Below are 55,711 nucleotides of genomic sequence, written 5' to 3' on the forward strand. Positions count from 1 at the left end.
CTCCCGCCGCGGTGGTGGGGGCGCGTTTATTTTAATACCAACACCCCCCTCTTTTTTTTGTGACCTCCCTCGCTCGCCTCGAAAAATTTCCCCCCCCCCCCCCCCCCCCCCCCCCCCCGCTCCTACAGATCCAATTCGAGGATTGATTGATGGACGAAAAACAACGCTACGAAGCCGGCATGCAGGTACGCCGCGCGGTGCTCGGTGATGCCCATGTCGACCGCAGCCTGGAGAAGCTCACGCCGTTCAACAGTGAGTTCCAGGAGATGATCACCCGTCACGCCTGGGGCGATATCTGGACGCGCCCAGGCCTGCCGCGCCATACCCGCAGCCTGATCACCATCGCCATGTTGATCGGCATGAACCGCGAGGGTGAGTTGATCTTGCACCTGCGTGCAGCGAAGAACAACGGTGTGAGCCGCGAAGAGATCAAGGAAGTGATCATGCAGAGCGCCATCTACTGCGGCATCCCGGCGGCCAACGCCACTTTCCACCTCGCCGAAGCGGTGTGGGACGAGCTGGGCGTCGAATCGCTGGAAGACTGATTCCTACGAGCAATGGAGCGCTGCCCGGACCACGCATCCGGGTGGCGCTTTTTTATGCCTGCCATCCGTGGCTAGTGAGTCTCAGATCGTGGCCGCGTGGCGTCCGGCGATGTAGCCGAAGGTCAGCGCCGGCCCAATGTTGATGCCGCCTGAGGGGTAGTGTCCGCCCAGGGGGCTGGCCATATCGGTGCCTGCCGCGTAGAGCCCCGGTATCGGTTGGCCACCAGCGTCCAGCACCCGCGCCTGCCCATCGGTGCGTAGACCGGCGAAGGTGCCGAAGCAGCCCGGCTGTACCTTCACCGCATAGAACGGCCCTTGCTCGATGGGCGCCACGCAGGGGTTAGGGCCGTCATGCTGGGCGTCGCCGCTGCGGCGGTTGAACGGCGTGCTGCCGCGGCCGAATTGCGGGTCTTCGCCTTGACGCGCGTGGTGGTTGAAGTCTTTGACGGTGGCGACCAGACCAAGCGGGTCGATGCCACAGGCAACAGCCAGTTCTTCCAGGCTCGCGCCGCGCTTGAGGTAGCCATTGCGTATATGTGGCCACAGCGGCACCGGAGCCGGGCGGGCGAAGCCCAGGCCATAACGGCGTTGAAAGCGGTGGTCGCAGATCAGCCAGGAGCAGGCTTCCTGATCCTCGGGAATGGCCTTGAGCATGGCGTCGACGTAATCGTAGTAACCGCCAGCCTCGTTGACGAAGCGTTGGCCGTTTTGCAGCACGCCGATGATGCCGGGTTTGCCGCGGTCGATGATGTGCGGGAAATGGCCGACGCTGCCGTCGGGGTAGGGCACCTTCGACACCGGAGCCCAAGCCACTGGCGAGCGCAGGTCGTCGGCCACGCGTCCGCCAGCGGATTCGCCTAGGCGCAGACCATCGCCGGAGCAACTGGCAGGCGGCAGGGCGAGGTTGTCGTGGCCGCTGGCATCGCGCGGGAACATCGCCTGACGCCGCTTCGGGTCGTTGGGAAAACCGCCAGCCGCCAGCACCACCGCTTTGGCGCGGATAGTCACTTCTTCGCCGGCATGCAGCACCATGGCGCCGCATACGCTGCCGTTTTCGACGATCAGGCGCTGCGCGGGTGTGGACTCCAGCATCTTCACGCCCAGGTCCTGCGCCGAACGGGCCAGGCGGGCGACCAGCGCCACTCCGTTGACCAGGTGCATGGCCCGACCATAGCGGGCCAGATGATAGAGGTGGCTGGTGAAGCGGCGGATCACGTGTAGCAGCGCCTTGGGCGAGCGGGTCATGTTGAGGAAGGCGGCCAGGTCAGCGCCGGCCATGATCGGCATGCCCATGAAGGAGGTCTCGCGCATGGTCTTGCGCAGGCGTGGCATCAGGTCGAGCACCTCGCGGCCATCGTAGGGCGCGGCGATTACCTGATGACCGCCGGTGGCAGCGCCCGGCGTGTCGCCGTGCATATCGGGGATACCGTTGCCATCGACGAACTGCAACGCGGTGTGCTGCTCGAAGAAGGCCACCATGTCCGGGCAGTTCTGCAGAAAGGCGTCCACCAGCTCGGGGCGGTAATGCTCGCCCAGCTCGTTGCGCAGGTAGGTGCGCGGCTGCTCGATGTCTTCGACGATGCCGGCGCGCTGGGCCAGCGGGTTGCGCGGCGCCCACAGCCAGCCGCCGGACCAGGCGGTCGCGCCGCCCAGCACCGCGTCCTTCTCCACCAGGATCACCCGTTTGCCCAGGTGCGCGGCGCTGACTGCAGCAGCCAGCCCGGCCGCGCCGGAGCCGACCACCAGCAGGTCGCAGTCGAGTGGGGCATTGGGCATGGCAGATCTCCGCATTTGTTATTTATTGGAACTTGGTTCCGGATTTTATGTGGTGACTGTCGAGGCGCCAAGCACCGTCGGATGATTCACCCGGGAAGTCGTGCGGTTAGCGGTCAATTCTTGACGGTGTCGCGCGGATGCAATCCGCGAAAGGCCAGTGATTGCGCCTTGCTCATGGGCCGAGATGGTGGACAAGCTGCGCGTTGTCCACCCTACGGCTGGGATGACCAGGGCCAGGCCTCAGGTACGAAAGCGACCGATGCGCAGCTGCAACTCGCCACCCAGCCTGGCCAGCTCGGCGCTGGACAGTGCCGTTTGTTCGGTCGCGTTGGCGCTTTGTTCGCCGATGCTGCGCACGTTGTCCAGGCTACGGTTGATTTCCATCGCCACCGCACTCTGCTGCTCGGCGGCACTGGCGATCTGCTGGTTCATCTGCTCGATCAGCGCAACGGCCTGATTGATCTGCGTGAGACTCTGGCCGGCCCGCTCGACGCTGCTCACTGCATCCTGGCTGAGGCTCTGACTGGCCTGCGTCTGAGCGACGGCCTGTTGCACGCGATGCTGCAGGCTGGCAATCAGCGCTTCGATCTCGCTAGTCGAGTCCTGGGTGCGGCGCGCCAGGGCGCGTACTTCATCGGCGACCACGGCGAAGCCGCGGCCTTGCTCACCGGCGCGCGCTGCTTCGATGGCGGCGTTGAGCGCGAGCAGGTTGGTCTGCTCGGCGATGGACTTGATCACATCCAGCACGCTGCCGATGCGTTGGCTCTCGCCTTGCACCTGGCCGACGGTCTGCCCGGTGTGCGCCACTTCAGCGGCCAGGCGCTCGATCTGCTCGACGACCTGGCGCACCTGGCGATCACCGTCGCGGGTTTGCGCTTCGGCCTGTTGCGCGGCTTGCGAGGCGTGCTCGGCGTCACCCGCCACCTGCTGCACGCTGGCGACCATTTGCTGCATGGCGCTGGCGGTCTGGCCGGACTCCTCACTCTGTTCGAGCACCCCCGCACGGGTCTGTTCGCTGACGGCCGATAGCTGTTCTGCCGCCGCGGCAATCTGCGTTGCGCTGCCGCCGATCTGCTCGATCAGTTCGCGCAGGTGGTCGCGCATGCTCTGCAGCGCCCCGAGAAGCTGGCCGACCTCGTCACGCCGGATGGCGCTGCGAACACCACTGAGGTCGCCGGCTGCAACCTGTTGCGCCAGCAGCAGGCAGTGCTGCAACGGCCCGACGATCAGGCGGCGAATCAGCCAACTGGCGAGCAGCGCCAGCAGCAAGGCGGCGACGGTAAGCAGGGCAAGAGCCTGCAGCGACGTGCGATTGCCTTCATGCATGACGCGTTGCTGGTGCTGCTGCAGATCGCTGCCTTGCTGCAGCATGCCCTGTGCCAGGTCGGTCAGTTGGCTGCGGCGCTGCTGCTCGGCCTCGCGACTCTGGCGGTAGTGCTCGAAGGATTCGCGGTAGCTGTCGAGCGCGCGCAGCGCTTCGTCCAGGGAGGCCTGCTGCAGGGCTGCCAATTGCGTGCGCAGTTGCTGCGCCGCCTCGGTCATGGTCACGAAACGTGCCTGCCAGAGGTCGGCATCGGCGTTGTTAGCACTGCGGATGAACTGCCCCTCTGCCAGGCGCAGTAGCAACAGCATATGGCTCAGGCGGGCTGCCGCCTCGGCCTGGTCGAGACTGTTCTGTGCGCCGGTTTCGCCGTCGAGCAGTTGGTCGCGGATTAGGTTGAACTGGTCCTGAGTGACCATCTCGAACTGGATCAGCGCCTCATCGGCGCGTATCGCCATCCCGGTCTGCGCAGTGCCGGCTTGAGACTGGGTGGCACGCAATTGGGTGAATTGCTGCAGGTAGGTGTCGTTGCCTCGTTGCAGTCGTTGGAATTGCTCGGTATCGCTGGCGATGTCCGTCAGGTCTGCGGCGATACGTGCGTGCTGCTCGGTGATTGCCACCTCATGGCCAGCCAGCGGCGCCAGCAGGTAGTCCTTTTCCAGCAGGCGTAGTTGCAGGATCTGCTGCTTGAGGTCCGCGACCTGCAGCGATTGCCCGGCATGCCCGAGAATCTCGCTGGCGGTGCGCCAGCCACCCAGAGCCACAGCCAGGGTCAGCAGCATGACCAGCGAGAAACCCAGCAGGAGTTTGTGGCCGACCTTGAGGTCGGCACTGCGTTCGATAATCCAGCGCATGGTGGTACTTCCTCGAACAGGTGCACATCAAAAAAAGCCCGTCACGAGGACGGGCTGAACGTGCCGTAACACTAGGAGTCACTTGTGCAGCGATGCCGCGTGATGCTTACAGGAGCGAAAGCGGGTAGTTGATGATCAGGCGGTTCTCGTGGATGTCCTGAGCAGTGCCATCACGGCGTACGTCAGAGTTGCGCCAGCGGATGCTCAGATTCTTGAGGTTGCCTTCCTGGATGGTGTAGGCCAGCTCGGATTCACGGCCCCACTCTTCGGAATTTTCACGGCCATTGATGGTGGCGTTATCGCCGCTGACGTAACGGTTCATCAGGGTCAGGCCCGGAATGCCGAGGCCGGCGAAGTTGTAGTCGTGGCGGATCTGCCAGGAACGTTCTTCCGGATTGTCGTAGCTGTTGGTGAAGCCGTCGTTGACCAGCGTGCCGCCGCTGGCGCCGTCGATACGCATGAACTTGGTATCGCCGCTCAGGCGCTGATAAGCCAGGGTGAAGGTGTTGTTGCCGGTCTTGGCAGTGAACGCGCCCTGGTAGACCTTGTTGTCCAGCTTACCGGCCTTGGCCGCGCCTTCTTCCTTGCCGGTGACATAGCCCAGATTGGCACCTAGTACCCAGTCGCCGACCGGCTGGCTGTGGGTCAGTTGCACGTAGCTCTGCTTGTAGACGTCTTCCAGGCGCGCATGCCAGACGCCGACCATGGTGTTGTTACCGTTGAAACGGTACTCACCACCACCGAAGTTGAAGTCGTCGCCCTCGACCCCACCGAAAGACATCTCTTCACGACTAGCATCGTGACGCTGGCTGTTCTTCCAGAACTGGCCGCCGTACAGGGTCAGGCCGTCGATCTCGCTGGAAGTCAGCTGGGCACCCTGGAAGGTTTGCGGCAGAGAACGACCGTCGTCAGCGCGCAGGATCGGCAGCACGGCGAACCACTCGCCGACCTTCAGTTCGGTCTTGGAAAGCTTGGCCTTGGCGGCCACGGCGGTACGGCCAAACTGGTCAGCAGCCTGGCCGTCGTCGTGAATTGGCATCAGGTTGGTGTTGGCGGCGCCGCGGTTGCCGTCCAGCTTGATGCTGTACAGACCGAGCACATCCAGGCCGAAACCGACGGTGCCTTCGGTGAAGCCGGAACGGGCATCGAGAATGAAACTCTGAGTCCAGCCTTCGGCCTGGCCCTGGCGCTCGCGATTAGTTGCCGGGCCGATCATCGGATCGGTGCCGTTCAGGTAGTTGCGGTTGAAGTAGTAATTGCGCAGGCCGAGGGTGACCTTGGCGTCTTCGACAAAGCCGGCGGCCTGGACTCCGACCGAGAGGCTGGAGGCCATGATGGCAACGGCAATTGCACTTGGAGCGAGGTACAGAGCTTTTTTCATTGTTATCGTTTCCTTTTTCAAGGTTGAAAGCTCCCCTCCGCAGCGGCGGATACGCTTCTACATCGGGGAGAGTGGTGGCAGTTATTCGGGGTTCAGCGAGGTTCGCCTGAATGCATTACGGGTCCTCTGTCAGGTCAGCCAGCGCACGAGGCACAGGGTGATCGATGGGAAGAGCACGAGGATGACCACGCGCACGATGTCTGAAATCAGGAACGGCACGATGCCCCTGAAGGCGTCACGCATGGGGATGTCACGCGCCATGCCGGCAATCACGTACACGTTCATGCCCAGAGGCGGGGTAACCATGCCGATCTCCACCACCATCAGGGCCAGGATGCCGAACCATATGGCCTTCTCAGTCTGGTCCAGACCATAGAAGTCCAGCCCCATGATCACCGGGAAGAAAATCGGGATGGTCAGCAGGATCATCGACATGGTGTCCATCACGCAGCCGAGGATCAGGTACAGGATGAGTATCCCGGCCAGCACCAGGAAGGGCGGCAGACCTGCACCGCTGATCGCTTCGGCGATGAAGTTGGGCAGCTGCGAGATGGCCAGGAAAGCGTTCATCACATCGGCGCCCAGCAGGATCATGAAGATCATCGCGGTGGTGATGCCGGTACCCAGTAGCACTTCCTTGAGTTCGGCCAGGCGCATCTTACCCAGCGTGAATGCGAAGAAACCGGTGCCCACGGTGCCGATGGCTGCTGCCTCGGTAGGGGTGAACCAACCGCCGTAGATGCCACCGAGTACGATCAGGAACATCAGCAGTACCGGCCACACACCCCGCTGCGCCTGCAGCCGCTGTTTCCAGCTCGAACGCTCCTGCGCTGGCCCGGAGTCCGGGAACAGGCGCACATAGATGGCGATGGCGATCATGTAGCCGATGACGGCGAGAATGCCTGGTACGAAGGCGGCCATGAACAGCGTGGAGATGTTCTGCTGGGCGAGGATGGCGTAGATCACCAGCACCACCGAGGGCGGGATGAGAATGCCCAGGGTGCCGCCGGCCGCCAGGCAGCCGACTGCCAGCGAGTTGGAGTACTTGTAGCGACGCAGCTCCGGCAGGGCCACCTGACCCATGGTCGCCGCAGTCGCCACCGATGAGCCACAGACCGCGCCGAAGGCTGCGCAGGAACCGATAGCAGAGATCGCCAAGCCACCGCGCCAGTGCCCGACCATGGCGGCAGCGGCACGGAACAGGCCGGTAGCCAGGCCGCCACGCGAGGCGAACTGACCCATCAGCAGAAACAGTGGGATCACCGACAGGTCGTACACGGTGTAACGCGCGTAGGCCACCGTCTTCAGGTAGTTGAGCAATGGGTCCCAGCCGCTGATCGAGACGTAACCGGCGATACCGGTCAGCAGCATGGCGATGGCGATCGGAATGCGGATGGCCAGCAGAACCAGGAGGAAGGCGAGGAAGAGTCCGCCCAATGCGACGCTGCTCATTGCTGGCCTCCCTCACCACGCTGGTCGAGCCAGGCGGTGTACAGGGAAACGATGGCGAGCAGGGCGAAAGACGGCGCGAAAGGCGTCATCGACCACCACATCGGGATGCCCATGATGATCGACTCTTCACCGTTGCGATAAGTGTCCAGCGTGCCGATTACCGAGCGCCAGGCCAGCAGTGCCGCGCAGGCGGCCATCAGCAGACAGCCGAGCGTGTCGAGATAACGCCGGGTGGTAGCCGAGGCGCGCAAGGTGAAGGCATCGACGATGACATTGTTACGACGCAGCTGACACAGCGGCAGGAAGCTCACCACGGCTATGCCACAGCCCATCTGCACCAGTTCGACATCGCCGAGCAGTGGTGCGTCGAACAGGCTGCGCATGGTGATGCTGTAGGCCGACAGCAGAGTGATAGCGACTAGCACCAGACCACCAGCCAGGGCCAGCCAGCGTGCTAGGACATCGAGCAGCTGGCCGAGTGGGCGCGTGCGCTGGGGCTGCCCAGGCAAGGCAGGGTTTTCGATCATGAGACGACTCCGCAAGGCCGGCATGTGAGATGCCGGCCAGGACAACGAGGGTTAGCGATCAGTTCGGCAGCTTGGCGTTGTAGCTCTCGATCAGGTCACGCACTTCTTGCAACAGTGCGGCGCCGTTCTCGTTGCCTTTGCTCTCGACTTCCTTGATCCAGTCGTTGTCCAGCTTGCGGCCGATGGCCATCCACTTGGCCTGCTCTTCTGCAGGCAGCACGTAGATCTCGTTGCCACGCGCCTCGGCCAGCTTGTGCCCGGTCTCGATCACGTTGGTGTCCCAGATATGGCCGGCCTGACGCGAAATTTCGCGGCCGCTGTTGTCGTCGATGATCTTGCGCAAATCATCAGGCAGGCTGGCGTACTTGGCCGGGTTCATCGCCAGCACCAGGGCGGTGTGCATCAATGCCGGCTGACCCGGGGCCATTTCGGTGTGGTACTTGACCAGCTCCTGCAGTTTAAGCGCCGGGACCACGTCCCAAGGCAGCACGGCACCATCGACCACACCCTTGGACAGTGCTTCTGGAACCTGCGGCACCGGCATAGCCACCGGGGTGGCGCCGAGCATGGAGATCAGCTTGGTGGAAATGCGGTTGGCCGAGCGCAGTTTCAGGCCACGGAAGTCGGCCAGGCTGCGCACCGGCTTTTTCGCCGTGTGCAGCAGTGCACCATCGGTCAGGTGAGTCGCGAGCAAATGCACATCGGCGAACTCCTTCTGCCCGTGAGCTTCGAGGAAATCCCACATGGCCTGGCTGCTGGCTTCGGAAGAGCGGCTCATGAACGGCATTTCGAATGCCGATGCCAGAGGGAAGCGGCCGCTGGTGTAACCAGGTAGGGTCCAGACGATATCGGCGACGCCATCACGCGCCTGGTCGATCAATTGCGGCGGGGTGCCACCCAACTGCATGGAAGGGTAGAACTGAAACTGGATCCGACCATTGGACTCGGCCGTGATCTTCTCTGCCCAGGGCTTGAGAAAATCGGCTTGGGTCACCGAGTGAGCCGGCAGAAAGTGGTGAACCTTGAGGGTGACCTCGGCCTCGTCGGCGTTGGCCCAGGTCATGACGCTGGTGGCAAGCAGCGTCAGCAAAGCCTTGGAAAGCTTGTGCATCGCAAATGTCCTTTCTTATTCATTGTTAGTAGGCGACTCAGGTACAGCCAAACTCGGCTGCAATACTGCTGCCGCTAGGATTCGCTGTTCGCATGGTGCGAGTTAGCGAGGGGCTATTCAATTCGATTAACGACTTAGTGTGCGATAAACGAACGAATTGCGTGTGCCCAGAGCCTCCTTGGAAGGCCTCGGGCGAATGTCGCTCATCACTCCTGTTCGATGGGCTCGTAGGGCAGGCCGACGTAGTTCTCGGCGATGGTTCTGCGGCCGGCTTCGGAACTGACGAAGTAGTCCAGTTCGGTCTCCTGCATGCGGCGGCTGAAGGCATCGGTATCGGGGAAACGATGCAGCATCGAGGTCATCCACCAGGAGAAACGTTCGGCTTTCCAGATACGCTTCAGGCAGATCGCCGAGTAGCGTTCGAGCAGATCAGTGCGGCCTTCCCGATAGACCTTGAGCAAAATGCGATAGAGGGTGCTGACGTCGCTCGCTGCAAGATTGAGCCCCTTGGCGCCGGTTGGCGGCACGATGTGCGCGGCATCGCCGAGCAGAAACAAGCGGCCATACTGCATCGGTTCGACCACGAAGCTGCGCAGTGGCGCGATGCTCTTCTCGATCGAAGGACCGGTGATCAGCTGACTGGCAATCTGGTCTGGCAGGCGACGCTTGAGTTCGCTCCAGAAGCGCTCGTCGGACCAGTCCTCGACCTTCTCTTCGGCGGCGACCTGCACGTAATAGCGAGTGCGTGTCGGTGAACGCATGCTGCACAGGGCGAAGCCGCGCTCATGGTTGGCGTAGATCAGTTCTTCATGCGCCGGGGGTGTGTCGGCCAGAATGCCCAGCCAGCCGAACGGGTACACCCGCTCGAATTCCTTGAGCACACCAGCCGGTATTGATTGCCGCGATACGCCATGGAAGCCGTCGCAGCCTGCGATGTAATCGCACTCCAGACGCTGGGAGCGGCCTTCGTGCTCAAAGGTCAGATAAGGGCGTTCGCCCTTGAGTTCGTGCAGTTGTACCTGGCTGGTGTTGTACAGGGTGATTGCGCCACTGGCCTGGCGAGCCTCCATCAGGTCGCGGGTGACTTCGGTCTGGCCGTAGACCATCACGCCTTTGCCACCGGTCAGGGCTTTGAGATCGATGCGTTCGCAGCGACCATCGAAGGCCAGCTGGAAGCCGTCGTGCGGCAGGCCTTCACGATCCATGCGTGCGGCAACGTCGGCTTCGCGCAATAGATCGACCATGCCCTGCTCGAGTACGCCAGCGCGGATACGACCGAGTACATAGTCCGGGCTCTGGCGTTCGAGAATGATGTTGTCGATGCCGGCGTTGTGCAGCAGTTGGCCGAGAAGCAGGCCGGAAGGGCCTGCGCCGATGATGGCGACCTGAGTGTTCATTATTGTTCTCCAGTAGGTCATCGGCTTTACGCCGATGACAGGCTCAGGTCTGTATTTTTTGTGGATGCACCTTGGGTTAGAAGGCAATATCGGAAAATATTCTTGGACTTTTCGATGATTTAAGCGCCGCCATGATCGCTTCGAAAGCTTCCCCGGTACCGGTATTCAAACTGTACGGTGAGACGGCTGCATGGCCGACACCTGACCTCATTCACTGCGAATCGATTCCCGAGCGCAGCCAGCTGCACGGCTGGGAGATCAAACCGCATCGCCATGGCGATCTGCTGCAGTTGCTCTATGTGCAGGCGGGTGAAGCGGAGCTGGAAATCGAAGGGCAAGTACGCCAGGTAGACCGCGCTTCGTTGCAGGTCGTGCCGGCGCTGTGCGTCCACGGTTTTCGCTTTTCCTGCGATGTTCAAGGCTACGTACTGAGCCTGGCGCAGCCGCTGGTCGAGCAACTGGCTCAGCCATTGGGCCTGCAGTGGTTGCAGGCGCCGGTGTGCTTTGAGGTGGACGAGCAACGGCGTTATCTGGATGCGCTGTTCGAGTCGATCAGTCAGGAGTACGGCCGTCTGCAACCTGCGCGAGAACTGATGCTGCAGTCGCTGATCAGCGTCTTGCTGGTTGCTGTCGCGCGACGCCAGCTGGCACGAAGCGAGGCGCAGGAACCGGCGGATGGGCGAGGGCGTGAGCATGTGCAGGCATTCGTGCAATTGCTCGAAACGCACTTTCGCGAGCATCTGCCCATCGAGCATTACGCGTCGCGCCTGGGCATCAGCACTGCGCATCTAAATGCCTTATGCCGGCGCTTGGCCGGACAGTCCGCGCTGCAGCTGATCAATCAGCGTCTGCTGCTCGAGGCCAAGCGCTGTCTGGTCTACACCACCATGACCGTAAGCCAGGTCTCGGACAGTCTGGGCTTTTCCGAGCCGGGCTATTTTTCGCGCTTTTTCAAACGAGGCACCGGGCTGGCGCCGAAGGCATTTCGCCTGCATCGCTGAGTAGCGATGCAGGCGAAAGGAAGGCGGGCGCCGAAGGCACCCGTAGGCGGGAATCAGGGCTTGGCGATGCCGACCGAGTCCGGGGAGATCTCGATGGCCTTGGCCTTGTACATCGACCAGGTGGTGACCGACTGCCAGCGCTTGAGGAACTCCTCGGCTTCGGCGCCGTTGAGGTTCAGGCTCTGTGCACCGAAGTTCTTCAGGAAGCCCTGGAACTCGGGATTGGCCACGGCCTTGGCGTAGGCATCGACCAGCTTCTGCTTGACGTCATCCGGGGTGTCCTTGCGTACGAAGGCGCCCCAGAACGGACCCCACGGCAGGTACTCTGCGATGGCCGGCAGCGACTTGGTGATCGGCTCCACGCCCGGCAGCTCCGGGGTTTCCTCGGTGGCGAACACGGCCAGGGCCTTGAGCTTGCCGCTGCGTACCAGCTCGCGCGCGGCGGCCAGGCTCAGCGGCATGAAGTCGATATGATTGCCCATCAGTGCGGTGATGCCGGGGCCGTCGCCGCCGAAGGTCACTTCACGCACTTTCAGCTCGTCCACAGCGTTGATCATCGCGCTGACGGTGCTCGGCAAGCCGCCGGCACCAGTGGAGCCCATGCGCAGGGTGTCCGGGTTGGCCTTGGCGGCAGCCATCAGCTCAGCCATGTTGTTGAACGGCGCGTCGGCGTTGGCGGCGATCACCACCACGTTCTGGCCAATGATGCTCACCGGGTAGAAGTCGGCGTAGTCGAAGTCGGCCAGTTTCAGCACTTTGTACAGCTGCGGGTTCTCTGCGCCGAGCAGGACGGTGTAACCGTCAGGACGCTGGGTCTTGACGAAGGTGCTGCCGATCACGGCGGTGCCGCCCGGACGGTTGTTGAGGATGAACTTGCCGCCCAGTTCTTTTTCCACGTAGGGCGTCAGGCTGCGCATGACGTTGTCGGTAGCACCGCCGGCGCCCCAGGGAATGACCGCCTGGATGCTGCGCTCGGGGTATTCGGCATGGGCCGGCAGAGCCATAGTCAGGGCGCTGAGGCCGAGGGCGGCGCCGGTCAGAAGGGATTTGAACATCGGGACTCTCCATCGCTTGTTGTTGTGAGCCCCAGTCAAGGTCGGGGCACACCTGTTGGTGCTCGTGTGTCAGCCGCGCGCGGAGGCGGGGCTGAACTTGCTCTTGAGTTTCTTCAGTAGCGGGGTGTTGCCCAGCAGAATCAGCACTACCGCACTGGTCAGGATCAGCGACAGCGGGCTGGTGACCAGACCCTGCAGTAGCTCCCCCGGGTGATCGCCGGCCGAGGACATCGCCTGGCGATACGAGGTGTCCATCAGCGGGCCGAGGATGGCGCCGAGGATGATCGGGCCCATCTGGAAGCCGAAGATCTTCAGCAGATAGCCGAGCACACCGAAGCCGAGCATCCAGTACACCTCGGTCATGCTGCTGTTGATCGAGTAGGTACCGACCACGCAGAGCACCAGGATCAGCGGAATCAGCACGGCCTTGGGCATTTCGACGAACTTGGCGAACAGCTTGATGCCCATCAGGCCGAAGATCATCAGAAACACGTTGGCCAGCAGCAGGTTGCCGACGGTGAAGTAGAAAATGTGCGGGTTCTCTACCATGAGCATCGGGCCGGGGTTCAGACCATGCACGACCAGGGCGCCGATGATCACCGCCGTAACCGCGTCGCCAGGCATGCCCAGAGTCAGCATCGGCACGTAGGCGCCACCGACCGCTGCGCTGTTGGCGGTTTCCGGGGCGACCAGGCCTTCGTAGGCTCCCTTGCCGAATGGTTTGGACGGATTTTTCACGGTGCGCTTGGCATGGTCGTAGGCCATCAGTGCAGCGATGTCACCGCCGACGCCCGGCAACACGCCGACCACCACGCCGATGATCGAGGTGCGGATCGACAGCGGCAGGAATTTCAGGACCATGGCGAAGGACGGCAGGATCTTGTCGACCTTCTGCCGAATCACCGGGCTGTCCAGGTTATGCAATTGATAGAAGGCCTCGGCGACGCCGAACAGGCCGATCATCAGCACCACGTAGTGGATGCCGCCCATCAGTTCGACCTGGCCGAGCGTGAAGCGCCCTTCGGCGGTGACCGGGTCCATGCCTACCAGACCGATGATCGCACCCAGTGCTGCAGCGAAGATGCCCTTGGCCAGTGAGCCTTCAGATAGGCTGCCTACCAGCAGCAGGCCGATGGTCGCCACCAGAAAGTAGTCGCGCGGAGCGAACCGCAGAGCCAGATCGCCGATCAGCGGTGCGGCACTGGCGAGCATGATGGTGCCGACGATGCCGCCGACCACCGACATTACGGTGCTCAGGCCGATGGCGCGTCCGGCTTCGCCCTGTTGTGCCAGTGGGTAACCATCGAAGGCCGTGGCCACTGAGGAGGGCGCGCCGGGGATGTTCAGCAGGATGGCGCTGCGCGAGCCACCGTAAACGCCGCCAATGAAGATGCCGACGATCAGCGCCAGGGCGTCGTTGACGTCCCAGGAGAAGGTGAAGGACACCAGGATGGACACTGCCATGGTCACCGACAGGCCTGGGATGGCGCCGATATAAATGCCGGCAAAGGTGCCCAGCGCAGTCAGCATCAGCAGCTGCGGATCACTCCAGGCCATCAGCAGGTAGGAAAAGGTATCGCTCATCTCGGGTGCCTCGTTATGGCAGGTAAACGCTGAAGGCCAGGCTGAACAGCAGATAGATCAGCACCAGCAACACAGCTGCGATCAGGATGGCGTTGAGAACGCGGCCATTGCGCAGGTAGACGATCGACAGCACCAGGAAAAGGAAGGTGCTGACGTAGAAGCTGACCCACTGAATAGCCGCCAGGTACGTCACGGCCAGCAGGCCAAAGATCAGCACAGCTCTGGGGAAATGCTGGCTACGGAACTGCTGGAAGGCATCGAGCCAGCCACTGCAGTCGGGGCGTGCCTTGCCAACCAGTTCGAAGGCAATCTTCACCGCCGACAGGATCATTACCAGCGCCACGCCGATAGGAAAGGCGCCTGGAGAGTTGGCCGAGGAGAAGCCGGAAATCTGGTAGGCCAGGTAGAAGATCACCAGGCTGAACACCAGCAGCAGAGCGCAGAACGTGCGCTCGCCGACCAGCATCTTGTCTGTCTTGTTCATGCTATCGCTCCGACAGAATGGGGGAGGGTAAGGGGCTGAGTCAGGCTTTGCGCGCAGGTAGCAGTCTGGCAAGCAGCGAGCTGATCAGGCGCGGCCGGAAGCTCCTGTGCATGCCATGACAGGCAGGGGCGAGGACGGGCATGGCTAGCGTCGATAGGGATGACCAGTCGTCGAGCAACGAGCTGGTGGCCGGGCAAGGAGTGGCCCTGGCTGTGGCATGGGAGGCCGGGGCACGCAGGTGCATAGGCTGTGACATGACAATTGACCTTCTTATATTTATTGGCTGCTGAAAGATTCGAAGCGTGATGCACCAGGCAGAAGATCGCTTCGTTTTCAGGCGTGGTCGGAATAGTGAGCCGACCAGGCTGGCCATTTCAATTCGCTAAACGGGGTTCTGTTCGATAACCGAACAAGAACGAACCAGTTAGTACATTACGCGTCGCGTCGGCAGTATCGCGCGTCCGCGCCCCTGCATCCAGAGGCAGGCGTGCGTCTGGCTCGCATCGGCGGGCGCTTGTCTCTTAGAATCGGCGCAAATTTTCCAGGACTCTCTCATGGCCGGCAGTCAGATCGAACGCGCGCTCAGCCTTCTCGAAAGCCTCACTCGCGACGCCCGTGGCGTGCAGATGCAGGCGCTGGCCGATGAGCTGGATATTCCCAAGAGCGCCACGCATCGCATGCTCGCCGAGCTGATTCGCCTGGGTTACGTACGCCAGGATGCGCTCACCAGTCGCTATCGGCTTTCCACCAAACTGGTGGCGCTGGGCTTTCGCTATCTGACCAACAGCGGCGCTGATGTGGTGCAGCCGATTCTCGATGGCCTGGCCGAAACCAGCGGCGAGCTGGTACGCCTTGGCGTGATAGAGGGCGAGCGCCAAACCTGGATTGCCAAGAGCCAGGGCGCCCGTTCCGGCCTGCGCTACGACCCTGACATGGGGCGTGACGCGCCGCTGTTCTACACCGCATCCGGGCACGCCTGGCTGGCCAGCATGAACGATGCAGAAGCGTTGGCGTTGGTGGCGCGGCAGGGTATCGCCGACCCTGCCGACGTCGGCCCAAATGCGCCACGCAACGAACAGGAGTTGCTGCAGCGTCTGGCCCTGGCGCGTCAGCAGGGTTATGCCTGGGTCATGGAAAGTTCGTCGATCGGCACCGCAGCGCTGGCTGCTGTGGTGCGTGACCCGCGTGATGGTCGGGTGATCGGTGTGCTCAGCATCGCCGGCCCGAGCGCACGTTTGCCGCTTGCGCGCATGCACGAGCTGGCCGCAGATCTGCTGGCTGCTGCCGACGAGTTGTCCGCTGCCAGCCCTGCCTCCGAGTTGTTCGCCTGATCGGCTAGAAACGGCACGCCCGCACCCACGTCATTGTAGGAGCGGCTTCAGCCGCGAAGCACGGTGATTCGCTGCAGAGGCCGCTGCTACGGCCTGTCGAGTCCGATTCCTTTGCCGGTTTCGGTGCGCACGGCACACCCTACGACGTTTCCGTACCGCGCAAAGCTCCTCTGTATTTTCGTCTTGCGTAAATTTTGGAACTGAGTTCTAAATATTAAAGGGTCTGCGCCTGATGCATGGGGTGCGCCTGCGTGAGAACGACAACAAGAGGATCGCCGCGTGACTTCCCCTTTGCGTATTGCCCTGATCGGCGCCGGTGTCATGGGCCGTCAGCACTACCAACACTTGCAGGCTCTGACCGAGGCGCAACTTTGTGCCATCGCCGATCCAGGCCCGCAAGCGGCTGACTTCGCGGCTGAATGCGGCGTGCCGTATTTCGCCGATCACTTGCAGATGCTGGAGCAGGCGCGACCCGAGGCGGTGATCGTCGCCAACCCTAACGCACTGCACGTCAGCACGGCGCTCGATTGCATCGCCGCTGGCGTACCGGTGCTCCTGGAGAAACCGGTGGGCGTGCATCTGGACGAGGTGCGTGAGTTGGTCGCTGCCAGCGAGCGTTCAGGTGTGCCGGTACTGGTTGGCCACCATCGTCGACATAATCCATTGATCGCCCGCGCCCGCGAGCTGATCGAGCAGGGCAGTCTCGGTCGACTGACCACGGTGACCGCGTTGTGGCAGGTGCAAAAGCCCGATAGCTACTACGACATTGCCTGGCGCCGCGAAGCCGGGGCCGGCATGTTGCTGACCAATCTGATTCATGACCTCGACCTGCTGCGCCATCTATGCGGCGAAGTGCGCCAGGTGCAAGCCATCACCAGCAATGGCGTACGCGGCTTTGCCAATGAAGACAGCGCGGCGGTGCTGCTGCAATTCGAAGGTGGTGCGCTGGGCAGCCTGACTGGTTCCGACGCCGTTGCCGCGCCCTGGAGCTGGGAGCTGGATTCCGGCGAGAACCCGGTCTACCCGCGCCAGGCCGACCAGCCCTGCTACCTGCTCGCCGGTACGCGCGGTGCCCTGAGCATTCCGCAGCTCAAGCGCTGGCATTACGCCGAGGACGGCGCCGGCTGGCACCAGCAGTTGTTGCAGGTGCAGGAAGGTTTCGATGCCGGCGAAGCCTTGCGCCGTCAGCTGCTGCATTTCATCGCAGTTGCCCGAGGCCAGGCTCAGCCGCTGATCAGCGCCGCCGATGCCGGTCGTACCTTGGCGCTGGTCGAGGCTATCCGCCAGGCGGCGGAGAGTGGGCAGGCCTGTAACCCTGAAACCATCTGAGAGGGCGCCTACAAATTGCTGCGCTCGGTCATGCTGCGTTGAAAACAGTCTCAAAATGCTCATGTACTACTCGTACACTCCGCTTTTTCGACTGCTTTCGCCTTGCTTGACCTTCGCTCGCTGCTTTGTAAACACCCTCTAAACACGAGAGTCATCATGAGCGAACGTATTCTGTCCCTGGCTGCCCTCACCGTCCTCGAAGTTTCACCGCCGGAAATGGTCGATATCGCCGCGCGCACTGGCTACAGTCATGTGGGCCTGCGCCTGGTGCCGGCCACGGCCGAGGAGCATCACTTTCCGTTGATGGCTGATGCCGGATTACGCGCACAGACGCTCAAGCGCCTGCGCGATACCGGGATCAAGGTGGCGGATATCGAGATTCTGCGTCTGAAGCCCGATACCCGGGTCAGCGACTTCGAGGCCATCTTCGACGTGGGCGCCGAGTTTGGCGCTACAGACGTGCTGGTCGCTGGCAACGACCCGGACGAAGCGCGTCTGACCGACAATTTCGCCGCCGTCTGTGACCTGGCCGCGCCATTTGGTTTGTTCCCGCATTTGGAGTTCATGCCCTGGACCAATGCGCGCGACCTGACCCAGGCCAAGCGCATCGTCGATGCGGCCAACCGGCCCAACGGCTGCATCCTGGTCGATGCCTTCCACTTTGATCGCTCGGGCTCAAGCCTGACGGACCTGGCGCAGGTGCCGGCCGCACGCATGCGTTACGCGCAACTGTGCGACGTCAACGGCCCGCGCCCGGACGACATGGACGAGATCTTGCGCCAGGCGCGCAACGAACGGCGTTTCCCCGGTGATGGCGACAGCGACTTGCTCGGTCTGCTGCGTGCGCTGCCGCCGAGTATTGCCCTGAGCCTGGAAATACCTACACGGCAACTACTCGAACAGGGCGTCAGCGCGCTGGAGCGGGCGCAGATGGCCATGGACAAGACCCTGCGACTGCTGGAGCGCTTGTAGCGCCTCGATGCCGTCCGTCACCCGCGGGTCGAATACTGTCACGCGGGTCATAGGCGGCAGGATAGGGCGGTCTGTATAGTTAGCTACCTATCTATGGTTGCGCGGCTTGCCGCATCCCGAGTACCCCATGAGCTCCAAACCGCTATCCGGCGTCAATCATCCACTCAAGGGCATTGCGCTGATGGTGCTGGCGACCTTTCTGTTCGCCAGTCACGATGCGATTTCCAAGTACCTGTCCGGTTTCTACCCGATCGTCCTGATCGTCTGGGCGCGCTACGTCGTGCATACCCTGTTGATGGCCGGCATCTTCCTGCCACAATCAGGCTTGCGCGTTCTGCGCACCAAACGTCCAGGTTTGCAGGTGTTGCGGGCGCTCAGCCTGCTTAGCGTCAGCCTGCTGTTCACCACGGGCCTGATGTTCATGCCGTTGGCTGAAGCAACGTCGGTGATCTTCCTCGCGCCTTTGCTGGTGACTGCCCTGTCGGTGCCGCTGCTGGGCGAGAAGGTCAGCCGCGGGCAGTGGGTCGCGGTGATCGTTGGCTTTGTCGGCGTGATGATCATCGTCCATCCCGGTGGCGATCTGTTCACCCCGGCGGTGTTGTTACCGCTGAGCGCTGCACTGTGCTTCAGTCTCTATCAGATACTGACTCGGCGCCTTAGTACCGTGGACAGCGCCACCACCAGCAACTTCTTCGCCGGGCTGGTCAACACCCTGGTGATGAGCCTGCTGGTGCCGTTCTTCTGGCAGATCCCCAGCGTCACGCATGGGCTGATGATGCTGGCGTTGGGGGGCTGTGGCATGGCCGCACACTTGCTGCTGACGCATTCCTTCCGTTACGCGGCGCCGGCGATGCTGGCTCCGTTCGGCTACGGGCAGATCATCTTCGCCGGGCTGCTGGGTTTGTTGGTGTTCCAGCATCAACCGGACAGCACCGCGCTGGTCGGTATTCTCATCATCTGCCTCAGTGGTCTGGCGGCGGCCTGGCAGAATGGGCGAGGGCGTCAGAAATCATAGTTGTTCGATAATCGAACAGAAAACTAACCAGTTCGTTCATTTTGAATTGCCGATATTCCCGCCCCTGCCAATAATCCAGGCTACGAACAATCCATGAGCGCCGACCAACCGGCCGAGTGAGGGCTCATGAGCGCGTCTTGCCTCCCTCACTTTGCCCGCCACGGCGCCGCCTTAGCCCGGAGCCGTCTATGCAGCGTTCAATTGCCACCGTTTCCCTCAGCGGTACCCTGCCAGAGAAACTCGAAGCCATCGCCGCGGCCGGTTTCGACGGTGTGGAAATCTTCGAGAACGACCTCCTCTATTACGACGGCAGCCCTACCGAGATTCGCAAGCGCTGCGCCGACCTTGGCATCGCCATTACCCTGTTCCAGCCATTTCGCGACTTCGAAGGCTGCCGCCGTGATCGTCTGCAGCGCAACATCGACCGCGCCGAGCGCAAGTTCGACCTGATGCAGGAACTGGGCACCGACCTGGTGCTGGTGTGCAGTAACGTCGCCGCCGATTCGCTGGGCGACGAAGAAATCCTTGTCGACGACCTGCGTTTGCTGGGTGAGCGCGCCGGTGCACGCGGCCTGCGTATCGGCTATGAAGCGCTGGCCTGGGGGCGTCACGTAAACACCTATCAGCAAGTGTGGAACCTGGTGCGCCAGGCCGATCACTCGGCCGTCGGGATGATCCTCGACAGCTTCCATACCCTGTCGCTCAAGGGCGACCCGAGCGCCATCGCCGAGATTCCCGGGGACAAGATTTTCTTCGTACAAATGGCTGACGCGCCGATCCTGGCGATGGACGTGTTGGAGTGGAGCCGCCATTTTCGCTGCTTCCCGGGGCAGGGCGAGTTCGACCTGGCCGGTTTCCTCGCGCCGATCCTGCGTGCTGGCTATCGCGGCCCGCTGTCGCTGGAGATCTTCAACGATGGCTTCCGCGCCGCACCACCGCGGCAGAACGCGGCCGATGGCTTGCGCTCATTGCTCTACCTCGAGGAAAAGACCCACAAGCGTCTCGAGAAAGAGGGGCATCAGATCGAGCCGGGCGTGCTGTTCACTCCGCCGGCGGCCCATCCCTACGCTGGCATCGAGTTCCTCGAGTTCGCCGTCGATGAGGCGGTGGGGGCACGCCTGGCCGGTTGGCTGGAACGTCTGGGTTTCGCTCACGCCGGTCAGCACCGTTCCAAGGATGTCAGCCTGCTGCGTCAGGGCGATATCAATATCGTGCTCAACGCCGAGCCTTACTCTTTCGCGCACAACTTCTTCGCATCCCACGGCCCTTCATTGTGCGCCACGGCATTGCGGGTCAAAGATGGTGCCGATGCACTGCAGCGTGCCTGCGATTATCGCGGCCAGCCCTATCGAGGCCTGGTCGGCCCGAACGAGCGCGAGGTGCCGGCTGTACGCGCTCCGGATGGCAGCCTGATTTATCTGGTGGAGCAGGCTGGTGAAGGCCAGACCATCTACGACACCGACTTCAGCCTGAACCCGGCCGCCACGGCTACGGGCAGCCTGCAACGTATCGACCACATGGCCCTGGCATTGCCGGCCGATTCGCTGGACAGCTGGGTGCTGTTCTACAAGAGCCTGCTGGACTTCGAGGCTGACGACGAAGTGGTCCTGCCCGACCCCTACGGCCTGGTGAAAAGCCGCGCGATTCGCAGTCGCTGCAGCTCGATTCGACTGCCGCTGAACATTTCGGAGAACCGCAACACGGCGATCGCCCATGCGCTGTCCAGCTACCAGGGCTCCGGTGTGCACCACATCGCGTTCTCCTGCGAGGACATCTTCGCCGAGGTGGCGCGGGCCAAGGAAGCGGGTGTGCCGCTGCTGGAAATTCCGCTGAACTACTATGACGACCTGGCCGCGCGCTTCGATTTCGACGACGAGTTCCTGAGCGAGCTGGCTTACTACAACGTGCTCTATGATCGTGATGCTCAGGGCGGCGAGCTGTTTCATGTCTACACCGAGCCGTTCGAGGAGCGCTTCTTCTTCGAGATCATTCAGCGCAAGGGCGGTTATGTCGGCTATGGCGCGGCCAACGTCGCGGTACGCCTGGCGGCCATGGCCAAGGCGCGCAGCGGTGCGGTGAAGAAACCGAGGCTTTGATTCTGGTCTGACGGTGACCCTGAGGGGCGCCGCTGCCCAGCATCTGTGCGGCCTGCCATAATCCGTACACCAATACCTATAAAAAAGACCATTGCCGTATGACAGAAGCCGTTGCCAACCTGACCCCGCCACCGACCGAGGTGGTGCGCAAGGTACGTAAGAACAACCCTGAGAAAACCCGTGAGAGCATCCTCCAGGCTGCCATCACGGAGTTCGTCCAGCAGGGGCTATCCGGGGCGCGGGTGGATGCCATCGCCGAGCGCACCGCCACTTCCAAGCGGATGATCTACTACTATTTCGGCAGCAAGGAGCAGCTCTACCTCGAGGTGCTGGTCAAACTCTACGGCGACATCCGCGGTACCGAGAGTCGCCTCGACCTGGCGTCCTTGCCGCCGGTCCTGGCGATTCGTCGGCTGGTGGAATTCACCTTCGATCATCATGACCGCAACGTCGACTTCGTGCGCATCGTCAGCATCGAGAACATCCACTACGGCGAATACGTCAAGCAGTCGCCGGTCATTCGTCAGATGAGCAACGTGGTGCTCGATACCCTCGGCAAGACCCTGCGTCGCGGCGAGGAAGAGGGCGTGTTCCGCACAGGCATCGATGTGTTGGACGTACACCTGCTGATGAGCTCGTTCTGTTTTTACCGCGTATCGAACCGGCATACTTTTGGCGAGATCTTCCAGATCGATCTGCCTGACGAACAGGTCAAGCAACGCCACAAGGCAATGATCTGCGAGGCGGTGCTGCGCTACATCCAGGGCTAGGACGGAACAAAAAAGAGGCCCTGGCCGCGCTGTGCGCGACCGGGGCCTCTTTGCATGTGGCTCAGCTGAAACTGGCGAAGTGCGCCTGCATGCGTTCGGCATCGGCCGGGCGGCCGCTGAATAGTTCGAATGCCTTGACCGCCTGGAACACCGCCATGGTGCCGCCATCCAACGTGCGGCAACCCAGGGCGCGGGCGTGGCGCAGCAGTTCGGTTTCCAGCGGGAAGTAGATGATCTCGGCGACCCACAACCCGCTGTGCAGCAACTCAACCGGCAGTGGTGTGCCGGGCAGTTTGGCCATGCCCACCGGCGTGGTGTTGACCAGGCCGTCGGCTGCTGCCACTTCGGCAGCCAGGTCGGTGCCTACCACGGCACGCTCGCTGCCGAAGTGTGCGTTGAGATTGTCCGCCAGAGCCTGGGCGCGGCCTGGCTCAACTTCGAATATGCACAGGCGTTCAACGCCTTCGGCGAGCAGGGCATGAGCCACGGCTGCGCCGGCCCCCCCAGCGCCCATCTGTACCACGCGACGGCGGGCCACGTTGGGCAGGCCGCGGCGCAAGCCTTCGGCGAAGCCCAGGCAGTCGGTGTTGTGGCCGACGCGTTTGCCGTCCTTGAGCACCACGGTGTTCACCGCGCCAATGCCACGCGCCTCGCTCGACAGTTCATCGAGCAGCGGGATGATCGCCTGCTTGGCCGGAAAGGTGATGTTTAGGCCGGTAAAGCCCATGTGCTGCGCCGCATCGAGCAGGCTCGGCAGCGCATCGAGGTCGAGGCCCAGTTGGTCGAGGTCGATCAAACGATAGAGGTAGCGCAACCCCTGTGCATCGCCTTCGCGTTCGTGCATGGCTGGCGTGCGGGAGGCCTGAATACCTTTGCCGATGAGGCCGGCGAGAATGCCGCTGTTGACGCTAGACATGACCTTACCCCTTGAGCGATTGAGCGAAGTACTGCAGGCCGAGTTGATAACCCTGGCTGCCGAGCCCACAGATGACACCGACGGCGATCGGCGAGACGAACGAGTGATGACGGAATGGCTCGCGCTTGTGCACGTTGGATAGGTGCACTTCGATCACCGGCAGTTCGCTGGCCACCAGCGCATCGCGAATGGCTACCGAGGTGTGGGTCCAGGCTGCCGGATTGATCAGAATGCCGGCGCAGCGCCCGCGTGCGGCATGAATCCAGTCGAGCAGCTCGCCCTCGTGGTTGGTCTGGCGAAACTCGATCTTCAAACCGTGTTCGGCGGCGGTATCGGCGCAAAGCTGGGAAATGTCGGCGAGGGTTTCATGGCCATAGGTGGCCGGTTCACGGGTTCCAAGCAGGTTCAGGTTGGGGCCATTGAGTACAAGAATGCAGGGCGTCATGGGGTGTCTCTTGTTGTTGTGACGTGACTGCGGGAAAAATGTACTAACTGGTTAATTCAGTCAATTCAGTGACGGCCAAGCGGGTGTGTAAAAAAATGCCTGCTGCCCCCGGGTAGGGCGGCAGGCATCAGTAGATGCGCGGGTTACGACGAATCTCGGCAGAGCCGAAGAGGGTCAGGAAAGTGGGCGATTACCGCCCGTCGAGCGGGCTCAGTGGTTTTCGCCTGCCTGCGCCACCTGATTGCGGCCGCTGTGCTTGGCCAGGTACAGGCCTTCATCGGCCTTAATCACCAGGCTCAGTGGATCGCGCTCGGGGGAGGGCCTGACGGTGGCAATTCCGATGCTCACACTGATTGGCGAGCCGGGTTTGGGCAGGTTGTGGGGAATACCTAGCGCTTCGACCGCGCGGCGGATTTTTTCTGCCTGCAGGCGCGCACCGCCGGCTGCGGTGCCAGGCATGATCACGGCAAATTCCTCGCCACCGTAGCGGGCCGCCAGGTCGGTGGCGCGTGTGCAACTGCCGCGCAGCGACTCGCCAACGCGGCGCAACACTTCATCGCCAGCGACGTGGCCGTGCTGGTCGTTGTAGGCCTTGAAATAGTCGACGTCGATCATCAGTAGCGACAGTTCGCTCTGGTCGCGCAGGGCGCGCTTCCACTCGATCTCCAGGTATTCGTCGAAATGGCGGCGGTTGGCCAGGCCGGTGAGACCGTCGGACTTGATCAGGCGCTGCAGCACCAGGTTGGTATTGAGCAACTGCTGCTGACTCTCGCGTAGTGCACGGTAGGCTTCGTCGCGCTGCAGCATGGTCAGGTAGGAGCGCGAGTGGTAGCGAATGCGTGCGAGCAGCTCGATCACGTCCGGCAGTTTGACCAGGTAATCGTTGGCTCCGGCGGTGAAGGCGGCGCTCTTGACCTTGGGGTCTTCCTTGGTCGACAGCACGATGATCGGCACATCACTCAGGCCGGGCGCCGCGCGGTATTGGGCGAGCAGCTCGAGGCCGTCGACACCGGGCATGATCAGGTCCTGAAGGATCACCGTCGGCTTGATCTGCTGGGCCACGCTCAGCGCCTGGTGCGGGTCGGAGCAGAAGTGGAAGTCGATGTCGCTCTCTTCACTCAGGGCACGTCGCACGGCTTCGCCGATCATGGCCTGGTCGTCGACCAGCAGCACCATCATCGAATAGTCGGGCAAGCCGTTATGATGGTTGGAGTTATCTTGAGGCCGTTGCATAAGCGCGTCTCCGCCTTTTTTCGTAGGTTACGCGGCTGCTTTGGCCGCGGTTGGCGTTTTTAGCCCAGGCGCTCGATCAGGCGCGTGGGAATTCTGTCCAGGGCTAGCACTTCTGCTGCGGCGCCTAGTGCCACGGCGGCCTTGGGCATGCCGTAGACGGCGCTGCTGGCCTGGTCCTGGGCGATGGTATGAAAGCCGCGTTCGCGCATCAGCTTCAGGCCCCTGGCACCATCGCTGCCCATGCCCGTCAGCAACACGCCGATAGCATCACCTCGCCAGTAGGTGGCCACACTTTCGAAGAATACATCGATAGAGGGCCGGTAGACCTGATCGGCAGGTTCGCGTCGATAGACCAGGCGCCCCTCGGGCGCCAGGTAGAGGTGGTTGTTGGTGCCGGCCAGCAGCACGGTCGCCGGTTGCAACCCTTCGCCTTCCCGCGCCAGGCGCACGGGTATGTGCGATTCACTGCCGAGCCACTGGGCCATGCCGGCGGCGAAGACTTCGTCGACATGCTGCACCAGCACGATGCTGGCAGGAAAATCCGCCGGGATCTGCCGCAGCAGCTCCACCAGCGAGGCTGGGCCGCCCGCCGATGCACCGATGGCCACCAGGCTCTTGCTGCGGCCTTCAGTGCTGCGCATGGGGGGCGGTTTGACCGAGCGCGAGGTCTTGTGGCCGATCATCCAGGCGATGTTGTGGATCTTGCGCCGCACGGTCGCGGCGTCGAGCACCTGCTGCGGGCCAAGCGACGGCGCGGCAACCACATCCAGCGCACCGGCGCCCATGGCGTCGAACACCCGTGACATGTTGCGCTCGACATCCGAGGTGACGATGAGAATGGCGCAGGGGGTGTCGTGCATGATCCGTCGGGTCGCTTCCACGCCGTCCATGCCGGGCATGAGCATGTCCATCAGCAGCAGGTCGGGTAGGTCGTCGCGGCAGCGGCTGACTGCTTCCTCGCCGTTGCCGGCGACCCAGATCAACTGGTATTCGGGTTCTGCCGCCAGCGCACGGCGCAGGGCTTCGCCCGCCAGGGGCATGTCGTTGGCAATGGCGATCCTCATTCGCGGGCCTCACCGATCAGGGTTTGTACGGCATCCAGCAGCGCTTCGTCGTGGAAGCTGGCCTTGGCCAGGTAATAATCGGCGCCGGCCTCCAGGCCGCGGCGGCGATCTTCCTCGCGATCCTTGTACGACACCACCATCACTGGCAGCGAGCGCAGGCGTGGGTCCTGGCGCACCAGGGTGACCAGCTCGATACCGTCCATGCGCGGCATGTCGATATCGGTGATCAGCAGGTCGAAGGTCTCGGCACGCAGGGCGTTCCAGCCATCCATGCCGTCGACGGCGACCGATACCTGATAACCGCGGCTGAGCAGCAGTTTGCGCTCCAGTTCGCGCACGGTGAGCGAGTCATCCACCACCAGCACGCGCTTGCTGACAGTCTGGCGCGCATGGCTGGCATGGTCGACACGCTCCAGGTGACCGGTGCCAAGCAATTTACTCACCGAGTTGAGCAGGTCGTCGACGTCGAGGATCAGCACCGGCGTGCCGTCGTGCAGCAGTGCGCCGGCCGCGACGTCGCGCACCTTGCCCAGGCGTCCATCGAGGGGCATCAGCACCAGGGTGAACTCGCCGAGGAAGGCTTCGACCGCCAGACCGTGGTATTGCTCGCGGTCGCGAATCAGCACGATGGGGATGCTGTCATCATCGCCCTGTTTCTCATTGCATTGCAGCAGCTGTGCGGCGGAGATCAGGCCGACGTGCTCGTCTTCCAGCCAGAAGTGCTGGCGCCCCTCGAGCTGGACGATGGCGCTGCGTGGCAGGCGCAGCATGCGTTCGATCTGTGCCAGCGGGAAGGCATAGGCCTCGCCGCCGATGGTCACTACCAGGGCGCGCACCACCGAGAGCGTCAATGGCAGTTCGAGGTGGAACAGGCAGCCCTGGTCGGGGTTCTGCAGCAGCCGCACGTTGCCGCGCATGCGGCGAATCTCGTGTTGCACCACGTCGAGGCCGACACCGCGCCCGGAGACTTCGGTGACCTGCTGGCTCATGCTGAAACCGGGCAGGAAGAGGAAGGCCAGCAGCTCTTCCTCGGTCATCTGCTCGACCTGCTCGGCGGTGGCGAAACGGCGTTTGATCACCGCCTGGGCAACGCGCTCGAGGTCGATGCCAGCGCCGTCGTCGCTGACCTCCAGTACCAGCATGCCGGCGTGATGACGCGCGCGCAGTTGCACCACACCTTCTTCCGGCTTGCCCTTGCGAGCGCGTAGCGCCGGCGGCTCGATGCCGTGATCGACAGCGTTGCGCAGCAGGTGCGTCAGGGGGGCTTCCAGGCGCTCCAGTACGTCGCGGTCGACCTGGGTGTTTTCTCCCTCGATTTCCAGGCGCACCTGCTTGCCCAGCGAGCGGCCCAGGTCACGCAGCATACGTGTCTGCCCGGTGAGCACGTCGGCGAAGGGACGCATGCGTGAAGCCAGGGCCAGGTCGTAGAGTTGCTGCGTGCGTTGCCCGCCGTACCAGACGAAGTCGTCGAACAGTTCCTGATGGGCTTGCAGCTGTTGCTGGCATTCGATCAGCAGGTTGCGGCTCTCGGCGAACAGCGCATGGGCGGAGGCGTCCAGGTCCGTGCCGAGCAGGTGCTCGCGCAGGCTCTCCAGGGTACGTCGTGCCGACTCCTGCTGGCGCTTGAGGCGATGCAGCGAATCGTTCAGCGGCTTGGTGCGCTGGAACTCCACCAGCGATTTACCGGACAGGTCGATCAGGTGATCGAAGCGTTCGGCCGACACCCGCAATACCCGACTGATGCGTTCGTCGGCGACCGGCTCGGCTGCTTGTGGCGCAGTTGTCGGGAGTGGTTCGGGTTTGTTGGGGGCTGCCGTTTCGGCGACAAACGCGGCGCTTTCACCTGGCTGCACGCGCAGCGCCGGCACGGCGTTGCCAAGCAGCACCTGCAGGCGCGTGGTGACGGTTTCCACCCGCGCTTCCAGCTCGGCGTCCTGTTGCGCCTGGCCGATGCGCAGGAGCAGGTCGGAACCTTGCAGCAGGGCGTCGATGTGGTCGGGCAGCAGGCGCAGCAGGCCTTCCTGGGCGGCGACCAGCAAGTCTTCCATGGCGTGGGCGACCTGCACGCCATTGTCCAGGCCGACGATGCGCGCTGCACCCTTGAGCGAGTGCGCGGCGCGCATGCAGGCTTCCAGCTGGCTGGCGTTGGTCGGGTCACGCTCGAGAATCAGCAGGCCGGTATCGAGCACCTGCTTCTGTGCCTCGGCCTCCAGCCGGAACAGGTCGAGTAGCGATGCATCCCTCATCTGGTCCGGTGTCACGCGAGGCTCCCGATCATGGTTTGCAGCAATTGTTCGTCGTCGAGCAGGGTAATGCTCTGTTCCTGCCATTGCAGGACGCCGGCGGTGAAGCGGCTGATGGCGCGCTTGTCGTCGTGTTTGGTGCTACTGATGCGCGCCACTGGGATTCGCTGGATGCCGCTGACTTCATCCACCGGTATCACTAGCGGGCCACTGCCGCTTTCCAGAATCAGCATGCGCGGTATCACCCGGCGTTCGCTGCGGCGCGCATCCTGCTGCGTGTCGAGGTCGAGCAGCTCGGCCAGCGACAAGCAGGCGACCAGGGTGCCGCGCACGTTGGTTACACCTAGCAGGCCACGGCTGTTGCGGTGCGGCAGCACGTGAATCGGCGACACCGGCATGACCTCGGCCAGGCAGCGCGTGGCGATGGCCAGCCATTGCTCGCCAAGGCGGAAAATCAGCAGCGAGCGCTGTTCGCCCTGCGCCTCTTGAGTTTCGCCCTGGCCGTAGTCGTCATCGCCACGCTCCAGCGTGCTGCCGTAACGGTCGAGCAGGGCGATGGCCGCCGCGCCGTAAACCTCGCAGTTGCGGCAATGGATATGCCGCTCCAGCTGCGGGCAACTCTTGTCGCCAAAAACGCCGATGCGATTCCAGCAGTCGTCGACGGCGGGTTGGCTGTATAGCAGGTCCTGATCAGTCACCTTCGCCTACCCCGGGGTTCTGCGCTCGTCGATACAGGCGCTGGGCGCCGCTCTGGTCGCCTTGCGCTTCCAGGTGTGCGGCCAGATGAGTGAGCGCCTCGCGGTGCTGTGGTTCGAGATAGATCGCCTTGCGGTAGTAGGCGCAGGCCTGATCGCCCTGGCCTGCCGCGTCGCAGAGCAGGCCCAGCCAGTAATAGGCTGTAGCGCTGGGGCCGTTCTGCTGCAAGTGCTGCTCAGTGCGCTGGCGCGCCTCGTCGGTGCGGCCGGCGTTGGCCAGGCTGGCGACGTCGGCCCAGGTATCCGTTACGACCGTTGCCGGCACCGCTGCGCTGAGTGTTCTACCCAGCGGTCGTGGTCGGCTTGGCGGGACAGGGCGCGGTACTGTAACCACCGCCAGGCGCGTACGCGGGGCAGGCGCTCGTGGCGCTGCGCTGATGGGCGTCTGGGCCGGGGCCAAGCGAAAGGCGAAGGTCTGCTGCCGACCCAGCGCCTGCAAACCGTTCTGGCTGGCCAGGCTGGCCTCGGCCGGGCCGATGAACAGCGTGCCGCCTTCTTGCAGTTGGCGCTTGAGCAGCTCCAGCACGCGCACCTGGGTTGGGCGGTCGAAGTAGATCAGCAGGTTGCGGCAGAAGATGAAGTCGTAGCTGGGCTCGCCAGCGAACAGGCTGGGATCGAGCAGGTTACCGGTGCGCAGCCTGACGCACGTGCGCACCCGTTCGTCGAGGAGAAAACTTCCGGCGTCCTGCTCGTGAAAGAAACGATCACGAAAGGTCAGGGCATCACCGCGGAACGAGTTGCGCCCGTAGAGGCCCTTGCGAGCCTGCTCCAGCACCTTGTCGCTGACGTCCAGCGCGTCGATCTGGAACTGCTCGGCGGAAAAACCGGCATCGAGCAGGGTCATGGCGATGGAGTAGGGCTCTTCACCGCTGGAGCTTGGCAGGCTGATCAGGCGCAGCGGCCGGCCGCCATGCAACTGCGCATGACGCTCCTGAGCCAAGCTGGCCAGCGCATTGAACGACTCCGGGTAGCGGAAGAACCAGGTTTCCGGCACCACCACTGCTTCCACCAGCGCCTGCTGTTCGCGCGTCGAGCCGCCAAGGGTGGTCCAGTAGCCTTCCAGGTTCTGCTGGCCGAGGGCGCTCATGCGTTGGCGCACGGCGCGTTCGATCACCGTGCGGCCGACCGATTCGGCTTCCAGGCCGATACGGCTTTTCAGCAGGCGCTCGATATGCTCGATCATGCCGTCAGCCCTGGTCCGCAGGTTGGAACAGCAGGGCGCGTACCTCGTCGTCGAGCAACCCGGCGACCTCGATGCGCTGGATCATGCCACGGGCATCACGCTGCAGCGGCCCCAGGTAGTCCGCCTGGCCCGCTTCCAGGCCGCTGGCCTTGAACGCCTCCCTGGGCAGGCGCAGGGTGTCGGTGGCCTGCTCCAGAATCAGCCCTAGCACTGGCGACTGCTCACCCAACTGCAGGTCGAAGCGCACCAGCACCACGCGTGTGCTGCTGCGGGATTGGGCGGCGCGCCCCAGCACGCGATGGCTGAGATCGATCACTGGGGTCACTCGACCGCGATGCTCGAACAACCCGGCTACCCACAGCGGCGCTTCGGGCACCTGTTTCAGACGGCGTAGCGGCAGCACTTCGACCACCTGACTGGCGGGAAGGGCGTAGCGATCATCACCGAGCGTGAACTGCAGGTGCAGTTCACCCGCTGCTGCTTTGCTGGGGGCTGGCATGTTCAGACCTTGAAGCGGCTGACGCCAACGCGCAGGTTGTTGGCCACCTGGTTGAGTTCATCGATGGCGGCGCCAGCCTGACGCAGCGAATCGACGGTCTGGCTGCTGGCTTCACCGAGCTGCACCAATGCCTGGTTGATCTGTTCGGCGCCGGTGGACTGCGCCTGCATGCCTTCGTTGACCATCTGGATACGCGGCGCCAGGGCCTGCACCTGCTGAATGATCTGGCTGAGCTGGTCACCCATCTGCGCCATCTCGCCGATGCCGCGGCGCACCTCTTCGGAGAACTTATCCATGCCCATCACGCCGGCCGATACAGCGGACTGGATCTCGCGCACCATCTGCTCGATGTCGTAGGTGGCCACGGCGGTCTGGTCGGCCAGGCGACGCACTTCCACGGCCACTACGGCAAAACCCTTGCCGTACTCGCCGGCCTTTTCCGCCTCGATGGCGGCGTTGAGCGACAGCAGGTTGGTCTGGTCGGCCACCTTGACGATGGTGGTGACCACCTGGGTGATGTTGCCGGCCTTCTCGTTGAGGATCGACAGCTTGCCGTTGACCACATCGGCCGCGCCCATCACCTGGTGCATGATCTCTTCCATGCGGGCCAGGCCCAACTGGCCGGTGCCGGCGAGAATCGAGGTCTGCTCGGCGTTGTCGGAGACTTCACCCATGGTGCGGACCAGATCGCGCGAAGTGGCCGCGATCTCCCGTGAAGTTGCGCCTATTTCAGTGGTGGTGGCAGCGGTTTCGGTGGCCGTGGCCTGCTGCTGACGCGAGGTGGCGGCGATCTCGGTGACCGAGGTGGTCATCTGCACTGCAGAGCGCTGGGCGTTGCCGACCAGGTTCTTGAGCTCGCCGACCATGCTGTTGAAGCCCAGCTCGATGGCGTTGAATTCGTCGCGGCGGTGCATGTCGAGTTTCGCCGACAGGTCGCCGCTTTCCAGGGATTTGAGGATGCTGACGATGCGGTTCACGGGGGTGGTGATGGCGCTCATCAGCAGCCAGCCGCAGACGGCGGAGACGAGGATGGCCAGCAGGATGGCGATCAGCAACCCCGCCTCCATGATCCGCACTGCGCTGCGAATCTCACGCGCGGCGGCATCGGCCTGGCCGCGATTCATTTCGATCAGCTCGCTCAGTAGGCTTTCACCTTTTTCCCACTCGGGAAACACGCGTTCGGCGCTGAATTGGCGAGCCTGTTTGGGTGCAAGGCTCGGCAGGCTGTCGAGCAATTGTCCGTGCCGGTTCAGATACTGGTGCTGCACCTGACGGAACTGTTCGGCCAGCGCCAGCTCCTGCTCGTCTGCCGTGGCACTCTGGTAGCGGCCGAACTCCTCGTCGAGCGCCTGCATCTGCGTGGCGAATTGGTCGCGGTAGTTGTCCAGCAGGGTGGCAACGTCTTCATCGACGGCGCGCAACAGCAAGCGGCGAGTGCCAAGCATGTGACGGGACCAGAGGTCTTGTGCCTTGCTCGGGTAATACAGGCCCGGGATCGACTCGTTGCGGATGCCATTGGCCTCGTTCTCGATCTTGACCAGGCGCATGTAGGAGACGCCGGCCAGCAGGAACAGAATGGCGATGATCAGCAGGAAGCTGACGATGATTCGATTGCGTACGGTCAGGTTCATCATATCCACGTGCCTTGGCTGATCAATTTACCCATCAACTACAGCATACCGGCACATTGCCGTTTTGCCTGGGTGTAACGAATTTGTACAGGTTGCCTGGTGAAAGGCAATAAAAAAGCCGGCTTGTGGCCGGCTTTTAGGAGGTGGTCAGGGCTTATTTTTGGTAAGCCGCGACTGCCTTGTTGATCAGGCCGCGGGCTTCTTCAGCGCCGCCCCAGCCTTCTACCTTGACCCACTTGCCCTTCTCCAGATCCTTGTAGTTCTCGAAGAAGTGCTTGATCTGCTCGATCAGCAGCGCGGGCAGGTCGGTGTATTCCTGAACGTCTTTGTACAGAACGGTCAGTTTGTCGTGCGGAACGGCAACCAGCTTGGCGTCGCCGCCGGCTTCGTCGCTCATGTGCAGTACGCCGACCGGACGAGCGCGGATCACCGAACCCGGCGCTACCGGATAAGGGGTCACGACCAGCACGTCGAGGGGGTCGCCGTCGTCAGCCAGGGTGTGCGGGATGAAACCGTAGTTGGCCGGGTAGAACATCGGGGTGGCCATGAAGCGATCGACCATCAGGCAATCGGTGTCGTGGTCGATTTCGTATTTGATCGGCGCGTGGTTGGCCGGGATTTCGATGGCAACGTAGATGTCGTTCGGCAGGTCTTTACCAGCCGGGATCTTGCTGTAGCTCATGGGGGAAACTCCCAGGGAGGGCCAAAAAAGTGGGGCGCATTATAGGCGTATTCGCAATGCGTTACTACGGCGGCCTACTCAGCCATTGGTCGCGTTTTCGACCGTCCTGTAGTCGGGGTGTTCCGCTTGCAGCCGTCGCAATCGCGCCAGGCTGTCCTGGCGGTAGAACTGCGCCAGCTGCCGGTAGACCTCGGGAAAGGCTTCAGCCAGCAGGTCCGGTGCGCTGAAGAAGTATTCGCTGGTGACCGCGAAGAACTCGGCGGGGTCTTCGGCGGCGTAGGGGTCGATAGCCGTTTCGGCCTCGGGATTGGCGTCCAACTCGGCGTTCAGCGCGTCATAGGCGCTCTGCATGGCGTTGGCCCAGTCCTGTACGCGCATATCGCGGTGCAGCGGTGGCAGGCCATTGGCACCGCCTTCGAGCATGTCCAGCTTGTGCGCCAGTTCGTGGATCACCAGGTTGTAGCCTTCCCAGCCGCCGCTGCTTTCGACGCCCGGCCAGGCGAGGATCACCGGGCCTTGTTGCCAGGCCTCGCCGCTGCGCGCGTCGTCCCATTCGTGTTCGATACCGCTGGCGTCGCGGTGGCGCTGCGGGCTCACGAAGTCATCCGGGTATAGGACGATTTCGTGAAACCCCCGGTACCAGTCCAGATCGCCCAGGTGCAGTAGCGGCAATTGCGCCTGGGCTGCTAGCAGCAGGTACTCGACCGGGCCGAGCTGCAGGCCCGGCAGGGCGGTCAGGTGCTTGTCATGCAGAAACAGCACGGCGCGTTCGCGTAATTGCTGCTCTTCACGCTCGTCGAGGCCATCGAGGATCGGCAGGCGTCTGCGTACTTCGGCCCAGTGTGCGGGATCGACAGGGTTGTTTTCGAGGGTGCGACGGCGGCGCCAGGCCTTGAAGGACCACATGCATGCGGGCTCGTTGGGAGGACCCGGCCACCATAAGGGCGCCAAGCGCTCGCTACAAGTCGGCATAAAGGCTGCAACGCCTCTTGCAGCTTCGCTGCAGCAGGAGGGCTGAGCATGGCGCTACAACTGCTGGAACATCCGGGAATCAAGCTGGCGAGAGGCACCGGGCTGGACTTGCCGCACCAGGCCGCGCGGGCTCGGGCGATGTGGCTGGCCGGTCGCCAGCAGCGTCCGCCGTTGCTGCTGGTCGTGCTGCTTTGGGCGCGCCACTGCCCCGATGTGGTGCAAAGCCTGGAGCGTCATCTGGACGCCCTGTTCGCCGATTTTCGCTGTACGCCTGAGGGCTGGAGTGAAACCCAGGCGGCGCGACAGGTGCTGGCCGCGCTGAACCTACAGCTGTTCAGGCGGCAGCAGGCCGGACGGGGCGCCGCCGACTTGCATGCCGGTGTGTTGCTGATGCAGGGCGATGAGTTGCAGTTTCTGCAGGCGGGTAGTGTCGGTCTGGCGCGTGCGCACAAAGGTGTCTTGCAAGTCCTGGCAGGGCGTGAGGGGCAGGCTCTCGGTGCTCAGGCCGAGTTGGCGTTGGTTCAGCACAGTCTGTTGCCGAGCCGCGGCGAGCATCTGTTGCTGGCGCCGCAACCGCTACTCGATGTGAGTGATCTGCAAGGGCTATGTATCCAGGCGGAGGGTAGCTTGGGCGAGCGGCTGAAGCCGCTGTTGCAGGCTCCCGGCGCTGCAGTTCTGCTGCGTCTGGGGGAAACCCAGTGTCTGGCGCCGGCACCGTCCGCTGTGGCGTGTCCGGCGCTGATGCAGATCGCCTGCGGCCAGCAGCTCGATGGCTGGACGCTGTTGCGCCAATGTCCTTATGGTCCGCCTGGACGGGTATATCTCGGGCGTGATGAATCCGGGCGGGAAGCCGTGCTCTGGTTCGCCGAAGACGAGGCAGGCGAAGCCTTCTGGCAGCACGAGTGGGCTCTGCGACGCAGTACGCAGCAGGCGTTGCCGCAGGTACTGTCGCCGCATCAGGCGCGCAGCCACGCATACCTGGTGCTGGCCAAACCGCCTCGCGGCATGCGCAACCTGTTCGATTGGGTGGCTGCTCATGGGGCGCCGGATACGCAGACGCTGATAGGGATAGTGACGCAACTGATCGCCGCCGTGCGTTCGCTGCAGCGCCGTGGCATGCAGGGGCTTTGGTTGAGCCCGAGGCAGATCCTGCTCGGTGATGACGGGCGCGTGCTGTTTCTGCCTGGTGCAGCTGCGATCCTGCCCGGTGTGGCGCGTCAGTCTTTGCCTGAACAGGCTGTACCGCTGGCGCCGGAACTGCGCAGCGGGCGAGCACTGGATGGTCGTGCCGATCAGTTCGCCCTGGCGGCGCTGATCTACTGGCTGATGTCGGGGCAATGGCCAGAGGCGGCGCGCGGCGACGTCAGGCCTGAACACTGTTATGTGCCCTTGGCGACCTTTACCGTGCATGTCCCGCAAGGCTGGGATGGCGTGCTGGCCCGCGCCCTGGCGCCGCAGCCACAGGCACGTTTCGAGGCGCTGTCGGAGTTTCAGCTGGCATTGCAGCAGCCCTTGCAGGCGCGTCGCAGTCAAGCGATGCGGCGCGTGCCAATGCAGCCGGCACGCCTGGCTGCGTTGGGTCTGGTCACGTTGCCATTGCTATTGGGGCTGCTGCTCAGCCTCGGCGGCTGACGGGCAGACGCTACACCTGCGAGTCGATCAATCGGAGTTGATCGGTAGTACGTAGTTCTTGAACTGCTCGTCCTCGACGAAACCGATGGACTCGTAGACCTTCTGCGCCACCTCGTTGTCGCGGCTGGTGGCCACGCGCATACGCACGGCGTTGGTTTCCTTGGCCATCTGCTTGGCGGTGTGCAGCAGGCGGTCGGCTACCAGTTGGCGGCGAGCATCCTCGGCGACATAGATGTCGTTGAGAATCCACACGCGCTTGAGCGACAGAGAGGAGTAGCTGGGATAGAGCTGGCAGAAGCCGAGCAGCTTGTCTTCGTCGTCGGCCAGAGCCAGATAAATCACCGATTCCTTGCGGCGCAGGCGCTTCTCGAGGAACTTGCGTGACGACTCGGGGTAGGGCAGCTCGTTGTAGAACTCGCGGTATTTGACGAACAGCGGGGTCAACAGGTCCAGGTGCTCCAGGGTGGCTTGGACGATGCGCATGGTGGGCCTCGGCTTTTCTCTATGGTGGGGCAGCAGTGGCGATGCAGCTGTTGTGCCAGCGGGTCAGCCGATGCTGCCTCAAAGCCAGTTGAAAGCGCAATCCAAGCAAGCGTTTGATTTTCCCGAGGCCGAGCAACTTGGTATTGGTGCATCTGTCTGAACTGGGCGCAGCAGCCGCCTGGCGGGCGCTGTGCTAACCTGCCGCCATCGCTTTAAGCCCTACGAGTAGGGCGTGTTCAGAGGACATCCATGCACATTCATATTCTCGGCATCTGCGGCACCTTCATGGGCTCGCTCGCGGTGCTGGCCAAGGAGCTCGGCCATCGCGTCACTGGGTCCGATGCCAATGTTTACCCGCCCATGAGCACTCAGCTGGAGGCTCAGGGCATCGAGCTGATGCAGGGCTTTGATCCGGCGCACCTGCAGCCGGCGCCCGATCTGGTGGTGGTGGGTAATGCCATGAGCCGTGGCAACCCGGCGGTGGAATACGTGCTGAACAAGGGTCTGCCTTATGTGTCCGGCCCGCAGTGGCTGGCTGATCACGTGCTGCAGGGGCGCTGGGTGATGGCGGTGGCCGGCACCCATGGCAAGACCAGCAGTTCGAGCATGCTGGCCTGGGTGCTGGAGCACGCAGGCATGGCGCCGGGCTTTCTGATTGGCGGCGTGCCGCAAAATTTCGGGATTTCCGCGCGCCTGGGCGATACGCCGTTCTTCGTGGTCGAGGCCGACGAGTACGACAGCGCCTTCTTCGACAAGCGCAGCAAGTTCGTCCACTACCGCCCGCGCACGGCGATCCTCAATAACCTGGAATTCGATCACGCTGACATCTTCCCGGATCTGGCGGCTATCGAGCGGCAGTTCCACCATCTGGTACGGATCATTCCCAGCGAAGGCCTGGTCATCCACCCGGCCAGCGAAACCGCGCTGGCGCGGGTGATCGAGATGGGCTGCTGGACGCCCGTGCAGACCACCGGCGAAGGCGGCCAGTGGCAGGCACGTTTGCTCAGTGCGGATGGCTCGCGCTTTGAGGTGAGCTTCGACGGCAAGGTCGAGGGTACCGTGGAGTGGAACCTGACCGGCCAACACAACGTCGCCAACGCCCTGGCCGTACTCGCTGCAGCGCGCCATGTCGGCGTGGTGCCGGCGCTGGGCATCGAGGCACTGGGCCAGTTCATCAATGCCAAGCGGCGTATGGAGAAAGTCGCCGAGGTAGGCGGAGTGACCATTTTCGACGACTTCGCCCATCACCCCACGGCCATCGCGACCACACTCGATGGCCTGCGCAAGCGTGTTGGTGACGATACTCAGGTGATCGCGGTGATCGAGCCGCGCTCCAATTCGATGAAACTCGGCGCCCATCGTGACGGCCTGGCCGAGTCCGCCGAACAGGCCGATGCGGTGTTCTGGTACGCGCCGCCGAATCTTGGCTGGGACCTGGCCGCCACCGTGGCGCAGGCGCGCAACCCGACGCGGGTGTGCGACTCGCTGGAGTCGATCATCGATGGTGTGAAGGCCCTGGCGCGCCCCGGTACCCAAGTGGTGGTCATGAGCAACGGTGGCTTCGGCGGTTTGCACGGCAAGCTGGCAGCAGCTCTGGAGGGATAAATGTCTGGCCCTGAGAGAATAACCCTGGCCATGACCGGCGCCTCGGGCGCGCAATACGGCCTGCGCCTGCTCGACTGCCTGGTGCAGGAAGAGCGCGAAGTGCACTTCCTGATCTCCAAGGCTGCGCAGTTGGTGATGGCCACCGAGACCGACGTGGCGCTACCGGCCAAGCCGCAGTCCATGGCCCAGTTCCTGACCGAGTACACCGGTGCGGCGCCAGGGCAGATCCGCGTCTACGGCAAGGAGGACTGGATGGCCCCGGCCGCCTCCGGCTCCGGCGCGCCCACTGCCATGGTGGTGGTGCCGTGCAGCACCGGCACCTTGTCGGCCATCGCTGCCGGTGCCTGCAACAACCTGATCGAGCGCGCCGCCGATGTGGCGCTGAAGGAGCGCCGCCAGCTGATCCTGGTGCCGCGTGAGGCGCCGTATTCGAGCATCCATCTGGAGAACATGCTCAAGCTGTCGAATCTGGGTGTGACCATCCTGCCGGCATCACCGGGGTTCTATCACCAGCCGCAAACGCTGGATGATCTGGTGGATTTCGTCGTGGCGCGCATCCTCAATTGCCTGAATATCCCCCAGGACATGCTGCCGCGCTGGGGCGAGCATCATTTGGTATCAGATGACTAAGGAGAGTGCTGATGTCCATTGCGAGTCGCTGTGTGTTGGGAAGCGTCTTCACGTTGTCGTTGCTGCCGGTTGCAGAGGCCTCCATGCGCTGCGGTACCGCCCTGGTTTACGAGGGCGAGCGTAGCGTCGAGGTACTGCGCAAATGCGGTGAACCCGATCAGCGTGAGGTGACACCACCCAGCAGTCCGCAGGGTGGCGGCGTGACAGTCGAGCAATGGGTGTATGGGCCTCGCAATGGCGTCTATCGCTACCTGCGTTTTCTCGATGGCAAGCTGGTGGAAATAAGGACCGAACGCGGATGAGACGGTCTGTAACGCTCACCCTGTTGCTGGCGCTGAATCTGAGCGGCTGTGCCACCGTGCGCACGCTGGACGCGGCCAAGTCAGGTGCGCCGGTGGTCTACGCCGGCACACGGCTGGATTGGTACACGATCAATGGCGGGTGCTGCCCGCTGGACCGTTTCGGCGCCGAAGCGCCGAGCTATCCCAGGCTTGATCTGCCGGGCAGTGCGCTGCTCGATACCTTGTTGCTGCCCCTGTCACTGGCCACTGCGCTGGGCGTGAGCCTGGGCATCAGCGGCGGGCTGTAACTCGGTGCGGAGAAGGCGCTGGCGCAGCCTATGGGGGGGGCGTTGCTGGCGTCGTTCAGCAGGTTTCCGTTTCCACTTCCTGGCACACGTCGATCCATTCGGCATCGACCAGTTCGGCCATGCGCTGCGGAGCGATGCGTACGGCGCTGTGGGTGGCGCCGGCCGCCGGTAGGACTTCATCGAAGGCCAGCAACGAGCGGTCGCAGTAGACACTGAGCGGTGTAGCCAGGCCGAATGGGCAGACGCCGCCCACCGGGTGGCTGGTCAGCTCGATCACCGTTTGCGCATCGAGCATGCGCGACTTGGCGCCGAAGCATTCCTTCATCTTGCGGTTGTCGATGCGTGCGTCGCCACGGGCGACGATCAGCACGTCGCGTTCGGCGATGCGAAAGGCCAGGGTCTTGGCGATCTGTCCCGGCGATACGCCATGCGCCTCGGCAGCCAGCGCCACGGTGGCGGTGCTGGACTGCAGTTCGATGATCGCGATGTCGGGCGCCTTGGCGGCGAAGAAGGCGCGTACAGAGGCCAGGCTCATGAAGCGGTTCCCCAGGTCTGTCGAGGTGAGCACGACGCGGTGCCAGTCTGTGCTGGTCAGGCACAGCCCCGTCCTGGCGCTGGCGTGGTCGTGAGCACGGCGAAAAAACAAGCGGCCATGCTCGCGCCGCATGGCCAGCACGTCAAGGCCTGATGGCGTCAGTTTGCCAGCAGATGTGCTGCTTTCGCCGCCTCATCGAGCCCGTAGCGACCTTTTTCATCTCGCGTCACCCGCCCCATCGCTACATCCGGGTCGTGGGTGAACACTAGTCGGCCGCCCCGGGAAAACAGATCGCTGAGCAGTGCTTCCTTTTCCTCGATAAGGCCTTCGGGGAAGCGGTCGTAACCCATGGTGATCGGCAGGTGCACCCAGGGCGCTCCGGGGATCAGGTCTCCGGGAAACACCACCGGCCCACCCGGCATGACCACCTCCGGCAGCAACTGGCCCGGTGTGTGGCCGTCGCTCCAGTGCAGGCGCCAGTCTGGACCGAGTAGCTCGCAACTGTCGGTTTCGTCGATCAGTTGCAGGCGGCCGCTGGCTTCCAGCAGAGCCAGCAGCTCCGGGATATAAGAGGCTTTATCGCGGGCGTGTGGATTGCAGGCGCGCTGCCATTGGCGACGACCTGTGACGAAGCGTGCGTTGGGAAACAGCAGGTGTGCGGGTTGATCCGCCTGCCAGGCGGCTAGCAGGCCGCCGGCATGGTCGAAGTGCAGGTGGGTCAATACGACGATGTCGATATCGGCGTCGCTCAGACCGACGGCTGCCAGGCTGTCGAGCAGCACGTGGCGATCTTCCTGCACGCCGAAGCGCTGCTTGAGCTCCGGGCTGAAGAAGGCGCCGATGCCGGTCTCGACAAGAATGTTGCGCTCGTCCTCCTGCACCAGCAGGGCGCGGCAGCCGAGGTCGATACGGTTCAGTTCGTCGGCCGGCATCCAGCGCTGCCAGAGGGCCTTGGGCGCGTTGCCGAACATGGCGCCGCCATCGAGTTTCTGGCTGTTGCCGGTCAGGGTGGTCAGGGTTCGCATGGGGTTTCTCTTGTTCTTGTCCGTTCGTGGCGATTGTTTCAGCGTTCGATGGCCAGGGCCACACCCTGGCCGCCGCCGATGCACAGGGTGGCCAGGCCACGACGGGCATCGCGGCGCTGCATCTCATGGACCAGGCTGACCAGGATGCGGCAGCCGGAGGCGCCGATGGGGTGGCCGAGGGCGATGGCGCCACCGTTGACATTGACCTTGGCGCTGTCCCAATGCAGTTCGCGGCCGACGGCGATGGCCTGGGCGGCAAAGGCTTCGTTAGCTTCGATCAGGTCAAGTTGTTCCAGGCTCCAGCCGGCGCGTTCCAGCGCCTTGCAACTGGCGAATACCGGGCCGATGCCCATCACTGCCGGATCGACCCCGGCGCTGGCGTGGGCAGCGATACGGGCCAGCACCGGCAGTTGCAGTTCGTCGGCTTTCTCGGCGCTCATCAGCAGTACGGCAGCGGCGCCATCGTTGAGGGTCGAGGCGTTGCCTGCGGTCACCGTGCCGTCATTCTTGAAAGCCGGGCGCAGCTTGCCCAGGCTGTCCAGGCTGGTGCCGGCGCGCGGTTGTTCATCCTGGGCAAAGCGCAGTGGTTCGGCGCCGCGCTGGGGGATTTCCACCGGGACGATCTCGCCTGCAAAGCGCCCCGCGTCGATGGCGGCCTGGGCGCGCTGCTGCGAACGCAGGGCGAAGGCGTCCTGCTCGGCGCGGGTGACGCCGTACTGCTCGGCCAGATTCTCGGCGGTGATACCCATGTGGTAATTGTTGAACGCATCCCACAAGCCGTCCTGAATCATCGTGTCGACCAATTGCGCATGGCCCATGCGCAGGCCGCTACGGGCGCCGGGCATGACGTAGGGCGCCAGGCTCATGTTCTCCTGGCCGCCGGCGATGATGATCTCGGCATCGCCGCCGCGAATGGCCTGGGCGCCGAGGATCACCGCCTTGAGGCCGGAGCCGCAGACCTTGTTCAGGGTCATGGCCGGCACCGTATGTGGCAGGCCGGCGAGCAGGACACTCTGGCGCGCCGGGTTCTGCCCGGAACCCGCGGTGAGCACCTGGCCGAGAATCACTTCGTCGATCTGCTCGCCCTCGATTCCCGTGCGGGCCAGGAGTTCACGGATCACCGCGGCGCCCAGTTGCGGCGCGGGTATGCGGCTCAATGCGCCCTGAAAGCTGCCGATGGCGGTACGGCAGGCGGCGACTATCACGACTTCACGCATAAGGACTCCTCGTCGGCTGGGCAGGGCCAGCCGAAGCTCGAATAAAAAAAACGCGGCGCCGAAGCGCCGCGCAACACGCTCAACCTTGTAGGGCCGCCGGCTCGGCGGTGGCGGATTGCACCTGCCCTATGTTTAGAACTGTTCGGCGGCCAGGCCATACAAGGACTGGCTACCACCACGAATACTCGCTTCCAGGCTCAGGGTGCGCGGCAGCAGACGGGCGAAGAAGAACTCGGCGGTCGCGAGCTTGCTGCCGTAGAAGGCTTCGTCTTCACCCAGCTTGCTTTGCGCCACGGCGGCCATGCGTGCCCACATGTAGGCGTAGGCGACGTAGCCGAACAGATGCAGGTACTCCACCGAGGCGGCACCGACGGCGTTGGGTTCGCTCTTGGCTTGCTCCAGCAGCCAGCCACTGACTGCTTCCAGGCGTTCCAGCGCTTCCACCAGGCGATCACCGAAGGGCGATTCATGGGCATGGGCGAAGTCACGCACTTCACCGGCGAACAGGCGCAGCGCGGCGCCGCCATTGGCCACCACCTTGCGCCCGAGCAGGTCGAGCGCCTGGATGCCATTGGTGCCTTCATAGATCTGCGCGATGCGCACGTCGCGTACCAACTGCTCCTGGCCCCATTCGCGGATGTAGCCGTGGCCGCCGAATACCTGTTGGCCGTGTACGCAGCTTTCCAGCCCGGTGTCGGTGAAGAAGGCCTTGGCCACAGGTGTCAGCAGGGCGACCAGCGCTTCGGCGTTCTGCCGCTCGCCGGCGTCCTCGGCGTACTTGGCCAGGTCGAGCTGCTGGCCAACGTAGCAGGCAAAGGCACGACCGCCCTCGTTCAGCGCCTTCATGGTCAGCAGCATGCGGCGTACGTCGGCGTGGACGATGATCGGGTCGGCGATCTTGTCCTTCGCCACCGGACCGGTGGCGGCGCGGCTCTGGATACGTTCGCGGGCGTAGCTGACGGCCGACTGATAGGAGGCCTCGGCGCAGCCGATACCCTGGATGCCGATGGACAGGCGCTCGTAGTTCATCATGGTGAACATCGCCGCCAGGCCCTTGTTGACTTCGCCGATCAGGTAACCGGTGGCGCCGTCGAAGTTCATCACGCAGGTGGCCGAAGCCTTGATGCCCATCTTGTGTTCGATCGAGCCGCAGCTCACCGCATTGCGCGCGCCGAGGCTGCCATCGGCGTCGACCATTACCTTGGGCACCAGGAACAGCGAGATGCCTTTCGGCCCGGCCGGTGCGTCCGGCAGCTTGGCCAGCACCAGATGGATGATGTTCTCGGTCAGATCCTGCTCGCCGCCAGTGATAAAGATCTTGCTGCCGGTGATCCTGTAGCTGCCGTCGGCCTGCGGCTCGGCGCGGGTTCTGATGATGCCCAGGTCGGTGCCGGCATGGGCCTCGGTCAGGCACATGGAGCCGGCCCAGCGGCCTTCGTACATCGGCGGCAGGTAGGTGGTTTTCAACTCTTCGCTGGCGTGGGCATCGATGGCCAAGCAGGCGCCGGAACTCAGCGCGGAATACAGCGCGAAGCTGGAACCAGCGGCGTAGAGCATCTCTTCAAAGGCCACGGCGAGCATCTTGGGCATGCCCATGCCGCCGTAATTCGGGTTGCCAGAGAGGCCGACCCAGCCACCTTCGGTGTAGGTGGCGTAGGCTTCGCGGAAACCAGCCGGGGTGCGCACGTCGCCGTCGACCCACTGCGCGCCTTCCTCGTCGCCGCTGCGATTGAGCGGTGCGATCAGGCCGCCGGTGACCTTGGCCGCTTCTTCGAGGATGGCGTCGGCGGTGTCGGCATCGACGGTTTCCGCCAGGGCCGGCAGACGTGCCCACAGGCTCGGCGCCTGGAAGACTTCATGGAGGACGAAGCGCATATCGCGCAGCGGGGCGTTGAACTCGGGCATTGTGCAACCTCGACAGCAGTGGCGCCGCGACGAGCGCGGCGCGTGTGGAACGAAATCCGTCAGTCGGCTTCCGCCGGACTTTGCGGCTTATCCTTGACGCTGGTGAATTTAAGCAGATGGGTGCGTTCGACCAGGATGTACAGCGCGGCGCCTGCAGCCAGGCCCCAGCCCGCGCCGTAGACAGCGAGCACCACACCCATGGTGCCGGCGATGCCGCGCTCGGTGTTGTTGTTCAGTTGCTCGAAGCCGACCATCAGGCAGATGTAGCCGGTGAGGATCAGCGTCAGCGACAGGGCGATCGGCAGTACCGGCTGGAAGAAACTGACCAGCGGCAGCATGAACAGCGCGGCGAAACCGGTGATCCAAAAGGTGCCTGCGCCGCTGTAGATCGAATCCATCGCCTTGCGGCCGTACTTGTAGCGTTCGGCCATGGTCGCCGCCACCGCCGTCCACAGCGGGCCGGCCAGGCCAGGGTAGGGCGCGAAGAAGGCATGCAGGGCGTTGCGGATGGCAGTTACCAGGTGGATGCGGTCGACGTTGTTTTCGATTACCTCGTCGGTGCGCAGTTCATCGGCGCGCTGCATCAGCGACTGGCCGACGATGATGTCGCCGAAGGCGATCACGTAGGCAATCACCGCGGTGGGCACGGCCAGCATGAACACGTCCAGGCCGGGGAAGCCGACGTTGAACGGCAGGTAGTTCCACATTTCGCCGAAGGCCGGCGCGGTGATGCCCCATTTCACGTCCGGCATCTTGTACTCGCCCACGCCGATGCCGATGAAAATGGCGATCAGCATGCCCGGCACCATGCCGTAGTTGACGATCTTGCGGGCGAAGGGCACGCGCTCGGTCAGGCCTTTGAACGACACCGAAAACATCAGGTACAGGCAGATCAGGCTGCCCAGCACCAGGGAAATCGGCGTGTTGGCCAGGCGGCCGCCCGCGCTGATCTCGCCCATCAGTGCGGCGATACCGGCGCCGATGATGATGCCGCCCTTCATCGAGTTGGGGATCAGTCGTACCAGTGCACTGCCCAGGCGGGTGACGCCGAGGAAGAGAAAAATCACGAACACCAGAAACTGCAGGGCGAACAGTGCCTGAATGGCCGCAGGGCCCGGCTCGTAGTTGCCGAGAAACAACAGCACCACGGGGATGCCGGGGGTGATCCAGCCCGGCACCAGCGGCACGCCGAGCAACGCCGGCAGCATGAAGCCGATGCCGCACACCACCACGTAAGCCAGGGCCACGTCGTAGGGCAGGCCGAGGTATTTCTCCAGCAGCGGGATCATCGCCAGGCTGACCACGAACATGATCAGCGCCTGCAGCATCTCGGCGGTTTCCCAGCGGTAATGCACGAAGGGCAGGCGCAGCTTGAACGGGCCCAGAGGCCAGTGCGGTTGCTCGTCGCCGTCACGGCGCTTGAAAATTTGCATGAGAGTTCTCCGTCGGCCGCCAGGGCCGGTTCTTGTTGTTGTGAAAGCGGTTCATTCACCCCTCTCCCGCTTGCGGTAGAGGGGCCGGGGAGAGGGGCTTCTACAGCGCCTTGGCCATATCGCGCAGGACGAACTTCTGGATCTTGCCGGTGCTGGTCTTCGGCAACTGGGTGAAGACCACGGTCTTGGGCACCTTGAAGCCGGCCAGGTGCTCGCGGCAGAAGCTCATGATCTCGCTGTCGCTGGCCTGCTGGCCGGTCTTCAGGGTGATGAAGGCGCAGGGCGTCTCGCCCCATTTTTCGTCCGGACGGGCGACCACGGCCGCCTCCAGCACCGCCGGGTGGCGATAGAGCACGCCCTCGACCTCGATGGTGGAGATGTTCTCGCCGCCGGAGATGATGATGTCCTTGAGGCGGTCGCGGATTTCCACGTAGCCGTCAGCGTGGCACACGCCCAGGTCGCCGGTGTGGAACCAGCCGCCTTCGAAGGCCTCGGCGGTAGCGCTGGGGTTCTTCAGGTAGCCCTTCATCACCGTGTTGCCGCGCATGAAGATCTCGCCAATGGTCTGGCCGTCACGCGGTACCGGTTCCAGGGTTTTCGGGTCGGCCACCATCACCCCTTCCAGGGTCGGGTAGCGCACGCCCTGGCGCGCCTTGATGGTGGCGCGTTGTTCCAGCGGCAGCTCGTCCCATTCGGCGTGCCAGGCGCACAGGGTTACCGGGCCATAGACCTCGGTGAGGCCGTAGACGTGGGTCACGGCGATGCCCATTTCTTCCACCGCGCCGATCACCTTGGCGGGTGGCGCAGCGCCGGCGACCATGGCCTTGACCGGATGATCGATGGCCGCCTTGGCCTCGGCCGGCATGTTCACCAGCGCATTGAGCACGATGGGCGCGCCGCATAGGTGGGTGACCTGTTCGTCACGGATCAGGGTGAGGATCTTCGCCGGGTCGACGCGGCGCAGGAACACGTGCACGCCCGCCAGGGCGGTGATCGTCCAGGGGTAGCACCAGCCATTGCAGTGGAACATCGGCAGGGTCCACAGGTAGACCGGGTGGTTGCCCATGGCCCAGGTCATCTGGTTGCCCATGGCGTTGAGGAAGGCGCCGCGGTGGTGATAGACCACGCCCTTGGGGTTGCCGGTGGTGCCGGAGGTGTAGTTGAGGCTGATGGCCTGCCACTCGTCCGTCGGCCACTGCCAGGCGAATTCCGGGTCGCCTTCGGCGAGGAAGGCCTCGTAGTCCAGATCGCTGACTGCCTGGCCTTCGCCGTACTCGGGGTCGTCGACGTCGATCACCAGCGGCGGGTGGTCGAGCATGCCGATGGCCGCATGGATCACGTCATAGAACTCGCGGTCGGCGATCACCACCTTGGCTTCGCCATGCTGCAGCATGAAGGCGATGGCTTCGGCGTCCAGGCGCACGTTGAGGGTGTTGAGCACCGCGCCGATCATCGGCACGCCGAAATGCGCTTCGAGCATGGCCGGAATGTTCGGCAGCATCACCGCTACCGTGTCGCCCTTGCCGATACCGCGACCGGCCAGCGCCGAAGCCAGGCGCCGGCAACGCGCGTAGGTTTCGGCCCAGTTGCGGCGAATCGAGCCATGCACCACCGCCGGATATCGCGGGTAGACCGCCGCGGTACGCTCGATGAAGCTAAGGGGGCTGAGGGCGACATGGTTGACGGCGGCGCGGCCGAGGCCCTGTTCGTAGATCGACATGGCGGATACACCTTTGGCTGATTGTTAGCTCTGGTTATTCCGGTAATGATGCAGGCATTACCGAAGCTTGCTGGCGGTAATTTATAGGTCATTTCTATTTTTTATGGAAGTTGTACCAAGGTTTTATAGAATAATTACTATATGAGTCTTTCGAGTGATCAGGCGGTCGTGCCGCTGCAGGCCTGGCTGCGTATCCAGCGCGAAGCGCCATCCCTCAACGAGCGGGCGGCAGCTTTGCGTCGCGCCGTGCTGGGCTGCCCACAGGTACGCCAGGCCTGGTACCTGACCTGGCAGCCGGCCAGCCGCACCTATGCCCAGGAAGATGGCGGGCCACGTTTGCCGCCGGGCCAGGGTGATCCGCTGGCCGCCAGCGATCAGGCCTTGTTCGAGGCGCTGACGACGCAGCCCTGCCTGAGCCTGGAAGCAGTGCGTCAGCTGCCCTGCTGGCTGGCGGGTCGACTGCGCCGCGCTGCTATTCATCACGGTCAGGCCCTGGCGCTGAGCCTGGAGGAGGGTGGTGCCGGCCTGTTGTTGCTGCAGGTGGACGAAGATGCCGGCCTGGAGTGGTTGCCCTGGCTGCGCGAGCTGCTGGCGCAACTGATCGCGCTGGCCGGTGGCATGGCGCGCAGCGCGCCGCTGCTGTCGGCCGATCCGCAGCCGGCGCTGCTGCTCGACGAGCAGGCACGGGCGTTGGAATTCAATCAGGCCCTGCAGAACTTGCTCGGCGACCGTGCGCTGGCACAGGCGGGCGCGCTGCTGCCAGTCAACCATGTGCCGTTGGTGCGTGCTTGCCTGGAGCAGGGGCGCGCGATCGAGGCAGTGGAGGCACAGGACGGCGAGCGCATCCTGATCTGGAGCTTTATCCCCGATGTTGCCGAGCGCCGTGTGCTGGCGCGCTGCCGCGAAGCGACCCAGGAGATTCGCGAGCAGCGCGAAGCGGCGCGCGCGCGACGGCTGTATCGGCTGATCACCGAGAACACCACCGACCTGATTTCCCGGCACACCCCGGACGGCGTGTTCCTCGACGCCACGCCTGCCAGTTGGACGTTGCTCGGCTACTGGCCGGAAGAGCTACGCGGCATGGCGGTCGACAGCCTGCTGCATCCGCAGGATCAGGCTCAGCAAGCCAAGCAGGCGCGCGAGGCACTGGAGCAGGATGGCTACCACACCATGAGCTATCGCATTCGCCACCGCGACGGTCACTACCTCTGGTTCGAGACCGCCAGCCGCGCCATCCGCGAGACTTACACCGGTGCGGTGGTGGAGGTGGTCAGCGTGTCGCGCGACATTACCGCGCGCATCCAGGCCGAGGAGAACAAGCGCCGCCTGGAGGACGAGCTGGCGCATACCACGCGGCTGATCACCCTGGGCGAGCTGGCCTCGGGTATCGCCCATGAGATCAACCAGCCGCTGGCGGCGGTGGTCAACTACGCCAGCGCCAGCCAGCGCTACCTGCAGGGCGTCGGCGGCGATCCGGCCGGTGTGGACAAGGTGGGCCAGGGCCTGGCACGCATCACCGAGCACGCCAATCATGCCTCGGCCGTGATCAAGCGCCTGCGTGCTTTCCTGCGCAAGGGGCAGCGGCGCATGCAGGCGCTGAACCTGGCCGAGGTGGCGCGCGAAGCGGTGCGCCTGTGCAACTGGGAGGCCGGTACGGCGCAGGTGGCGGTCAGCGACCTGTTGCCGGACAATCTGCCGCCGGTATTCGCCGACCGCGTGCTGCTCGAACAGGTACTGCTCAACCTGCTGCGCAATGCCATCGATGCCAACCGCGACCGGCATCCGGGCGCGCCTTCGCAGGTCCGTCTGGAGGCAAGCGAAGCGGACGGCAACCTGGCGATCCGGGTGATCGATCAGGGGCCGGGTGTCAGCGACGAACAGATGGGCAAGCTGTTCACGCCCTTTTACACCAGCAAGGCCGATGGACTGGGGCTAGGCCTGTCCATGAGCCGCAGCATCATCGAAGGCTTCGGCGGTGCGCTGGAGGCCTTCCCGGTCGAAGGCGGCGGGCTGTGTCTGGAGTGCCGCTTGCCGCTGGGTAGGGACGATGAGTCGTTGTCGAACAGTCGCGGCTAAAGCCCCTCCCACAGGGCATGCAAACTGTGCGAGGGGGCGTTAGCCGCGCCCGATGAAACGCATAACAACAAGAGGGGCAGCACAGGGATGCAACAACTGGTTTACGTGGTCGATGACGACCAGGGCATGCTCGACTCGACGCTCTGGCTGCTGGAGTCGGTAGGCCTCAAGGGCGTGCCGTTCACCAGCGGTCGCGCCTTTCTCGAGGCCTGCGATGCGGCGGCCAACGCCTGTGTGCTGCTCGACGTGCGCATGCCGGGTATGGGTGGGCTCAATGTGCAGGAGGAAATGCGCGCACGGGGTATCGACCTGCCGATAATTTTCGTCAGCGGTCACGCCGACGTGCCCATCGTCGTGCGCGCGTTCAAGGCCGGCGCGGTGGATTTCATCGAGAAGCCCTACAACGAGCAACTGCTGCTCGACAGCGTGCAGCAGGCGCTGGAGCGCCGCAAGCCTCTAACCCGGCGCGATCCGCGTCTGGCCGGAGTCCAGGCACGGCTCGATCAACTCACCCCGCGTGAGCGTGACGTGCTCTTGCCATTGGTGCGCGGCTACACCAACCGTGAAGTCGCCGAGCAGCTGGATATCAGCGTGAAAACCGTCGACCTCTATCGCTCACGGGTGATGAAACGCATGCAGGCCGAGACGCTGGCCGAGCTGGTGGGTATGGCTATCGCCGCCGGTCTGGTGGACAGCCTGGCGTTGCGTGAGCCGGTGCGCGTCTGAGCCTTTACGCTGAGCCCTGCTGCAGGTCGAGGGTGGCTCGACCGTAGACGCCGATCTGTTCGGCCGGCTGCGGGACGCCATACAGGTAGCCCTGGAAGTGGCGACAGCCCAGGCTTAGCAAGGCATCGCGCTGTGCCTGGCTCTCTACGCCTTCGGCGATGACGCGCAACTCCAGCGCCTGCCCCAGAGCGAGAATGGTCCGCACGATGGCGGTATCGCTGGCATTGTCGAGCAGGTCGCGAACGAAGCTGCGGTCGATCTTCAACTGGTCGAGTGGCAGGCGTTTCAGGTAGCTGAGCGATGAGTAGCCGGTGCCGAAGTCGTCCAGCGAGAAGCGCACGCCGTAGGCTCTGAGCTGGCCCATCTTGTTGATCAGCGCTTCGATGTCCTGCACCAGCTGGCTCTCGGTCAGCTCCAACTCCAGCTTGTGGGGGTTGGCTCCGGTCTTCTGTAGCGCGCTGAGCACGTCGGTTACGAAGTCCGGATGATGGAATTGGCGGGCGCTGACGTTGATCGCCACGGTCAGCTCGGCGCGCTGCGGGTCATTGGCCCATGAGGCGAGTTGCTGGCAGGCGGTGTGCAGGATCCAGCGGCCCATGGGCAGTATCAGCCCGGTGCTTTCCGCCAGCGGGATGAACTCGCCAGGCGGTACCAGACCGCGCTGTGGGTGTTGCCAGCGCACCAGTGCCTCGGCGCCGAGCAGTTCACCCCGTTCATCCACCTGCGGCTGGTAGTGCAGAAGCAGCTGAGCCTCGCTCAGAGCGCGGCGCAGCTCGTGCTCCAGGGTGGCGCGGGCCGCCAGTGCCTGCTGCATGCGCGGGTCGAAGAAGCACAGGGTATTGCGCCCGGCGGCCTTGGCTTCATACATCGCTAGGTCGGCGTGCTTGAGCAGCTCCTCGGGCTTGTCATGGGGTTGCGAGAACAAGGCGACACCGATGCTGGCGCTGCCGCTGTGGTTATAGCCGGGCAGCTCGAACGGGGTGGCCAGAGCGCGCAGTAGTTTTTCTGCGACATGCTCGATAGTGGCGATGGCAGCCTGAGGCTCGGGCTCGAGGTTCTCCAGGATCAATACGAATTCGTCGCCGCCGAGGCGCGCCAGGCTGTCTTCGAGGCGCACCTGATTGAGCAGGCGCTCGCTGACCTGTTGCAGCAGCAGATCGCCCATGTCATGGCCGAGGGTGTCATTGAGCTGCTTGAAATTGTCCAGATCGATGAACAGCAGCGCGCCCTCACGTCGACTGCGTGCGCTGCGGGCCAGGGCAAACTGCAGGTGTTCGAGCAGCAGGCGGCGATTGGGTAGGCCGGTGAGCGCGTCGTAATAGGCGAGTTGATGGATCTGTTCGAGGTTCTTCTTGTGCTCGGTGATGTCGGTGGAAATGCCGCACAGGGCGTAGATGCTGCCATCGGCCGCACGCAGCGGCAGCTTCACCGAAAAGTAGGTGCGCTCGTTACGGCCGTAGCGATCACGGTTGGTTTCCTCGCTCTCGATGCGCTCGCCAGCCAGTACGCGTCGGTCGTTGATGCCCAGTGCTTGCGCCGTGTCACTGTCGAAGAAGTCGGCATCGCTATGGCCGATAACCTGTTCGGCGCTGCGGCCGAACAGCTCGCAGACCTTGCGATTGACATACTGATAACGCAGTTGCGGGCCCTTGATGTAGATATGCGCCTCGACGCTGTCGAGGATGGTATTGAGGCGCGCTTCGCTGGTCTTGAGATGTCGGGTCTTGTCCGCGACCTGGCGGCGTAACAGCAGGCTGCCGCCAATGGCCAGCGTCAGCAGTGCGGCGAGCAGCGCCAGGCCCCACCAGAACAGGACGGGTACGCTGCGCTGCTGAGGTGTGCCGCTCCAGCGCTGCAGCACCTGAAAGTAGATAGAACCAGGCGCTGATTGCCAATTTTTCAGGTGCTGGTCGATGGCGCTGAGCAGCTCGGCGTTGGCGCCCTTGCGCGTGGCGTAGAACAGCTGTGCCGGCTGGAACATGATCGGTGTCGCGCTCAGTCGGTAGTTGGCGGCGTGATAGTCACCGAACAGCTGATTGGCCACCACTGCATCGGCCTGCTCGGCAAGCACCATGGCAAAGCCCTGGCTCAGGTCGCTGAGCGGAATCATCTGCGCCTGCAGGCCGAAGCTATCGAGCAGGCTCTGCAGATACTGGAACTGAATCGAACCCTCCAACGCGGCGATACGCAGGCCGCGCAGGTCGAGCACGCTCTGCAGGCGCAGCTCTTCGTGGCTGTACAGCTGTGACCAACTGAACAGCGAAGGCACCTGATGGAAGTCCATCAGGTGTGCCCGCTCCTCGCTGAAGGCGACGTCCGGCAGCAGATCGATCTCGCCGTCCTGCAGCAGTTGCAGGCATTGCTGCCAGGCGCAGGGCACTGTCTGCAGCTGCCAGCGTTCCTCGTTGGCAATGGCCTGCAGCAGTTCACCGAGAATGCCCGAGGGCTGTGCGTTGGCATCGGCAAATATCTTTGGTTCGTTGGCGTACACGCCGACCCTGACCGTGCGTGCCTCTGCGGCGGTGCTCCAGGCGCAGCCCAGCAGGCACAGACACAGCAGCAGGTTAACGAGGTGGTGTAACGAGAGGGGCTTCATGCGCGGGGCGGCTTCCATGGGCGAGTTCCAGCAACCTGTTCTGCAGTATGGCCGCCTATGTCGACTATGCGAGCTCAGGGCGGTGCTCAGTCGGCCCAGCCACGATAGACGTGGGTCATGGGCCTGGGCCCTTTCAGGTAGCCGGTATCCAGTTGGCGGATATGAAAGCCCCCAGCCTCGATCAGCGCGGGTATGTCGCGATCCAGATGGCAGCCGCCGGCCAGCGGTTTCCACAGTGGCGTCAGGCGCTTCTGCCAGCGCACCACGGGGAGGTCCGGTGCCAGGCCGTGTTCGCAGAACAGCAGGCGCCCGCCAGGCTTGAGCACGCGGCGCATTTCACGCAGAGCAGAGACCGGATCGGGGATGGTGCACAAGGTGAAGGTGCAGACGATTTCATCGAAGCTGGCATCCGCTGCCTGAATTTGCCCCAGCTCCAGGGCGATCATCTCCACCGGTACCTGGCAACGTTCGGCGCGCTCACGGGCCAGGCGCTGCATGGCGGCGGACGGGTCGACGCCAACCACCACCTCGACCCGCTGCGGATCGTAGAAACTCAGGTTGAGGCCACTGCCGATGCCGATCTCCAGTACTCGGCCCTTGGCTAGCGGCACGATCTGCGAGCGCGCCTTCATCACCGCGCCCATGCCGCAGGCGAAATCGATCAGATGCGGCAGGATATGGCGGTCATAGAGACCCATGGTTCAGGCTTCGTCCTGCCCTTCATCGTCCTCATCGTTGTCGCCGCGGTAAGCAGCGAAGCATTTGAGCGTGTGGCTGACATCGTTGCCTTCGATCAGCCAGCTGTCGTCCGCTTCGCTGTAGCGCGCGGCCTGTACCGAAGCCAGGGAGAACTTCCACAAGCGGCGCTCGCGACCATCGATGCAGTGCACCTGTAGCAGCGGTTTGGCGGCGCTGTCGCTGCCCGCCGTGCCAGCGCTGATTTGCGCCAGCAGTTCGGTGTCGAGGTCGAACTGCCAGGCATACAGACCGTCGATCTCGAGCATGTCGGCGTCTTGCAGCGCCTCGATCAGGCTTGTCGGTTTCATCGCTTTATCCACCACGTCAGCGCCCCAGGCGGCGCAGGTCGGAGGACTCTATCACGCGCACGCCGTCTTCCTCTTCCAGAGCCAGGCGCCAGAGGGCGCGGGCCAGGGCACAGGCGTCGATGCCGCGGTACTTGCCCGGCAGCCAGCGCAGCAGCGGCGCCGCCAGGCGCTCGCCGAGACGGAATTCATGACGCGCGCCGAGCAGTAGCGATGGGCGGGCGATGGTCAGTTGCGGCCAGTCCATGGCTTTCAACGCTTCCTCGGTTTCGCCCTTGATGCGGTTGTAGAACACCTTTGATCCGGCGTTGGCGCCCAGGGCGCTGATCACCACCAAGTGCCGTGCGCCGAGCTCGCGAGCGCGACGGGCGAATGCCAGCACCAGGTCATGGTCGACGGCGCGGAAGGCTTCCTGTGAGCCGGCCTGCTTGATAGTGCTGCCCAGACAACAGAAGGCGGTATCGACCTGCCCGGATAGCTGCGGCAGCAGGGCCTGCAGGTCACCTACCGGGTTTTCCAGGTGCGGGTGTGCGGCCAGGGGGCGGCGTGTCGGTGCCAGCACGCGGGCGACCGTTGGCTCGCTGAGCAGGCGGTCGAGCAGGTGTTCACCGGTGAGTCCGGTGGCGCCGGCGATAAGGATGTGCTGCGGGGTCAGGTACATGCAGTTGTCTCTTGTCCATTACAGTTCAGCTTAACAGGCTGTTGAAAAACTACCTGCGTTGGCAATGCTTCGTTTAAAACAGCCTCAAAATGCTCATTTACAACTCGTAAACTGCGCTTTTTCGGCTGTTTTTGCCTCGTCTTGCCTGCCTCGCCTACGTTTTTCAACGGCCTGTTAGTCCTTTGCCGGACCGCTGGCCACGGCACCGAGCGCACGCTCGGCCTGGCTTTGGCGCAGTTCGCGCCAGTGCTGGAGTACGCCGCGTGGCGCCCAGATCTGCGGTTCGGAAGGTTCGAAGCCGTCGCTCTGCTCACGCTCGGCGACACGTTCCTTGGCCAGTTCGAAGGCCCGTTCAAGGTTGTCGGTCTCGCCCAGCGCTTCGGCGAACAGGGCGCGACCGAAATAGGTGAAGTCGTTTTCCTCGCTGCAGCCGAAGGACACCCGGTCGGCGCGCGCAGCGGTCATCACCAGGGTCTTTTCGTCTTTCAGCGGCGGGATGAAACCGCCGGAGTAGCAGGCGGAAATCACCACCACCTTGTTGCGCTGCTTGAGCGGAGCGAGCAGGGCAGCCAGCTCGCTGGCAGGCAGGTCGGCTAGTTGCAGGCGCGGCTGGTCGAGATTGAGTTCATGACGACGCGAGCCGTGGCTGGTCAGGTAAATGAAGATCAGGTCTTCCTCGCCGCTGCGTTCGGCCAGCGCTTGCACCGCGCGGGTGAGATTCTCGCGAGTGGCCAGCGGGCGGTCGGCAAGATGGTCGCGATGGTTGACCAGGGTGATGCTGCCATAGGCACCGAAGCGCTCGCGCATCAGTCGGCTGACGTAATCGGCTTCGCGCATGAATACGCTTTGCTTGCCGTCACCGGCCAGTGTCAGCGCATACAGTTCGCGTGCCGGTGTCGAGGTCGGGATGGCGGCGATGGCCTGGTCGAGCAACTGCCCCTGTTGCAGCAGGCCCAGTTCGAGGCTGTCAGGCAGGACCTGACCCTGCTCGTCGCGTACCAGGCGGCCGCTTTGCCAGGTGCCTGACTGGCGGTTGCCATCGGCCAGGGTCAGGGTGCCCTCGCCGCTGTAATCACCACCTGAAAAGTGGCCGCGATAGGCGCTGCCGTCGGGCAGGGTGAGCAGGCCTTCGCCCTCGTACTGCCAGTCGGCGAACTCGCCGAGGTAGCGGGTGCCTTCGCCGTCGGTGTATTCGCCGGGGCCCTGCATCACGCCTTCTACGAATTCGCCGGCCCAGGTCTCGCCGCCAGCGCTCTGGTAGCGGCCCTTTCCATGAAACTCGTCGTTCTGGAAACCACCGCTGTAGTTGTCTCCATCTGCATTGCGGTAACTGCCCTGGCCACTGAGCAGCCCTTGCACGAACACGCCGCTGTACTGGTTGCCGTAGGCGTCGCTGCGCACGCCCTGGCCCTCTGCCTGGCCGTTGACGAACTGGCCCTGGAAGCTGCTGCCGTCGGCCATCTCCAGTTTGCCCAGGCCATGGAAACGGTCGTTGATAAATTCCCCCTGGTAGCGCTGGCCGCCCTGTTCGAGCAGGCCCACGCCACTGAACCGGTTGCGTTCGAAACCGCCTTCGTAGCGGCTACCGTCGCTGTAGGTCAGGGTGCCCTGGCCATGGAACATACCTTCGTGAAATTCGCCCAGGTAGTGCTCGCCGCCGGGGCCCTGCCATTCGCCGCTACCTTCGAGCATGCCGTCCTTGAACTGGCCGACGAACCAGCTGCCATTGCGGTAGTCCAGCCGTCCGGGGCCTTGCAGCAAGCCGTCGACTATCTCGCCGCGATACTGGCCGCCATCGGGCAGGGTGGCATTGGCCGGCAACAGCGGGCGCGCCTCATCGCAACCGGCGATCAGCAAGGACAGGCACAGCGGCAGCAAACACAGGGCAAGGGGATTCATTACGGACGTCCAGGTCGGTGCTTTGCACGCAGTATGCCGCAAGCCTGGATGCTTGCGCTGCATAGCCGCACTGGTTACGGATGCAGGATCGCTCCTGTTCCGGCGCTGGGCACGGGAAACAGGAGCGACTGGAGATGCCTGGGAGGGATCAGACGAAGCAGAGGGTCAGCGGCTCGGCGATGTAGGCAGGTTTCTCCTGGCCTTCGATCTCCAGCACGGCACGTGCCTTGAGCAGCCACTGGCCGGGGTTCTTCTCGTTGGCGTCGACCAGAGTCACCACCAGGCGCACCTTGGAGTTGACCTTGACCGGCT

50 protein-coding genes and 1 pseudogene (1 of these 51 cut by a window edge) are annotated in these 55,711 nt (G+C 63.6%); 16 read left to right on the forward strand and 35 right to left on the reverse strand.

Going from position 1 to position 55,711, the window contains the following annotated elements; translation table 11 throughout:
* Window positions 1-149 precede the first annotated feature (149 nt).
* Window positions 150-545, forward strand: coding sequence for a 4-carboxymuconolactone decarboxylase (gene pcaC, locus EGJ86_RS06120; RefSeq protein ID WP_125834432.1), 396 nt, complete (start codon window positions 150-152; stop codon window positions 543-545).
* An 81-nt stretch (window positions 546-626) separates the two neighbouring features.
* Here pcaC and EGJ86_RS06125 read toward each other — a convergent pair whose 3' ends face one another.
* The 8 genes and pseudogenes from EGJ86_RS06125 to pobA all read right to left on the reverse strand — a co-directional run bounded on the left by EGJ86_RS06125 (window position 627) and on the right by pobA (window position 10,364).
* Window positions 627-2,321 carry an FAD-dependent oxidoreductase gene (locus EGJ86_RS06125; protein WP_125834433.1) on the reverse strand — a complete coding sequence of 565 codons (1,695 nt, stop codon included), beginning with the start codon at window positions 2,319-2,321 and terminating at the stop codon, window positions 627-629.
* Between the two features lie 240 nt (window positions 2,322-2,561).
* Window positions 2,562-3,425, reverse strand: a complete 864-nt coding sequence (locus tag EGJ86_RS25575; protein WP_372237960.1) for a methyl-accepting chemotaxis protein — start codon at window positions 3,423-3,425, stop codon at window positions 2,562-2,564.
* Window positions 3,417-4,496: pseudogene (locus tag EGJ86_RS25580) on the reverse strand (methyl-accepting chemotaxis protein); the annotation flags it as partial. The pseudogene EGJ86_RS25580 and the gene EGJ86_RS25575, both read right to left, overlap by 9 nt.
* A gap of 106 nt (window positions 4,497-4,602) precedes the next feature.
* Complete coding sequence (locus EGJ86_RS06135; protein ID WP_372237961.1) at window positions 4,603-5,829, reverse strand: OprD family porin; 1,227 nt, start codon at window positions 5,827-5,829, stop codon at window positions 4,603-4,605.
* Between the two features lie 177 nt (window positions 5,830-6,006).
* On the reverse strand, window positions 6,007-7,329 hold the full coding sequence (locus tag EGJ86_RS06140; RefSeq protein WP_125834436.1) for a TRAP transporter large permease: 1,323 nt from the start codon (window positions 7,327-7,329) through the stop codon (window positions 6,007-6,009).
* Window positions 7,326-7,856 (reverse strand): TRAP transporter small permease, encoded by a 531-nt coding sequence (locus EGJ86_RS06145; RefSeq protein WP_125834437.1) that lies wholly within the window; start codon window positions 7,854-7,856, stop codon window positions 7,326-7,328. The genes EGJ86_RS06140 and EGJ86_RS06145 overlap by 4 nt, the downstream gene beginning before the upstream one ends.
* 58 nt (window positions 7,857-7,914) lie before the next feature.
* Window positions 7,915-8,967, reverse strand: a complete 1,053-nt coding sequence (locus EGJ86_RS06150; protein WP_099526321.1) for a TRAP transporter substrate-binding protein — start codon at window positions 8,965-8,967, stop codon at window positions 7,915-7,917.
* A 206-nt stretch (window positions 8,968-9,173) separates the two neighbouring features.
* Entirely contained in the window at window positions 9,174-10,364 is a 1,191-nt protein-coding gene (gene pobA / locus EGJ86_RS06155; RefSeq protein WP_125834438.1) for a 4-hydroxybenzoate 3-monooxygenase, read from the reverse strand.
* Window positions 10,365-10,495: 131 nt separating this feature from the next.
* Between pobA and EGJ86_RS06160 the strand changes: the two genes are divergently transcribed.
* Window positions 10,496-11,365: a helix-turn-helix domain-containing protein gene (locus EGJ86_RS06160; protein WP_106733449.1), complete on the forward strand. Its 870-nt coding sequence runs from the start codon at window positions 10,496-10,498 to the stop codon at window positions 11,363-11,365.
* A 53-nt stretch (window positions 11,366-11,418) separates the two neighbouring features.
* Here EGJ86_RS06160 and EGJ86_RS06165 read toward each other — a convergent pair whose 3' ends face one another.
* From EGJ86_RS06165 to EGJ86_RS06175, 3 genes are all read right to left on the reverse strand, one after another.
* Window positions 11,419-12,420, reverse strand: a complete 1,002-nt coding sequence (locus EGJ86_RS06165; RefSeq protein ID WP_074856962.1) for a tripartite tricarboxylate transporter substrate binding protein — start codon at window positions 12,418-12,420, stop codon at window positions 11,419-11,421.
* 69 nt (window positions 12,421-12,489) lie between these two features.
* On the reverse strand, window positions 12,490-14,004 hold the full coding sequence (locus EGJ86_RS06170; RefSeq protein WP_036998328.1) for a tripartite tricarboxylate transporter permease: 1,515 nt from the start codon (window positions 14,002-14,004) through the stop codon (window positions 12,490-12,492).
* Window positions 14,005-14,017: 13 nt separating this feature from the next.
* Window positions 14,018-14,488: a tripartite tricarboxylate transporter TctB family protein gene (locus EGJ86_RS06175; RefSeq protein WP_074856956.1), complete on the reverse strand. Its 471-nt coding sequence runs from the start codon at window positions 14,486-14,488 to the stop codon at window positions 14,018-14,020.
* 554 nt (window positions 14,489-15,042) lie between these two features.
* Between EGJ86_RS06175 and EGJ86_RS06180 the strand changes: the two genes are divergently transcribed.
* The 6 genes from EGJ86_RS06180 (at window position 15,043) to EGJ86_RS06205 (ending at window position 22,001) form a co-directional block, all read left to right on the forward strand.
* The gene (locus EGJ86_RS06180) at window positions 15,043-15,819 is read left to right on the forward strand and encodes an IclR family transcriptional regulator (RefSeq protein ID WP_125834439.1); all 777 of its coding nucleotides are present in this window, start codon (window positions 15,043-15,045) and stop codon (window positions 15,817-15,819) included.
* Window positions 15,820-16,098: 279 nt separating this feature from the next.
* The gene (locus tag EGJ86_RS06185; protein ID WP_125834440.1) at window positions 16,099-17,148 is read left to right on the forward strand and encodes a Gfo/Idh/MocA family protein; all 1,050 of its coding nucleotides are present in this window, start codon (window positions 16,099-16,101) and stop codon (window positions 17,146-17,148) included.
* Window positions 17,149-17,304: 156 nt separating this feature from the next.
* Window positions 17,305-18,120 (forward strand): sugar phosphate isomerase/epimerase, encoded by an 816-nt coding sequence (locus EGJ86_RS06190; protein WP_125834441.1) that lies wholly within the window; start codon window positions 17,305-17,307, stop codon window positions 18,118-18,120.
* A gap of 127 nt (window positions 18,121-18,247) precedes the next feature.
* Window positions 18,248-19,135 (forward strand): DMT family transporter, encoded by an 888-nt coding sequence (locus tag EGJ86_RS06195; protein ID WP_099526328.1) that lies wholly within the window; start codon window positions 18,248-18,250, stop codon window positions 19,133-19,135.
* 188 nt (window positions 19,136-19,323) lie between these two features.
* On the forward strand, window positions 19,324-21,231 hold the full coding sequence (quiC, locus tag EGJ86_RS06200; RefSeq protein WP_125834442.1) for a 3-dehydroshikimate dehydratase QuiC: 1,908 nt from the start codon (window positions 19,324-19,326) through the stop codon (window positions 21,229-21,231).
* Between the two features lie 98 nt (window positions 21,232-21,329).
* Window positions 21,330-22,001 carry a TetR/AcrR family transcriptional regulator gene (locus EGJ86_RS06205; protein WP_125834443.1) on the forward strand — a complete coding sequence of 224 codons (672 nt, stop codon included), beginning with the start codon at window positions 21,330-21,332 and terminating at the stop codon, window positions 21,999-22,001.
* 61 nt (window positions 22,002-22,062) lie between these two features.
* Here the strand turns inward: EGJ86_RS06205 and EGJ86_RS06210 are convergent, their stop codons facing one another.
* From EGJ86_RS06210 to EGJ86_RS06260, 11 genes are all read right to left on the reverse strand, one after another.
* Window positions 22,063-22,917 (reverse strand): shikimate dehydrogenase, encoded by an 855-nt coding sequence (locus tag EGJ86_RS06210; RefSeq protein WP_125834444.1) that lies wholly within the window; start codon window positions 22,915-22,917, stop codon window positions 22,063-22,065.
* A 4-nt stretch (window positions 22,918-22,921) separates the two neighbouring features.
* Window positions 22,922-23,362, reverse strand: coding sequence for a type II 3-dehydroquinate dehydratase (gene aroQ, locus EGJ86_RS06215; protein ID WP_125834445.1), 441 nt, complete (start codon window positions 23,360-23,362; stop codon window positions 22,922-22,924).
* Between the two features lie 210 nt (window positions 23,363-23,572).
* On the reverse strand, window positions 23,573-24,595 hold the full coding sequence (locus EGJ86_RS06220; protein ID WP_106733463.1) for a PleD family two-component system response regulator: 1,023 nt from the start codon (window positions 24,593-24,595) through the stop codon (window positions 23,573-23,575).
* A 59-nt stretch (window positions 24,596-24,654) separates the two neighbouring features.
* Entirely contained in the window at window positions 24,655-25,659 is a 1,005-nt protein-coding gene (locus tag EGJ86_RS06225; RefSeq protein ID WP_125834446.1) for a chemotaxis response regulator protein-glutamate methylesterase, read from the reverse strand.
* Window positions 25,656-27,920: a hybrid sensor histidine kinase/response regulator gene (locus tag EGJ86_RS06230; RefSeq protein WP_125834447.1), complete on the reverse strand. Its 2,265-nt coding sequence runs from the start codon at window positions 27,918-27,920 to the stop codon at window positions 25,656-25,658. The genes EGJ86_RS06225 and EGJ86_RS06230 overlap by 4 nt, the downstream gene beginning before the upstream one ends.
* Window positions 27,917-28,600, reverse strand: a complete 684-nt coding sequence (locus tag EGJ86_RS06235; protein ID WP_125834448.1) for a chemotaxis protein CheW — start codon at window positions 28,598-28,600, stop codon at window positions 27,917-27,919. Before EGJ86_RS06235 ends, EGJ86_RS06230 begins: the two co-directional genes overlap by 4 nt.
* Window positions 28,593-29,840 carry a CheR family methyltransferase gene (locus tag EGJ86_RS06240; RefSeq protein ID WP_125834449.1) on the reverse strand — a complete coding sequence of 416 codons (1,248 nt, stop codon included), beginning with the start codon at window positions 29,838-29,840 and terminating at the stop codon, window positions 28,593-28,595. The genes EGJ86_RS06235 and EGJ86_RS06240 overlap by 8 nt, the downstream gene beginning before the upstream one ends.
* A 4-nt stretch (window positions 29,841-29,844) precedes the next feature.
* Window positions 29,845-30,339, reverse strand: coding sequence for a chemotaxis protein CheW (locus tag EGJ86_RS06245; protein WP_125834450.1), 495 nt, complete (start codon window positions 30,337-30,339; stop codon window positions 29,845-29,847).
* A gap of 2 nt (window positions 30,340-30,341) precedes the next feature.
* Window positions 30,342-31,973, reverse strand: a complete 1,632-nt coding sequence (locus EGJ86_RS06250; RefSeq protein ID WP_177432782.1) for a methyl-accepting chemotaxis protein — start codon at window positions 31,971-31,973, stop codon at window positions 30,342-30,344.
* A gap of 151 nt (window positions 31,974-32,124) precedes the next feature.
* A complete protein-coding gene (ppa, locus tag EGJ86_RS06255) occupies window positions 32,125-32,652 on the reverse strand; it encodes an inorganic diphosphatase (protein ID WP_013717208.1) in 528 nt (175 codons plus the stop codon).
* Between the two features lie 78 nt (window positions 32,653-32,730).
* Entirely contained in the window at window positions 32,731-33,558 is an 828-nt protein-coding gene (locus EGJ86_RS06260) for a zinc-dependent peptidase (protein ID WP_125834451.1), read from the reverse strand.
* A 114-nt stretch (window positions 33,559-33,672) separates the two neighbouring features.
* Here EGJ86_RS06260 and EGJ86_RS06265 point away from each other — a divergent pair, with 114 nt between their 5' ends.
* On the forward strand, window positions 33,673-35,256 hold the full coding sequence (locus EGJ86_RS06265) for a protein kinase (RefSeq protein WP_125834452.1): 1,584 nt from the start codon (window positions 33,673-33,675) through the stop codon (window positions 35,254-35,256).
* Between the two features lie 27 nt (window positions 35,257-35,283).
* Here EGJ86_RS06265 and EGJ86_RS06270 read toward each other — a convergent pair whose 3' ends face one another.
* Window positions 35,284-35,739: a GNAT family N-acetyltransferase gene (locus EGJ86_RS06270; RefSeq protein WP_036998299.1), complete on the reverse strand. Its 456-nt coding sequence runs from the start codon at window positions 35,737-35,739 to the stop codon at window positions 35,284-35,286.
* On the opposite strand from EGJ86_RS06270, the gene EGJ86_RS24955 reads away from it, so the two are divergent.
* From EGJ86_RS24955 to EGJ86_RS06290, 5 genes are all read left to right on the forward strand, one after another.
* Window positions 35,738-35,899, forward strand: a complete 162-nt coding sequence (locus EGJ86_RS24955) for a hypothetical protein (RefSeq protein WP_158620894.1) — start codon at window positions 35,738-35,740, stop codon at window positions 35,897-35,899. The genes EGJ86_RS06270 and EGJ86_RS24955 overlap by 2 nt on opposite strands.
* A gap of 89 nt (window positions 35,900-35,988) precedes the next feature.
* Entirely contained in the window at window positions 35,989-37,344 is a 1,356-nt protein-coding gene (gene mpl / locus EGJ86_RS06275; protein WP_125834453.1) for a UDP-N-acetylmuramate:L-alanyl-gamma-D-glutamyl-meso-diaminopimelate ligase, read from the forward strand.
* On the forward strand, window positions 37,345-37,974 hold the full coding sequence (gene ubiX / locus EGJ86_RS06280) for a flavin prenyltransferase UbiX (protein WP_064494985.1): 630 nt from the start codon (window positions 37,345-37,347) through the stop codon (window positions 37,972-37,974). It abuts the gene before it with no gap.
* Between the two features lie 11 nt (window positions 37,975-37,985).
* A complete protein-coding gene (locus EGJ86_RS06285) occupies window positions 37,986-38,276 on the forward strand; it encodes a DUF2845 domain-containing protein (RefSeq protein WP_125834454.1) in 291 nt (96 codons plus the stop codon).
* The gene (locus EGJ86_RS06290) at window positions 38,273-38,563 is read left to right on the forward strand and encodes a YceK/YidQ family lipoprotein (RefSeq protein WP_125834455.1); all 291 of its coding nucleotides are present in this window, start codon (window positions 38,273-38,275) and stop codon (window positions 38,561-38,563) included. Before EGJ86_RS06285 ends, EGJ86_RS06290 begins: the two co-directional genes overlap by 4 nt.
* Window positions 38,564-38,618: 55 nt before the next feature.
* Here EGJ86_RS06290 and EGJ86_RS06295 read toward each other — a convergent pair whose 3' ends face one another.
* The 6 genes from EGJ86_RS06295 to EGJ86_RS06320 form a co-directional block, all read right to left on the reverse strand.
* Entirely contained in the window at window positions 38,619-39,098 is a 480-nt protein-coding gene (locus EGJ86_RS06295) for a YbaK/EbsC family protein (RefSeq protein WP_079785262.1), read from the reverse strand.
* A gap of 158 nt (window positions 39,099-39,256) precedes the next feature.
* On the reverse strand, window positions 39,257-40,123 hold the full coding sequence (locus EGJ86_RS06300; RefSeq protein ID WP_125834456.1) for an MBL fold metallo-hydrolase: 867 nt from the start codon (window positions 40,121-40,123) through the stop codon (window positions 39,257-39,259).
* 38 nt (window positions 40,124-40,161) lie between these two features.
* On the reverse strand, window positions 40,162-41,340 hold the full coding sequence (locus EGJ86_RS06305) for an acetyl-CoA C-acetyltransferase (RefSeq protein WP_125834457.1): 1,179 nt from the start codon (window positions 41,338-41,340) through the stop codon (window positions 40,162-40,164).
* 132 nt (window positions 41,341-41,472) lie between these two features.
* Window positions 41,473-43,245 (reverse strand): acyl-CoA dehydrogenase C-terminal domain-containing protein, encoded by a 1,773-nt coding sequence (locus EGJ86_RS06310; protein WP_125834458.1) that lies wholly within the window; start codon window positions 43,243-43,245, stop codon window positions 41,473-41,475.
* 59 nt (window positions 43,246-43,304) lie between these two features.
* A complete protein-coding gene (locus EGJ86_RS06315; RefSeq protein WP_106733478.1) occupies window positions 43,305-44,678 on the reverse strand; it encodes a solute carrier family 23 protein in 1,374 nt (457 codons plus the stop codon).
* Between the two features lie 100 nt (window positions 44,679-44,778).
* Complete coding sequence (locus tag EGJ86_RS06320) at window positions 44,779-46,398, reverse strand: acyl-CoA synthetase (RefSeq protein WP_099526348.1); 1,620 nt, start codon at window positions 46,396-46,398, stop codon at window positions 44,779-44,781.
* Window positions 46,399-46,539: 141 nt separating this feature from the next.
* Between EGJ86_RS06320 and EGJ86_RS06325 the strand changes: the two genes are divergently transcribed.
* Together EGJ86_RS06325 and EGJ86_RS06330 are read left to right on the forward strand one after the other, a co-directional pair.
* Window positions 46,540-48,474 carry a sensor histidine kinase gene (locus tag EGJ86_RS06325; protein WP_125834459.1) on the forward strand — a complete coding sequence of 645 codons (1,935 nt, stop codon included), beginning with the start codon at window positions 46,540-46,542 and terminating at the stop codon, window positions 48,472-48,474.
* Window positions 48,475-48,561: 87 nt separating this feature from the next.
* Complete coding sequence (locus tag EGJ86_RS06330) at window positions 48,562-49,200, forward strand: response regulator transcription factor (RefSeq protein WP_106733481.1); 639 nt, start codon at window positions 48,562-48,564, stop codon at window positions 49,198-49,200.
* 4 nt (window positions 49,201-49,204) lie between these two features.
* Here EGJ86_RS06330 and EGJ86_RS06335 read toward each other — a convergent pair whose 3' ends face one another.
* The 6 genes from EGJ86_RS06335 to EGJ86_RS06365 form a co-directional block, all read right to left on the reverse strand.
* Window positions 49,205-51,814: an EAL domain-containing protein gene (locus tag EGJ86_RS06335; protein ID WP_218565874.1), complete on the reverse strand. Its 2,610-nt coding sequence runs from the start codon at window positions 51,812-51,814 to the stop codon at window positions 49,205-49,207.
* 68 nt (window positions 51,815-51,882) lie between these two features.
* On the reverse strand, window positions 51,883-52,494 hold the full coding sequence (locus tag EGJ86_RS06340) for a class I SAM-dependent methyltransferase (protein ID WP_106733482.1): 612 nt from the start codon (window positions 52,492-52,494) through the stop codon (window positions 51,883-51,885).
* A 3-nt stretch (window positions 52,495-52,497) separates the two neighbouring features.
* Entirely contained in the window at window positions 52,498-52,842 is a 345-nt protein-coding gene (locus EGJ86_RS06345; RefSeq protein WP_099526350.1) for a DUF5629 family protein, read from the reverse strand.
* Window positions 52,843-52,858: 16 nt separating this feature from the next.
* Window positions 52,859-53,500, reverse strand: a complete 642-nt coding sequence (locus EGJ86_RS06350; RefSeq protein ID WP_099526351.1) for an oxidoreductase — start codon at window positions 53,498-53,500, stop codon at window positions 52,859-52,861.
* 174 nt (window positions 53,501-53,674) lie between these two features.
* Window positions 53,675-55,399, reverse strand: coding sequence for a C13 family peptidase (locus tag EGJ86_RS06360; RefSeq protein WP_106733483.1), 1,725 nt, complete (start codon window positions 55,397-55,399; stop codon window positions 53,675-53,677).
* A 148-nt stretch (window positions 55,400-55,547) separates the two neighbouring features.
* Window positions 55,548-55,711, reverse strand: the final stretch of a protein-coding gene (locus tag EGJ86_RS06365; protein WP_125834461.1) for a MaoC family dehydratase. 292 nt of this gene lie beyond the right edge of the window; the window shows 164 of its 456 coding nt (coding positions 293-456); its start codon lies off the right edge, out of view; the stop codon is at window positions 55,548-55,550.

Origin of the sequence: Pseudomonas sp. o96-267 (assembly GCF_003935465.1) — a bacterium.
Lineage (GTDB): Bacteria > Pseudomonadota > Gammaproteobacteria > Pseudomonadales > Pseudomonadaceae > Aquipseudomonas > Aquipseudomonas sediminis.

What these genes read in the sequence shown, in the direction of transcription:
- pcaC (WP_125834432.1), top strand. Translation starts at nt 150, where the DNA reads ATGGACGAAAAACAACGCTACGAAGCCGGCATGCAGGTACGCCGCGCG.
- EGJ86_RS06125 (WP_125834433.1), bottom strand. Translation starts at nt 2,321, where the DNA reads ATGCCCAATGCCCCACTCGACTGCGACCTGCTGGTGGTCGGCTCCGGC.
- EGJ86_RS25575 (WP_372237960.1), bottom strand. Translation starts at nt 3,425, where the DNA reads ATGCGCGACCACCTGCGCGAACTGATCGAGCAGATCGGCGGCAGCGCA.
- EGJ86_RS06135 (WP_372237961.1), bottom strand. Translation starts at nt 5,829, where the DNA reads ATGGCCTCCAGCCTCTCGGTCGGAGTCCAGGCCGCCGGCTTTGTCGAA.
- EGJ86_RS06140 (WP_125834436.1), bottom strand. Translation starts at nt 7,329, where the DNA reads ATGAGCAGCGTCGCATTGGGCGGACTCTTCCTCGCCTTCCTCCTGGTT.
- EGJ86_RS06145 (WP_125834437.1), bottom strand. Translation starts at nt 7,856, where the DNA reads ATGATCGAAAACCCTGCCTTGCCTGGGCAGCCCCAGCGCACGCGCCCA.
- EGJ86_RS06150 (WP_099526321.1), bottom strand. Translation starts at nt 8,967, where the DNA reads ATGCACAAGCTTTCCAAGGCTTTGCTGACGCTGCTTGCCACCAGCGTC.
- pobA (WP_125834438.1), bottom strand. Translation starts at nt 10,364, where the DNA reads ATGAACACTCAGGTCGCCATCATCGGCGCAGGCCCTTCCGGCCTGCTT.
- EGJ86_RS06160 (WP_106733449.1), top strand. Translation starts at nt 10,496, where the DNA reads ATGATCGCTTCGAAAGCTTCCCCGGTACCGGTATTCAAACTGTACGGT.
- EGJ86_RS06165 (WP_074856962.1), bottom strand. Translation starts at nt 12,420, where the DNA reads ATGTTCAAATCCCTTCTGACCGGCGCCGCCCTCGGCCTCAGCGCCCTG.
- EGJ86_RS06170 (WP_036998328.1), bottom strand. Translation starts at nt 14,004, where the DNA reads ATGAGCGATACCTTTTCCTACCTGCTGATGGCCTGGAGTGATCCGCAG.
- EGJ86_RS06175 (WP_074856956.1), bottom strand. Translation starts at nt 14,488, where the DNA reads ATGAACAAGACAGACAAGATGCTGGTCGGCGAGCGCACGTTCTGCGCT.
- EGJ86_RS06180 (WP_125834439.1), top strand. Translation starts at nt 15,043, where the DNA reads ATGGCCGGCAGTCAGATCGAACGCGCGCTCAGCCTTCTCGAAAGCCTC.
- EGJ86_RS06190 (WP_125834441.1), top strand. Translation starts at nt 17,305, where the DNA reads ATGAGCGAACGTATTCTGTCCCTGGCTGCCCTCACCGTCCTCGAAGTT.
- EGJ86_RS06195 (WP_099526328.1), top strand. Translation starts at nt 18,248, where the DNA reads ATGAGCTCCAAACCGCTATCCGGCGTCAATCATCCACTCAAGGGCATT.
- quiC (WP_125834442.1), top strand. Translation starts at nt 19,324, where the DNA reads ATGCAGCGTTCAATTGCCACCGTTTCCCTCAGCGGTACCCTGCCAGAG.
- EGJ86_RS06205 (WP_125834443.1), top strand. Translation starts at nt 21,330, where the DNA reads ATGACAGAAGCCGTTGCCAACCTGACCCCGCCACCGACCGAGGTGGTG.
- EGJ86_RS06210 (WP_125834444.1), bottom strand. Translation starts at nt 22,917, where the DNA reads ATGTCTAGCGTCAACAGCGGCATTCTCGCCGGCCTCATCGGCAAAGGT.
- aroQ (WP_125834445.1), bottom strand. Translation starts at nt 23,362, where the DNA reads ATGACGCCCTGCATTCTTGTACTCAATGGCCCCAACCTGAACCTGCTT.
- EGJ86_RS06220 (WP_106733463.1), bottom strand. Translation starts at nt 24,595, where the DNA reads ATGCAACGGCCTCAAGATAACTCCAACCATCATAACGGCTTGCCCGAC.
- EGJ86_RS06225 (WP_125834446.1), bottom strand. Translation starts at nt 25,659, where the DNA reads ATGAGGATCGCCATTGCCAACGACATGCCCCTGGCGGGCGAAGCCCTG.
- EGJ86_RS06240 (WP_125834449.1), bottom strand. Translation starts at nt 29,840, where the DNA reads ATGATCGAGCATATCGAGCGCCTGCTGAAAAGCCGTATCGGCCTGGAA.
- EGJ86_RS06245 (WP_125834450.1), bottom strand. Translation starts at nt 30,339, where the DNA reads ATGCCAGCCCCCAGCAAAGCAGCAGCGGGTGAACTGCACCTGCAGTTC.
- EGJ86_RS06250 (WP_177432782.1), bottom strand. Translation starts at nt 31,973, where the DNA reads ATGATGAACCTGACCGTACGCAATCGAATCATCGTCAGCTTCCTGCTG.
- ppa (WP_013717208.1), bottom strand. Translation starts at nt 32,652, where the DNA reads ATGAGCTACAGCAAGATCCCGGCTGGTAAAGACCTGCCGAACGACATC.
- EGJ86_RS06260 (WP_125834451.1), bottom strand. Translation starts at nt 33,558, where the DNA reads ATGTGGTCCTTCAAGGCCTGGCGCCGCCGTCGCACCCTCGAAAACAAC.
- EGJ86_RS06265 (WP_125834452.1), top strand. Translation starts at nt 33,673, where the DNA reads ATGGCGCTACAACTGCTGGAACATCCGGGAATCAAGCTGGCGAGAGGC.
- EGJ86_RS24955 (WP_158620894.1), top strand. Translation starts at nt 35,738, where the DNA reads ATGGTGGGCCTCGGCTTTTCTCTATGGTGGGGCAGCAGTGGCGATGCA.
- EGJ86_RS06270 (WP_036998299.1), bottom strand. Translation starts at nt 35,739, where the DNA reads ATGCGCATCGTCCAAGCCACCCTGGAGCACCTGGACCTGTTGACCCCG.
- mpl (WP_125834453.1), top strand. Translation starts at nt 35,989, where the DNA reads ATGCACATTCATATTCTCGGCATCTGCGGCACCTTCATGGGCTCGCTC.
- ubiX (WP_064494985.1), top strand. Translation starts at nt 37,345, where the DNA reads ATGTCTGGCCCTGAGAGAATAACCCTGGCCATGACCGGCGCCTCGGGC.
- EGJ86_RS06285 (WP_125834454.1), top strand. Translation starts at nt 37,986, where the DNA reads ATGTCCATTGCGAGTCGCTGTGTGTTGGGAAGCGTCTTCACGTTGTCG.
- EGJ86_RS06290 (WP_125834455.1), top strand. Translation starts at nt 38,273, where the DNA reads ATGAGACGGTCTGTAACGCTCACCCTGTTGCTGGCGCTGAATCTGAGC.
- EGJ86_RS06295 (WP_079785262.1), bottom strand. Translation starts at nt 39,098, where the DNA reads ATGAGCCTGGCCTCTGTACGCGCCTTCTTCGCCGCCAAGGCGCCCGAC.
- EGJ86_RS06300 (WP_125834456.1), bottom strand. Translation starts at nt 40,123, where the DNA reads ATGCGAACCCTGACCACCCTGACCGGCAACAGCCAGAAACTCGATGGC.
- EGJ86_RS06305 (WP_125834457.1), bottom strand. Translation starts at nt 41,340, where the DNA reads ATGCGTGAAGTCGTGATAGTCGCCGCCTGCCGTACCGCCATCGGCAGC.
- EGJ86_RS06310 (WP_125834458.1), bottom strand. Translation starts at nt 43,245, where the DNA reads ATGCCCGAGTTCAACGCCCCGCTGCGCGATATGCGCTTCGTCCTCCAT.
- EGJ86_RS06315 (WP_106733478.1), bottom strand. Translation starts at nt 44,678, where the DNA reads ATGCAAATTTTCAAGCGCCGTGACGGCGACGAGCAACCGCACTGGCCT.
- EGJ86_RS06320 (WP_099526348.1), bottom strand. Translation starts at nt 46,398, where the DNA reads ATGTCGATCTACGAACAGGGCCTCGGCCGCGCCGCCGTCAACCATGTC.
- EGJ86_RS06325 (WP_125834459.1), top strand. Translation starts at nt 46,540, where the DNA reads ATGAGTCTTTCGAGTGATCAGGCGGTCGTGCCGCTGCAGGCCTGGCTG.
- EGJ86_RS06330 (WP_106733481.1), top strand. Translation starts at nt 48,562, where the DNA reads ATGCAACAACTGGTTTACGTGGTCGATGACGACCAGGGCATGCTCGAC.
- EGJ86_RS06335 (WP_218565874.1), bottom strand. Translation starts at nt 51,814, where the DNA reads ATGGAAGCCGCCCCGCGCATGAAGCCCCTCTCGTTACACCACCTCGTT.
- EGJ86_RS06340 (WP_106733482.1), bottom strand. Translation starts at nt 52,494, where the DNA reads ATGGGTCTCTATGACCGCCATATCCTGCCGCATCTGATCGATTTCGCC.
- EGJ86_RS06345 (WP_099526350.1), bottom strand. Translation starts at nt 52,842, where the DNA reads ATGAAACCGACAAGCCTGATCGAGGCGCTGCAAGACGCCGACATGCTC.
- EGJ86_RS06350 (WP_099526351.1), bottom strand. Translation starts at nt 53,500, where the DNA reads ATGTACCTGACCCCGCAGCACATCCTTATCGCCGGCGCCACCGGACTC.
- EGJ86_RS06360 (WP_106733483.1), bottom strand. Translation starts at nt 55,399, where the DNA reads ATGAATCCCCTTGCCCTGTGTTTGCTGCCGCTGTGCCTGTCCTTGCTG.